The organism is Xanthomarina sp. F1114 (assembly GCF_026410255.1).
Taxonomy (GTDB): domain Bacteria; phylum Bacteroidota; class Bacteroidia; order Flavobacteriales; family Flavobacteriaceae; genus Xanthomarina.
Genome location: NZ_JAPMLL010000018.1, coordinates 1 through 49,594, shown reverse-complemented (window position 1 = coordinate 49,594; position 49,594 = coordinate 1). Strand labels below are relative to the sequence as shown.

48 protein-coding genes and 1 tRNA gene are annotated in these 49,594 nt (G+C 33.7%); 15 read left to right on the top strand and 34 right to left on the bottom strand.

Annotated features, from left to right (window positions below):
• Positions 1 to 186 precede the first annotated feature (186 nt).
• The 3 genes from OS188_RS13710 to OS188_RS13700 all read left to right on the top strand — a co-directional run bounded on the left by OS188_RS13710 (position 187) and on the right by OS188_RS13700 (position 2,378).
• Positions 187 to 693, top strand: a complete 507-nt coding sequence (locus OS188_RS13710; RefSeq protein ID WP_267149419.1) for a hypothetical protein — start codon at positions 187 to 189, stop codon at positions 691 to 693.
• Between the two features lie 239 nt (positions 694 to 932).
• Positions 933 to 1,634: a CoA transferase subunit A gene (locus OS188_RS13705; RefSeq protein ID WP_267149418.1), complete on the top strand. Its 702-nt coding sequence runs from the start codon at positions 933 to 935 to the stop codon at positions 1,632 to 1,634.
• Positions 1,635 to 1,724: 90 nt separating this feature from the next.
• Entirely contained in the window at positions 1,725 to 2,378 is a 654-nt protein-coding gene (locus tag OS188_RS13700) for a 3-oxoacid CoA-transferase subunit B (protein WP_267149417.1), read from the top strand.
• 599 nt (positions 2,379 to 2,977) lie between these two features.
• On the opposite strand, the gene OS188_RS13695 is transcribed toward OS188_RS13700, so the two are convergent.
• The 14 genes from OS188_RS13695 to hemA form a co-directional block, all read right to left on the bottom strand.
• Positions 2,978 to 4,669, bottom strand: coding sequence for an ABC transporter ATP-binding protein (locus tag OS188_RS13695; protein WP_267149416.1), 1,692 nt, complete (start codon positions 4,667 to 4,669; stop codon positions 2,978 to 2,980).
• Between the two features lie 61 nt (positions 4,670 to 4,730).
• Positions 4,731 to 5,444, bottom strand: a complete 714-nt coding sequence (locus tag OS188_RS13690; protein WP_267149415.1) for a 3'-5' exonuclease — start codon at positions 5,442 to 5,444, stop codon at positions 4,731 to 4,733.
• An 11-nt stretch (positions 5,445 to 5,455) separates the two neighbouring features.
• Entirely contained in the window at positions 5,456 to 5,812 is a 357-nt protein-coding gene (locus OS188_RS13685) for a hypothetical protein (RefSeq protein ID WP_267149414.1), read from the bottom strand.
• A gap of 2 nt (positions 5,813 to 5,814) precedes the next feature.
• Positions 5,815 to 8,226, bottom strand: coding sequence for a penicillin acylase family protein (locus tag OS188_RS13680; RefSeq protein ID WP_267149413.1), 2,412 nt, complete (start codon positions 8,224 to 8,226; stop codon positions 5,815 to 5,817).
• Positions 8,227 to 8,300: 74 nt separating this feature from the next.
• Positions 8,301 to 8,774: a methylated-DNA--[protein]-cysteine S-methyltransferase gene (locus OS188_RS13675; RefSeq protein ID WP_267149412.1), complete on the bottom strand. Its 474-nt coding sequence runs from the start codon at positions 8,772 to 8,774 to the stop codon at positions 8,301 to 8,303.
• Positions 8,774 to 9,862 (bottom strand): CNNM domain-containing protein, encoded by a 1,089-nt coding sequence (locus tag OS188_RS13670; protein ID WP_267149411.1) that lies wholly within the window; start codon positions 9,860 to 9,862, stop codon positions 8,774 to 8,776. The genes OS188_RS13675 and OS188_RS13670 overlap by 1 nt, the downstream gene beginning before the upstream one ends.
• Positions 9,863 to 9,977: 115 nt before the next feature.
• Positions 9,978 to 10,970 (bottom strand): porphobilinogen synthase, encoded by a 993-nt coding sequence (gene hemB, locus OS188_RS13665; protein WP_267149410.1) that lies wholly within the window; start codon positions 10,968 to 10,970, stop codon positions 9,978 to 9,980.
• A gap of 5 nt (positions 10,971 to 10,975) precedes the next feature.
• Positions 10,976 to 11,365 carry a YchJ family protein gene (locus OS188_RS13660; RefSeq protein ID WP_267149409.1) on the bottom strand — a complete coding sequence of 130 codons (390 nt, stop codon included), beginning with the start codon at positions 11,363 to 11,365 and terminating at the stop codon, positions 10,976 to 10,978.
• 32 nt (positions 11,366 to 11,397) lie between these two features.
• Entirely contained in the window at positions 11,398 to 12,948 is a 1,551-nt protein-coding gene (locus OS188_RS13655; RefSeq protein WP_267149408.1) for a serine hydrolase, read from the bottom strand.
• A gap of 19 nt (positions 12,949 to 12,967) precedes the next feature.
• Positions 12,968 to 13,876, bottom strand: coding sequence for an oxygen-dependent coproporphyrinogen oxidase (gene hemF, locus OS188_RS13650; protein ID WP_267149407.1), 909 nt, complete (start codon positions 13,874 to 13,876; stop codon positions 12,968 to 12,970).
• 12 nt (positions 13,877 to 13,888) lie between these two features.
• Positions 13,889 to 14,419, bottom strand: a complete 531-nt coding sequence (locus tag OS188_RS13645; protein ID WP_267149406.1) for a GNAT family N-acetyltransferase — start codon at positions 14,417 to 14,419, stop codon at positions 13,889 to 13,891.
• A 2-nt stretch (positions 14,420 to 14,421) separates the two neighbouring features.
• On the bottom strand, positions 14,422 to 15,450 hold the full coding sequence (hemE, locus tag OS188_RS13640; protein ID WP_267149405.1) for a uroporphyrinogen decarboxylase: 1,029 nt from the start codon (positions 15,448 to 15,450) through the stop codon (positions 14,422 to 14,424).
• A gap of 63 nt (positions 15,451 to 15,513) precedes the next feature.
• Positions 15,514 to 17,091, bottom strand: a complete 1,578-nt coding sequence (gene hemC, locus OS188_RS13635; protein ID WP_267149404.1) for a hydroxymethylbilane synthase — start codon at positions 17,089 to 17,091, stop codon at positions 15,514 to 15,516.
• Positions 17,084 to 18,346 carry a glutamyl-tRNA reductase gene (gene hemA / locus OS188_RS13630; RefSeq protein ID WP_267149422.1) on the bottom strand — a complete coding sequence of 421 codons (1,263 nt, stop codon included), beginning with the start codon at positions 18,344 to 18,346 and terminating at the stop codon, positions 17,084 to 17,086. The genes hemC and hemA overlap by 8 nt, the downstream gene beginning before the upstream one ends.
• 189 nt (positions 18,347 to 18,535) lie before the next feature.
• On the opposite strand from hemA, the gene OS188_RS13625 reads away from it, so the two are divergent.
• From OS188_RS13625 to OS188_RS13600, 6 genes are all read left to right on the top strand, one after another.
• Positions 18,536 to 19,444, top strand: coding sequence for a helix-turn-helix transcriptional regulator (locus OS188_RS13625; RefSeq protein WP_267149403.1), 909 nt, complete (start codon positions 18,536 to 18,538; stop codon positions 19,442 to 19,444).
• 71 nt (positions 19,445 to 19,515) lie between these two features.
• Positions 19,516 to 20,553, top strand: coding sequence for a ferrochelatase (gene hemH / locus OS188_RS13620; protein WP_267149402.1), 1,038 nt, complete (start codon positions 19,516 to 19,518; stop codon positions 20,551 to 20,553).
• The gene (locus OS188_RS13615; RefSeq protein WP_267149401.1) at positions 20,553 to 21,914 is read left to right on the top strand and encodes an MATE family efflux transporter; all 1,362 of its coding nucleotides are present in this window, start codon (positions 20,553 to 20,555) and stop codon (positions 21,912 to 21,914) included. Before hemH ends, OS188_RS13615 begins: the two co-directional genes overlap by 1 nt.
• A 13-nt stretch (positions 21,915 to 21,927) precedes the next feature.
• On the top strand, positions 21,928 to 22,476 hold the full coding sequence (locus OS188_RS13610; protein WP_267149400.1) for a CopD family protein: 549 nt from the start codon (positions 21,928 to 21,930) through the stop codon (positions 22,474 to 22,476).
• 116 nt (positions 22,477 to 22,592) lie between these two features.
• Positions 22,593 to 24,047: a sensor histidine kinase gene (locus OS188_RS13605; protein ID WP_267149399.1), complete on the top strand. Its 1,455-nt coding sequence runs from the start codon at positions 22,593 to 22,595 to the stop codon at positions 24,045 to 24,047.
• Between the two features lie 60 nt (positions 24,048 to 24,107).
• On the top strand, positions 24,108 to 24,890 hold the full coding sequence (locus tag OS188_RS13600) for an enoyl-CoA hydratase/isomerase family protein (protein ID WP_267149398.1): 783 nt from the start codon (positions 24,108 to 24,110) through the stop codon (positions 24,888 to 24,890).
• A gap of 87 nt (positions 24,891 to 24,977) precedes the next feature.
• On the opposite strand, the gene OS188_RS13595 is transcribed toward OS188_RS13600, so the two are convergent.
• The 6 genes from OS188_RS13595 to OS188_RS13570 all read right to left on the bottom strand — a co-directional run bounded on the left by OS188_RS13595 (position 24,978) and on the right by OS188_RS13570 (position 30,656).
• Positions 24,978 to 27,134 (bottom strand): S46 family peptidase, encoded by a 2,157-nt coding sequence (locus OS188_RS13595; RefSeq protein ID WP_267149397.1) that lies wholly within the window; start codon positions 27,132 to 27,134, stop codon positions 24,978 to 24,980.
• A 151-nt stretch (positions 27,135 to 27,285) separates the two neighbouring features.
• Entirely contained in the window at positions 27,286 to 27,939 is a 654-nt protein-coding gene (locus tag OS188_RS13590; protein WP_267149396.1) for an HD domain-containing protein, read from the bottom strand.
• Position 27,940: 1 nt separating this feature from the next.
• Positions 27,941 to 28,930 (bottom strand): acyl-ACP desaturase, encoded by a 990-nt coding sequence (locus OS188_RS13585; RefSeq protein WP_267149395.1) that lies wholly within the window; start codon positions 28,928 to 28,930, stop codon positions 27,941 to 27,943.
• Between the two features lie 11 nt (positions 28,931 to 28,941).
• Positions 28,942 to 29,679: a lysophospholipid acyltransferase family protein gene (locus OS188_RS13580; RefSeq protein WP_267149394.1), complete on the bottom strand. Its 738-nt coding sequence runs from the start codon at positions 29,677 to 29,679 to the stop codon at positions 28,942 to 28,944.
• 36 nt (positions 29,680 to 29,715) lie between these two features.
• Positions 29,716 to 30,114: a hypothetical protein gene (locus OS188_RS13575; RefSeq protein WP_267149393.1), complete on the bottom strand. Its 399-nt coding sequence runs from the start codon at positions 30,112 to 30,114 to the stop codon at positions 29,716 to 29,718.
• Between the two features lie 131 nt (positions 30,115 to 30,245).
• Entirely contained in the window at positions 30,246 to 30,656 is a 411-nt protein-coding gene (locus OS188_RS13570; RefSeq protein WP_267149392.1) for a BrxA/BrxB family bacilliredoxin, read from the bottom strand.
• Between the two features lie 260 nt (positions 30,657 to 30,916).
• Here OS188_RS13570 and OS188_RS13565 point away from each other — a divergent pair, with 260 nt between their 5' ends.
• The gene (locus OS188_RS13565; protein WP_267149391.1) at positions 30,917 to 31,654 is read left to right on the top strand and encodes a TerB family tellurite resistance protein; all 738 of its coding nucleotides are present in this window, start codon (positions 30,917 to 30,919) and stop codon (positions 31,652 to 31,654) included.
• Here the strand turns inward: OS188_RS13565 and OS188_RS13560 are convergent.
• From OS188_RS13560 to OS188_RS13540, 5 genes are all read right to left on the bottom strand, one after another.
• Positions 31,651 to 32,811: a metal ABC transporter permease gene (locus OS188_RS13560; protein ID WP_267149390.1), complete on the bottom strand. Its 1,161-nt coding sequence runs from the start codon at positions 32,809 to 32,811 to the stop codon at positions 31,651 to 31,653. The genes OS188_RS13565 and OS188_RS13560 overlap by 4 nt on opposite strands.
• Positions 32,804 to 33,931 (bottom strand): metal ABC transporter permease, encoded by a 1,128-nt coding sequence (locus OS188_RS13555; RefSeq protein ID WP_267149389.1) that lies wholly within the window; start codon positions 33,929 to 33,931, stop codon positions 32,804 to 32,806. The genes OS188_RS13560 and OS188_RS13555 overlap by 8 nt, the downstream gene beginning before the upstream one ends.
• Complete coding sequence (locus OS188_RS13550; protein WP_267149421.1) at positions 33,931 to 34,656, bottom strand: metal ABC transporter ATP-binding protein; 726 nt, start codon at positions 34,654 to 34,656, stop codon at positions 33,931 to 33,933. The genes OS188_RS13555 and OS188_RS13550 overlap by 1 nt, the downstream gene beginning before the upstream one ends.
• A gap of 116 nt (positions 34,657 to 34,772) precedes the next feature.
• On the bottom strand, positions 34,773 to 35,684 hold the full coding sequence (locus tag OS188_RS13545; RefSeq protein WP_267149388.1) for a metal ABC transporter solute-binding protein, Zn/Mn family: 912 nt from the start codon (positions 35,682 to 35,684) through the stop codon (positions 34,773 to 34,775).
• Positions 35,685 to 35,729: 45 nt separating this feature from the next.
• Complete coding sequence (locus OS188_RS13540) at positions 35,730 to 37,979, bottom strand: TonB-dependent receptor (protein WP_267149387.1); 2,250 nt, start codon at positions 37,977 to 37,979, stop codon at positions 35,730 to 35,732.
• A 100-nt stretch (positions 37,980 to 38,079) separates the two neighbouring features.
• Between OS188_RS13540 and OS188_RS13535 the strand changes: the two genes are divergently transcribed.
• Together OS188_RS13535 and OS188_RS13530 are read left to right on the top strand one after the other, a co-directional pair.
• Positions 38,080 to 38,736, top strand: coding sequence for a metal-dependent transcriptional regulator (locus tag OS188_RS13535; RefSeq protein ID WP_267149386.1), 657 nt, complete (start codon positions 38,080 to 38,082; stop codon positions 38,734 to 38,736).
• Positions 38,737 to 38,775: 39 nt separating this feature from the next.
• Complete coding sequence (locus OS188_RS13530) at positions 38,776 to 39,207, top strand: hypothetical protein (protein ID WP_267149385.1); 432 nt, start codon at positions 38,776 to 38,778, stop codon at positions 39,205 to 39,207.
• Between the two features lie 4 nt (positions 39,208 to 39,211).
• On the opposite strand, the gene OS188_RS13525 is transcribed toward OS188_RS13530, so the two are convergent.
• The 4 genes from OS188_RS13525 to OS188_RS13510 form a co-directional block, all read right to left on the bottom strand.
• Positions 39,212 to 39,349: a FeoB-associated Cys-rich membrane protein gene (locus tag OS188_RS13525; RefSeq protein WP_267149384.1), complete on the bottom strand. Its 138-nt coding sequence runs from the start codon at positions 39,347 to 39,349 to the stop codon at positions 39,212 to 39,214.
• Between the two features lie 30 nt (positions 39,350 to 39,379).
• Positions 39,380 to 41,479, bottom strand: a complete 2,100-nt coding sequence (gene feoB, locus OS188_RS13520; protein WP_267149383.1) for a ferrous iron transport protein B — start codon at positions 41,477 to 41,479, stop codon at positions 39,380 to 39,382.
• Positions 41,476 to 41,706, bottom strand: coding sequence for a FeoA family protein (locus OS188_RS13515; protein ID WP_267149382.1), 231 nt, complete (start codon positions 41,704 to 41,706; stop codon positions 41,476 to 41,478). The genes feoB and OS188_RS13515 overlap by 4 nt, the downstream gene beginning before the upstream one ends.
• 73 nt (positions 41,707 to 41,779) lie before the next feature.
• Entirely contained in the window at positions 41,780 to 42,451 is a 672-nt protein-coding gene (locus tag OS188_RS13510; RefSeq protein ID WP_267149381.1) for an SCO family protein, read from the bottom strand.
• Here OS188_RS13510 and OS188_RS13505 point away from each other — a divergent pair.
• From OS188_RS13505 to OS188_RS13495, 3 genes are all read left to right on the top strand, one after another.
• A complete protein-coding gene (locus OS188_RS13505; protein ID WP_267149380.1) occupies positions 42,442 to 44,481 on the top strand; it encodes a M1 family metallopeptidase in 2,040 nt (679 codons plus the stop codon). The two genes, OS188_RS13510 and OS188_RS13505, sit on opposite strands and share 10 nt — an antisense overlap.
• A 79-nt stretch (positions 44,482 to 44,560) precedes the next feature.
• Positions 44,561 to 45,907 (top strand): RIP metalloprotease RseP, encoded by a 1,347-nt coding sequence (gene rseP / locus OS188_RS13500; RefSeq protein ID WP_267149379.1) that lies wholly within the window; start codon positions 44,561 to 44,563, stop codon positions 45,905 to 45,907.
• A 145-nt stretch (positions 45,908 to 46,052) separates the two neighbouring features.
• A tRNA-Asn gene (locus OS188_RS13495) sits at positions 46,053 to 46,126 on the top strand.
• Between the two features lie 232 nt (positions 46,127 to 46,358).
• On the opposite strand, the gene OS188_RS13490 is transcribed toward OS188_RS13495, so the two are convergent.
• The 5 genes from OS188_RS13490 to OS188_RS13470 all read right to left on the bottom strand — a co-directional run bounded on the left by OS188_RS13490 (position 46,359) and on the right by OS188_RS13470 (position 49,455).
• Complete coding sequence (locus OS188_RS13490) at positions 46,359 to 46,706, bottom strand: DMT family transporter (RefSeq protein ID WP_267149420.1); 348 nt, start codon at positions 46,704 to 46,706, stop codon at positions 46,359 to 46,361.
• Positions 46,707 to 46,726: 20 nt separating this feature from the next.
• On the bottom strand, positions 46,727 to 47,071 hold the full coding sequence (locus OS188_RS13485) for an FAD-binding protein (RefSeq protein ID WP_267149378.1): 345 nt from the start codon (positions 47,069 to 47,071) through the stop codon (positions 46,727 to 46,729).
• A gap of 90 nt (positions 47,072 to 47,161) precedes the next feature.
• The gene (locus OS188_RS13480; RefSeq protein WP_267149377.1) at positions 47,162 to 47,908 is read right to left on the bottom strand and encodes an SDR family NAD(P)-dependent oxidoreductase; all 747 of its coding nucleotides are present in this window, start codon (positions 47,906 to 47,908) and stop codon (positions 47,162 to 47,164) included.
• Between the two features lie 6 nt (positions 47,909 to 47,914).
• Positions 47,915 to 48,799, bottom strand: coding sequence for a pirin family protein (locus OS188_RS13475; RefSeq protein ID WP_267149376.1), 885 nt, complete (start codon positions 48,797 to 48,799; stop codon positions 47,915 to 47,917).
• A gap of 41 nt (positions 48,800 to 48,840) precedes the next feature.
• Positions 48,841 to 49,455: a trimeric intracellular cation channel family protein gene (locus tag OS188_RS13470; RefSeq protein ID WP_267149375.1), complete on the bottom strand. Its 615-nt coding sequence runs from the start codon at positions 49,453 to 49,455 to the stop codon at positions 48,841 to 48,843.
• Positions 49,456 to 49,594 lie beyond the last annotated feature (139 nt).

The following is a 49,594-nucleotide window of genomic DNA, read 5'->3' as shown; positions in this document are numbered from 1 at the left end:
TTTTTTTTTTTTTATAAGTTTGACATGTTGAAAGTTAAGATATTGAGTTTTTAAGGCTTGATAATATTACTGGATTAATATTGCTTGTAGCAACATTTATTTTTAGTTTAAATTCTTGAATTGATGAGGAATACGAGGAAGGAATAAATAAAACCGTAAAAAAAAATAAATTTAAAATATATTATTATGAGAAATGCAATTGCCTTGTTTTTAATAAGTTTATTAATGCTTTCCTGTAGTTTAGATGACAGTAGCAATGGCAGTGATTATTATAATTTAGATGTCGGAATAACAATTACTCTTAAAGACAATAATAATATTGATTTGTTAAACCCTAACAATCCAAATGCATATTTAAGTGAAAATATAAAAATTTATTATTTAAAAGAAAATGGAGATGTTGAAGAAGTATATAATTCAAATTATGATTTTCCTAGGAATTTTAAAATTATTACACCTGAAGATTCTCAAGAAGATATTTACGCAATGTCCTTAACACCAAATACTTTTTTAGTGGATAATGCCATTACGTATATTGAATGGAATGACACTGAAACAGACACAATTAAAACAAGTTATAGATATGGAAGTAACCATACTGTTTGCAATAAGGTTTGGTATAATAATGTAAATGTTTGGACAGAAAATCCTGATGTTAGTAGTGTTAGATTATTAGAGATTATAAAAGACTAAACAATATAAACTTATAAAATAAGACAATGAAAACGCATATTTAGCAGAGAACATTAAAATTTATTATTTAAGATATGGTGAAATCGCAAATATTTGATGCAGACAATATTCCTGAAACATTACCTGTAATTATAAAAGATTAAAGAAATTAATCTTAAAAGCAACATATTAATTGAGCCATTCTTTTTAGAATGGCTTTTTTATTTCGTATTTTTCCACTACAATAAAACAACGGTAACATGATTAATAAAAAAGTGGCAAATGTTCATGAAGCGCTAGATGGCGTTCAAGATAATATGACCTTTATGTTTGGAGGTTTTGGGCTTTGTGGTATTCCAGAAAATAGTATCAATGAGTTGGTAAAATTAAACCTTAAAGACCTCACTTGTATTTCAAATAATGCTGGAGTGGACGACTTTGGCTTAGGTTTACTACTTCATAAAAAACAAATTAAGAAAATGATTTCCTCTTATGTTGGCGAAAACGACGAGTTTGAACGTCAGATGTTAAGTGGCGAATTGGATGTGGAATTAGTACCTCAAGGAACTTTAGTAGAACGTTGTCGTGCAGCACAATCTGGTTTCCCGGCGTTTTTTACACCTGCAGGTTACGGAACCGAAGTGGCAGAAGGTAAAGAAGTTAGAGAATTTGATGGGAAAATGTATGTTTTAGAACAGGCGTTTAAAGCCGATTTTGCTTTTGTAAAAGCCTGGAAAGGCGATGCAGCAGGAAATTTAGTTTTTAAAGGCACCGCCAGGAATTTTAATCCCGCCATGTGTGGTTCTGCAAAAATTACTGTCGCTGAGGTGGAAGAATTAGTTCCAGTAGGAAGTTTAGACCCAAATCAAATTCATATCCCAGGTATTTTTGTACAACGTATTTTTCAAGGAGAAGCCTACGAGAAACGTATAGAACAACTTACAGTTAGACAAAGAGATTAATAAAAAGAAGTTATAAGAACATATCGTGCATTAAAAATTATACGTATTGCACCTACTAAAGTTCAATTTTAGACACTTAAAACTTAAAAAATGTTAGATAAAACAGGAATTGCTAAACGCATAGCTAAAGAAGTACAAGATGGCTACTATGTTAACCTAGGGATTGGTATTCCAACTCTAGTAGCTAATTATGTAAGAGACGATATAGAAGTGGAATTCCAAAGTGAAAATGGCATTCTAGGAATGGGGCCTTTTCCTTTTGAAGGAGAAGAAGATGCCGATTTAATTAATGCAGGAAAACAAACCATTACCGCTTTACCTGGAGCTAGTTTTTTTGACTCCTCCATGAGCTTTTCCATGATCCGTGGACAACACGTAGACTTAACCATTCTTGGCGCTATGGAAGTAGCAGAGAATGGCGATATAGCCAATTGGAAAATACCAGGAAAAATGGTAAAAGGGATGGGTGGTGCCATGGATTTAGTTGCTAGTGCCGAAAATATTATTGTTGCCATGATGCATACCAACAGAGCGGGCGACTCTAAACTACTTAAAAAATGTAGTTTACCTTTAACGGGCGTAGGCTGTGTTAAAAAGGTGGTGACTAATCTAGCCGTTCTAGAAGTTACTGAAAATGGATTTAAACTCTTAGAACGTGCTCCAGGAGTTTCTGTAGAAGAAATCCAGAAAGCTACCGAAGGTACCTTAATTATAGATGGAGAAATCCCTGAAATGAGTATTTAATACGAATTCCATTTGTCCATTATATAAAATAGACACAACAAATAAAATGAGTTTTTAAGGAACTCCATTTATTTAAGTAGAAAAATAAAATCACTACTTAAAATACGTTTGAAAAGAAATCATTTCTAAAATATAAAATAAAGTCTTTTTAAGACATAATTTAGAGCCATAAACTCCGAAATATAAAACTAATTTTATTTCTGGATTTGTGGCTTTATTTTGTAATACACAAAAATTACAAACCATTTATATGTAAGAAAAGTAATAATAATTTGTCTTAAATGTTAAAATTTTAAGTATTTCATCGATTTATTGTGTATTTTAGCTGAATAAGTCAAAAAAAGTTTCATATTAGCAGAACCAAATCTAAATAACTAATTGACCTAATTCTTTAAAACTTTAAATTTATAATTTGCCCCAAATCTATTATAAATTTAGAATAAAAAGAATCCCCAAATCTGCTAAAACTATTACTTATGAATTTTGCCCCAAATCTACCTAAACAACCTACAAATTACGAGAGCAAATTAAATTCTAGTTTGCAAAGTACCGGACGCTTTATTAAAAGTTTGATGTATTTAACTAAAAAAGTATTCATGTTATAATCCTTTTGGAATAGCATGAATTAATTTTTTGGTATAGTTTTTCTTCGGATGGTTATAAATAACATCGGCATCGTCCATTTCTTCAATTTGTCCTTGATTCATAACTATTAATTGATCGGACATATATTTCACCACAGCTAGATCGTGTGAAATAAAAATATAAGTAAATCCAAAATTCTCTTTTAAATCGTTCAACAAATTAAGTACTTGTGCTTGAACAGAAATATCTAAAGCGGAAACAGACTCATCGCAAATAATTAATTTTGGCTCTATAGAAATGGCTCGTGCAATGCCAATTCGCTGTCTTTGTCCTCCAGAAAATTCATGAGGATATCTATTAAAATACGTTTCATCTAAACCAACTTTCAGCAATAAATCTAAAACGAGATTTTTTCTTTCTTCCTCTGAAACTCCAATACCATGAACTTTCATAGGTTCCATAATGGCTTTTCCAACAGGAATTCGTGGATTTAATGAAGCATAAGGATCTTGAAAAATAATTTGAATGTCTTTTCTAAGTTTTCTTACTTCTTTTTTAGATAGTTTAGTGATATCTATACCTTCATATAAAATAGATCCAGATGTAGCTTTGTCTAATTGTAAAATGGCATTTGCTAAAGTAGATTTTCCACAACCAGATTCTCCAACTAAACCAAGGGTTTCACCTTCATATAATTTAAAATTAACTTGATCTACAGCTTTAAAAACTTCAGGTTTAGAAAACCAACCAGATTTAGAAATATAAGATTTCTCCAAATTAATCACTTCTAATAATGGTGCTTTAGAATAAATGTTTTTATGAAATAGCTTTCTGTCTTCGCTAGAAACAATAGACCTATCCGTAGTTTCATTCATAAAATCTTTTATGGTAGGAAGTCTTTTTAATCGCACATCTAGGGAAGGTTTGGAGTTGATCAAGGCTTTTGTATAAATATGTTCTGGACTTTTAAAAATTTGAAGAACTGAACCTTGCTCTACAATATTCCCTTGATACATAACTAAAATCCGATCTGAAATTTCAGAGACCAGAGATAAATCGTGCGAAATAAAAATAATGCTCATATCTTCTTCAGCCTGCAACTGTTTTAAGAGCAAAATAATCTCCTTTTGTACGGTAACATCTAAAGCTGTTGTTGGTTCGTCTGCAATCAAAATTTTAGGTTTACATGCTATTGCCATGGCAATCATAACCCGTTGCTTCTGACCACCAGAGATTTCATGTGGATAAGCTTTATAAACGCGTTCTGGATTTGGGAGTTTTACCTTTTTAAAAAGTTCTAAAGTCTCAGTTTTAGCTTCCTTTTTAGAGAGTTTTGTGTGCTGTAATAAAATTTCTAATACTTGTTTTCCACAAGGCATGGATGGGTTTAAAGAACTCATAGGTTCTTGAAAAATCATGGCAATATCGTTCCCTCTTATTTTTTGAAAATCCTTGGAATTAATTTTAGTTAAATCTACACCATTGTACAAAATGCTTCCAGTGGTTATTTTGGAAACTTGTTTTGGTAATAGTCCAAGTATAGCAAGAGACGACACCGATTTTCCAGAACCGGATTCTCCAACAATTCCAAGAATTTCATTGGTTTTTAAATGAAAGGAAATATCATGGATAATCTCTTTCTCTATGCTGTTAGAAGTGAAAGAAATAGATAGGTTTTTAACAGTAAGTAAATGCGTATTTGGCATATGTAAATGTAGTTATTTTTAAATAGCTAGATTTTAATTTGGTTCTTAATTAGGATGGTTTTTATATGTGCACAATCTCATTAGTATGAAGCAACTCATCGCCACGGAGTTTCAAGAAGATTTGAGCCACAGCAATCGTGTCTTTTTCACAATAGGTAATAATCCGGTCTATTTCCTTTTCTTCGTAATAAACCCGATAGACTTCACTGCCATCAATATCATCTTTAGGCGAAGGGATTCCTAAAATATTAGTCAGTAATTTTAAAGAAGTATAATGCTTATAATCGCCAAATTTCCATAATTCTAAAGTGTCCAGATGTGGTACTTCCCAAGGTTTTTTACCAAAGAGATTTAATTTGTATGGCAATTCTATGCCATGAATAATCATCCGTCTGGCGATGTACGGAAAATCGAATTCCTTTCCATTATGGGCGCATAATAAGTGTTTGGTCTGACTGAAATGTGAGGCAAGCAGATTTTTAAAATCTTTTAAAATATCGGTTTCTTCTCCGTAAAAAGAAGTTACCCGAAAGGTTCTAATATCTCCTTGATATTTAAAATAGCCTACCGATATGCAGACTATTTTACCAAATTCGGCCCAAATGCCGGCTCTATCGTAGAATTCTTCGGCAGTGAATTCGTCTTTTCTTTGATATTGGGTTTTTTGTTCCCAAAGGTCTTGTTTGGTTTTATCTAAATCTGAGAAATGCTGATTTTCTGGAACAGTTTCAATGTCCAGAAAAAGAATATTCTCGAGATTTAATTTATTAATCATCTAAACAATTTTTAAGACTTAGATAATAAAGTTACGCATTGTTTTCCAAATATTCCAGCAACTCCAGCAGCAAGACCTCCAATAATTCCCGTAACTAAAATTAAAAGATAAGCATTTCCATTTAAAGGTAATAATACGGCCATCTTTTTAGCTAGAATAAAATCGTTAGTACTGCTTAACCAAAAGGAATAGGTCACCCAGAAAAGAGTAATAGCTAAAAAAGGTACGACAAATACCGAAGCACGTTTCAAACTAAAAAACAGACCTGTGGCAAAGGCTGCTACCATAACCGACCACCAAGGTAAAAACTGTGAAAGAATAATGGCTAAGACTATTGTTACTATAAAATTAATGATGTTTTTTGTCATGATTACGGAGTTAAAGTTTGGGTGGAAATTACGCCTTCTGTGTTGTTTTGATCTTGAATAAAGAGAGCTTCAAAATATTCTCCAACAGCCCAACGATCAATAAAATTATCGTAATATTTACTGCCTGGATTTCCAGATTGACCTCCTGGATATATTCCTAAAGCGGTTGGTGGCGATGTCATTTCTACAATCATTCTCCAAGAAGGACCATGATTGGTATCGGCTGCATTTACGGTATGTCTGTCTCCACCAATTGGTAAATCGAATCTAGAAAAAGCAGGTAAACCCTGTAATAAATGTCCAACATAAGTCGCTTTATAAGCTTGCCAGTTATAATTGCCATGAATTTCTTTCCATTCATTAAGCTCTTTAACTGTTTCTTTAAAAGTAATTAAAAACAGGTCTTTAGCTGTTTCTTTTTCAGGTGTTGCTACAATATCCATAAGTTCATCTTCTGGATAGTTTTTAAGTAAATAGATGGTTTGGTACATAAACGGTTTCATATAAGCTATGTTTTCATCATCAAATTCATCCCAGGTTAATGGGTATAATTTCTTCCACCATAAATCCCAAATACTCGGAGCAATTTTATCGATATCGCTATTATAATCCCAGGCTGTAATAAGTTTTAAAACCTCTTGTTCTTCGTTACTCAAGCTAGAATTATCTATGTGTTCTAACATGTATGGCAATAATTCAGAAGCTCTTAAATTATAATTATTGTTTTGAAGGTCTTTAAAATCTTGAATGTTAAAGGTTTCTTTTGAACGGAAGAAATCGTTAATCACACGGTTTCTATAAGTTTCATAACCATCGTTAAACACATAAAACGGATAAGATTTATCTACAGGATGTTGATTTGCCGAACTTACAAAACCACGTTCTGGATTTTTTGAAAAGGCGTTATTCTCTTTAGGAATAAAGCTTTGCCAGTCGTGATCTGGATTGCTGCCATCCATTAAAAACTTTCCTTGTCCTTGCCACTTATTTGGAAATAACCCTTGAATCCATAAGGCAATATCTCCTGAAGTTGATGCAAAGGCAAAGTTTTGAGCTGGAGCCACCCAATGTTGAAGAGCTGCTAAGTAATCGTCGTAATTTTTTGATGAGTTTAAATCGATTAAAGTTCTTTGATTGTTACCACCAATATGCCCAATCCATTTCATAGCATAACCTACTTCTTGTCCGTTGCCTTTAAAAGTATGATCGTAACTTACAGGCCCATGATGGGTATAAATTACCGAGTCTATAAAGGTTTCTTTTCCGTTAATTTTTATTTCTTCAACCCTTAAGGTAGCATCTTTCCAGGCACCATTATATTTATACTGAGTTCTACTCTTATCCTTAAATTCAATTTTATACCAATCCTTGACATCTCTTGTGGCATTGGTTTCTGCCCATGCAATATCTGTATTAAAACCTGAAACCACGCCCATGGCTCCAGGAAGGGTTGCGCCATAAGAGTTATGTTCTGGAGTAGCCAATTGCATAACAAACCATATTGATGGTAAATTAAGGCCTAAGTGTGGATCGTTGGCAAGAATGGGATTACCAGAATAAGATTTTTTACCAGATACCGCCCAATTATTACTCCCATTATTAGCGTGAGGTTTTTCCATGGTTTCCGCAATAGAATCTAAGGGTAATTCGCTAAGTGGGGTTTCAGTAATAGCGGTTTCTATATAGCTCCAATCTGTTTCTTTAGAAATAATTGGATCGTTTACATCAAAAAAATCTGGGTATAACAAATCAAATCGCTCTTCACCTAATAACCTCAAGGCATTGGTATATTCTAAATCGTGCTCTCTACTACACAACATATCTGTCATATACATAAGTAAATAGGCTGTTTTATCTAAAGCCCATAATTCCGGCTGATAGCCTAACAATTTGTATTCTACAGGATAGTCTTTTGGGTTTAAAGATTGAATATAACTATTAACTCCATCGCTGTAAGCTTCTAGAAGCTCTATAATCTCTGGATCTTCAGCTTCCATTTTCTTTATGGCGTTTTCGGCACCAAAACCTATGCCTTTTCTGCGTTGGGCTCTATCGTAATCCAAAGCTTTTTCACCAATAATTTCAGATAATCTTCCGGCAGCTGCAAAGGTTTGGAAATCCATTTGCCAAAGTCTATGTTTGGCAGTAATATAGCCTTGCGCTCGGTACAAATCTGTGTCGTTTTGTGCAAAAATATGAGGTACAAGGTTTTCATCGTAGTGCACAGTTACCTTCTCCGAAAGGTTAGGAATCTCTACATTTCCAGTAGTAGATTCGGTTTGTTCATTTTGCCAGATTCCTTGAGCTGGATTTAAAAATTCGCCTAGAGCAGGAACTGCCCCCAACTTGGTGTTTAAAATAAAAAAAATGCCAATAAGAAGCAGCAGGGAAACTAAAAATTTGAGGTATTTCATTTATGAAGGTTTTAAAGACTAAAGATATATGTTTTTGTTGAATTTTAAATTTTGAAAAAACATGAAGATTTAAATTAAAAAAGGGATTGTTGTTTATACGGACTTTCGTGTTCTAGCAACCATTTTTTTCTGTGTAAACCTCCAGCATAACCCGTTAAACTGCCATCGCTACCAATAACTCTGTGGCAAGGAACTACTATCCATAAGGGATTTTTACCATTGGCATTGGCAACAGCTCTTATAGCTTTAACATCGCCAAGTTGTTTGGAAAGTTCGAGATAAGACAGTGTTTTTCCAAAGGGAATTTTTAATAAAGCGTCCCAGACTCTCTTTTGAAAATCTGTGCCTTCTGGATTTAATTCAAGATCAAAATTTTTACGTAAACCTTCAAAATACTCTTTTAGTTGCTGCACGCAATCTTCTAATTCTATGGGAATAATATCAGTAATTCGTTCTTCGGAATTCAATACAATAATAGATGAGATGCCATTTTCGTCTCCAGTAATTTTAGTAAAACCAAGAGGTGTTTTTATAATGCAATCTTCCATTATTCTTCTTCAGGTTTAATATCGTCTATTAATCCAAGACGCTGTGCTCTGGCTTCCCAACTGCGTCTAGCTAAAAGTTGTAAATCTGGAACATCATCACTTTCGTCCATAATCTCTAAGCCTAAAAGCGTTTCAATAACGTCTTCCATGGTTACCAAACCACTCACAGATCCGTATTCGTCTACCACTAAAGCCATGTGGTTTTTACTTTCAACTAATTGATCGAAAAGCAGAGGAATTGGAGTGCTTCTATTCACAATTATAATATTTCTTTTAATATCTGAAAGTAATTTATTTCCATTACCAAAGGCCATTTCTTTAAATACTTCGTCTTTTAAAACCAAGCCAGTAATATTATCTGGATTATCTGTAAATACTGGGATTCGGGAGAATTTTATATTGGCATTATTTTTAAAAAATGTTTCAACACTTTGGTTTTCATTTTCAATAGACATAATAGTTCGAGGGGTCATAACGTCTTTTGCCAATACTTCTTTAAAGGTAAGCATGTTTTTTATTACCTTACTTTCCGATTCTTGAAAAACACCTTCTTCTTCAGCAATATTTGTCATAGCATGAAAGTCTTCTCTACTCATAACACTTCCATGACCTTTTCCTCCAATAAGTTTAGTTGTAAGTCTTAAAAGCCATAAAATACCTGTATATTTTAGAGGAAATATTAAGATATTAAGTGCTGTTGCTGTAAAACCAGCCAAAGATTTCCAGTAGGTAGCACCAATAGTTTTTGGTATAATTTCTGAAACTACTAAGATAAGTAAGGTCATGATAGCCGATACAATTCCCACGGTATTTATTCCGAAGAATTCTATCTTATAAGGTAGTTTTTCAGCTTCAATACCTACCATCATAGCACCCAAAGTATGTGCAATAGTGTTTAAAGTTAAGATGGCTATAAGAGGCTGATCGACATCTTCTTTTAGAGCTTCAAGTTTAAACGCATAGTCTTTTCCTTCTTGTTTTTTTACATTAATAAAGGTCGGTGTAACACTTAATAAAACAGCTTCCAGGATGGAGCATAGAAATGAAAAAAAAATTGATATGGTAGCCCAAAAAATGAGTGTGCTCATTAAAGTATAATTTGTTTTTTGCTAATTTACAAAATCCAATTTACAACCTTAGAAACAAAAAGACCTCAATTCTTAAAAAAAGTTGAGGTCTTTGATTAATTTAGAATAGAAAAGTTTAACTATTTAATAGCTTAACAACATCTTTTGCAAAATAGGAAGCAATTATGTCTGCTCCAGCACGCTTCATAGCGGTAATTTGTTCCATCATTACGGCATCATGGTTTAACCAGCCTTTTTCTGCAGCAGCTTTAAGCATGGCATATTCGCCAGAAACCTGATAAACTGCTACTGGAACATCCACTTCTTCTTTAATGTCTCGGACAATATCCAGGTAGCAAAGTCCTGGTTTTATCATGACGATATCTGCACCTTCATCAATATCCATTTCTGTTTCTCTGATGGCTTCAAAACGGTTGGCATAATCCATTTGGTAAGTTTTCTTATCTTTTGGAATGTTTTTTAAATCTACTGGAGCAGAATCTAAAGCATCGCGAAAAGGACCATAAAATGCCGAAGCATATTTAGCCGAATAACTCATAATTCCTGTGTTTAAAAACCCTTCGTCTTCAAAAGCCTCACGAATACTTAATATACGACCGTCCATCATATCGCTTGGTGCTACAAAATCTGCTCCAGCATTGGCGTGAGACAAGCTCATTTCGGTGAGTATATCGACACTTTCGTCGTTTAAAATCATTCCGTTTTCCACAATACCATCATGTCCGTACATAGAATATGGATCCATGGCCACATCTGTCATTACTAACATATCCGGACAGGCATTTTTAACAGTTTTAATGGCACGTTGCATTAATCCTTTTGGATTTATAGCTTCTTTTCCAGCATTGTCTTTTAGGTTGTCCGGAACTTTTACAAAAAGCAATACCGACCTTAATCCTAGACTCCAGAGTTCTTTGACTTCTTTTTCAAGTAAATCTAAACTGTAACGATAATAATTTGGCATGGAAGCAATTTCTTCTTTCACTCCTTTACCTTCAACCACAAAAAGTGGTACTAAAAAATCTGTTGGAGAAATAATTGTTTCTCGGACTAAGCTTCTAATAGCTTCGTTAGATCTTAGTCTTCGGTTTCTTTTTATTGGATACATAATTTCTAATTTTTGGCATAACCTAAGTAATACCATGTGTCATTTTCTTTTATAAAAGCAGATTTTTCATGAATATGGTTATTGGTACCGTTTTCATTAAAATAAGCATTAAATATAACTGTGCCTTCTTCATCATTTTTTAAACCTTTAGTGGTTTTAAGCACCTCAAGTTTTATCCATTTTACAGATTTAGCCCATTTTACAATGGCTTCTTTTTCTGCTATTGGTCTTGTAGATTTATGATGGGTTTGCATTAAATAATCACCATTGGCCAATACAAAAGCACTATATCTAGAACGCATAAGTTGTTCTGCTGTTTCCGTTTTTCCATCGTTTAAATGAAACACTTTGCAACATTCTTGGTAGGTTTTATTATTTCCGCAATAGCATAGCATGTCAATCTCGGTCTATTGGTTTTGTAATGTGATTATTCTTTTTTCTTCAAATCTAAATCTTCAAAATCGAAACTAAAATCGGTAATATCAGAAATTGGTTTTAATTTCATGCCTTGAGCTTTCCCGTTTTCATCGAATTGAAAATTTACAAACACATCGGCATCATAACTTCTATCATCCCATTTTGCAATCATAACATTAGAGGAATAAGGAATTAATTCGCCTTTTAATCTTGGAGAAGTTTTGCAGGAAATTCGTAACGTATTTCCGTCGTTTAAAATTTCTACATCTCCAAACCAATTATCTGTGTATGTTCCTATAATTTGCTCGTTTTTTATCTGACATTTTTTATCTTTCTTAAAAGCCTCTGATTTTGCAAAAACTTCTTGTTTTTCTTTTTCAAATTCAGCATTTCTCTTGGTCATTATTTCGTTGTATTTTTTTAGCCAATCTCTATCTTCAACACCTAAATATGCGTCTTTTATAGTATTAGTAATGGCACTAAATGCAGCACCACTTTGCTGATTGGTAAGTACAACAATTCCTAAATTCATATCAGGAATTAATGTAAATTGTGTAACTGTTCCTATTAATCCACCTGTATGATATACTTGTTTATGTCCTTTTACATCGGTTAAAAACCAGCCTAATCCATAACCACGAAAATTAGAATCGTATGAGTTTTTTAAAGATACAGGGCTTGCTATTTGAAGATTCCATAATTGATAAATTTGCTTGTCTGTAACAAGTTTTACACCTTCTTTTGTTGTAAAACCATTCATTAAAAACTCTGCCCAGGTGTTCATATCTTTAATATTACTAATAATTCCACCAGCCGCATTTGCAGTTTCATTCCAATCGTGAGGAATAGCTACTACTTTGCCATCAACAGGGGCATGAGCATCAATAATATTTGAAACATTGGCCTTTTTAGCGTTATTATAACTTCCATAGCTTGAAGTCATTCCAACAGGTTTTAGAATCTTTTGTTCTATAAATTCTGCCCAGGAAAGCCCAGAAACTCTATGAATAACTTCGCCAGCAACAATAAACATTATATTGTTATAATCTAAAGTACTTCTAAAAGAATTCTCAGGTTTTAAATATCTTACATTATGGATAATGTCGTTAACCGTAAGACTTCCTCCTTCGGGGAAAAACATCAAATCGCCTTGACCTAAACCAAGACCAGCACGGTGTGTAATTAAATCTTTGATGGTTACTTCCTGCGAAGCATAAGCATCATGCATTTTAAACTCAGGAATATGTTTAGAAACCTTGTCATTAAAACTCAATTTACCTTCATCGGCCAAAATGGCTAAGGCAGTAGCAGTAAATCCTTTTGAATTAGATGCAATTCCGACTAAGGTTTCATCCGTCATTTCTTGATTTGTAGTCAAAGATCTTACACCAAAGCCTTTTGAATATATTGTTTCACCATCTTTAATAATTCCTACTGAAATACCAGGAACATCAAAGGTTTCTAAAGTGTTTTGAATGATATCATCTAATTTCTTTTCTTCAATTTGAGAAAAGGAAATACAGGATATTAAAAATAATAAAATAGAGAATTTTGTTTTCATTTTTTATTGATTTTGAATTTTAAGAAACAATCCATTCTTTAGGATTTTCGAGTACTTTTATTAATTTTTCTTCTTCGCTTCCAGGCTCTGGATGATGATTGTAAACCCATTGTACATGAGGTGGTAAACTCATTAAAATACTCTCTATCCTTCCGTTAGTTTTGAGACCGAAAAGTGTGCCTTTATCATGCACTAGATTAAATTCTACATAGCGTCCACGACGAATTTCTTGCCAGGTACGCTGTGCGTCTGTATAAGGTAAATTTTTTCTTTTTTCGACTATAGGTACATAAGCTTCTAAAAAGCTATCGCCTACTTCAGTTACAAAGTCGTACCAGTTTTTCATATTCATGTTGTCTGTAGCTTTGCAGTAATCGAAAAATAAACCTCCAATGCCTCGACCTTCGTTTCTATGCGAATTATAGAAGTATTCATCACATCTGTTTTTGTAGGTTGGATAAAATTCTGGATGATGGTTGTCGCAGGCTGTTTTACATATACGATGAAAATGTATGGCATCTTCATCAAACAAATAATAAGGTGTTAAATCTTGTCCACCGCCAAACCAACTATCTACAATATTTCCTTCTGGATCGTACATTTCAAAATAGCGCCAATTGGCATGAACTGTTGGAACCATTGGGCTTTTTGGGTGTAGGACCAAGCTTAATCCACAGGCAAAAAAATTGGCATCTTTTACGCCAAAATGCTTACGCATGGTTTCTGGAAGTTCGCCATGGACAGCAGAAATATTGACACCTCCTTTTTCAAAAACATGCCCATTTTCTATAACCCGGGTTCTGCCTCCACCACCTTCAGGACGTTCCCAAAGGTCTTCTTGAAATTTGGCTTTACCGTCTACAGCTTCTAGTTTGGAGGTAATACTATCTTGTAGCTCTTGTATATATTGGTAAAATTTATCTTTCATTTTTTTTGTTTTTTAATATTGAAGCTCAAAGAGCTCCATATCTACATTTGATTTTTCCGAAACAAATTCTTTCTCCAAAGTTTTGGACCAGGTAAATCCGCAACGTTCAGCTACCTGAATGCTACTTAAGTTTGTTTTGTGAATAAGTATGTGCAGATTTTTTAATCCTAACTCTTCTAAAGCAAATTTAGAAACAGCTTTTATGCTTTGTGTAATCCAACCTTTCCCCGAGTATTTTTTGCCAATGCAATAAGCAAATTCACCTTGTTTTAATTGATAGTCAATGTTTTTTAGAGTAACTAAACCTGCCACAGCATTGGTTTCAATATCTTTAATAGCAAAAGTGAACTCTGTTTTGTTTTTAGTGGCTTTATTTTTATTGGAGATATAGATTTTAGAAGCAGCTTCCGAAAGATTTTGCTCTAAGGTTTTAGGTAAATATTTTTGAAAACTTTTTCCATTAGAAATCATCAGAGCACTTAAACTTGAGGCGTCTTCTGGTTTGAGGGCTTCAAGTTTAAATGTTACTGTTGAAAAAGTCATTTTTATACGTGATATTCTTTAACGGCATCAATAAATGCTTTGGCATTATCTAGGGGAATATTTGGTAGAATTCCATGCCCTAAATTTACGATATATTTATCTTTTCCGAAATCGTTAATCATTTGATGTACCATTTTTTTGATTTCTGCTGGAGGGGAAAACAATCTTGTAGGATCAAAATTTCCTTGTAATGTAATATTTCCACCAGTTAAATAACGTGCATTTTGAGCCGAGCATGTCCAATCAATTCCCAGGGCCGAAGCACCAGATTTTGACATTTCGTCTAAAGCAAACCAGCAACCTTTTCCAAAAGCTATTACTGGAGTTTCATCTTTTAATGCATCGATAATTTGCTGGATATATTGCCAAGAAAATTCTTGGTAATCTACAGGAGACAACATGCCTCCCCAAGAATCAAAAACCTGAACAGCATTTACGCCAGCTTTTACCTTTTCTTTTAAATAGGCAATGGTAGTATCTGTAATTTTTTGAAGTAATTGGTGAGCGGCAATAGGGTTTGTAAAACAAAACTCCTTTGCTTTATCAAAATTCTTACTTCCTTGACCTTGTACACAATAGCATAAAATAGTCCATGGAGAACCAGCAAAACCTATTAACGGCACTTCGTTATTTAGTTTTTCTTTGGTCTGTTTTATAGCTTGGTATACATAATCTAATTCTACGGTAACGTCTGGTACAATTACGTTGTCCACATCTTTTTGGGTACGAATAGGATTTGGTAAATAAGGTCCAAAATTAGGTTTCATTTGCACCTCAATATTCATGGCCTGTGGAATTACCAGAATATCGCTAAATAAAATTGCAGCATCCATTCCGTATCTACGAATAGGTTGTACGGTAATTTCACTAGCTAAATCTGGAGTTCTACAACGTGTAAAGAAATCGTATTTTTCTTTGATTTCCATGAATTCAGGTAAATAGCGTCCAGCTTGACGCATCATCCATACGGGAGGACGGTCTACGGTTTCACCTTTTAATGCTCTTAAAAATAAATCGTTTTTTATGCTCATATTTTTTGTCATCCCTGAATATTCGGGAATATTTTTAGTTGTACTTTAATTCTTGTAATAACCTTAGTTATAATGTTCGTTTACTAATTCAATAACACTTTCAACAGTTGGAATTTTAGCAACTCGAACATCTTTAAAATGTTTTCTAGCTTCTAAAGCCGTAGAGTCGCCAATGCAGAAAGCTATTCCATTAGCATGATTTTTCTTAATAAAGCTTTGAACAGTTGAAGGGCTGTAAAACATAACGCCTTCGATATCTTGATCTGCCTCAATAGCATCGTATTTTGTCTGATAAGCTTCAATTTCGTTAATTTTAATATTATTCTTAGTTAGAATCTCCGGAATATAGTCTAATCTTAAATTGCTACAGAAGTAATTAACTTCGGTTCCTTCCATGAATTCAGCTAAGTAATTAGCTAAGTCTTTTCCGTAATTTTCTGAGTGAACAACTTTCCCAATTCGTTTTTCTACCATACGTTTGGTGCGACGACCAACACAATAGATATTTTCGAATTTTAAATCTTCTGCTGGGCAATTTGTTAAAATAGCTTCTACCGTATTTTGACTTGTGATAATCACATTTTTCATAGGAGCTTTTAAAACTGCTGCCGAAATTCTGTTTAAACTTATTTTAATAGCATCGTTACTGGTTGCCACTATGTCGTCGTTTAATAGTTGCATTTGTCCTTCGGTAAAAGACTTTGTGGAATAGATATTTGTTTTTTTATGATTGTTTTTAATGCCATCCATTAAAACCTTTCCACCTCTTTCTATGACATAGTTAGAACAGTATTCGGCAATACCTTTATGTTCGCCAAGCTTTTCAGTTCTAGTAACTTCTATTTTTTTTGTACCATCCGGACTTAATAATACACCTTTAAAGATCACTTCTTCATTCTTGATATAGGCTATGGCACCAATAGGAGCAGAGCATCCACCTTCCAATAGGTTTAAGAATTTGCGTTCAATGGTTGTACAAATCTCTGTTTCTTCATGATTTAGTTCGGCACAAATAGCTCTTACTTCTTCATCTTCTTCTAGGGCAGTTATCATAATAGCGCCCTGAGCAGGAGCTGGAATCATCCAGTCTAAATTGATAATATTTTCTGGTTTAATATTTAATCTTCCTAAACCAGCTGCTGCAAAAATTGCGGCATTCCAATCGGAATTATCTTGAAGCTTTTTAAGTCGTAAATTAACATTTCCTCTTAAACCAACCACAGTATGTGTAGGATATCTATTTAGCCATTGAGCCCGACGACGTAAACTTCCTGTTGCTATAATGGCTTCTTTTTGACCTAAAAACTCTTCGTTATTTTTAAATACTAAGGAGTCATTAATATTTCCACGTTTAATAACGGCTGCTTGTACAACGCCATAGGGTAAAATAGTTGGTACATCTTTTAAGGAATGTACGGCAATATCGATATCTCCATTTAGCATGGCAATATCTAATGTTTTAGTAAAAACACCGGTGATACCCAGTTCGTAAAGGGGTCTATCTAAAACTAAATCGCCAGTAGATTTTACTGGAATTAGTTCTGTTTTGTGTCCTAAGTGTTCTAATTGTTGTTGTACTGTTTTGGCTTGCCATAGTGCTAATTGACTATCACGAGTTCCAATTCTAATTATTTTAGACATGGTTTGTAGTGGATTCTAATTGGAAAACCTTTTTAATAAGTTCTAGGCTTTCGTCTGTAGGAATTGCTTCATCTCTTAAGTGATGAGCAAAATGATTGGTAATTTTTTGTATGATATTATTACTGATTAATTCGGCTTGCTCTTCGTTAAAACCAGCCATTTTTTTACGTTGTGTTTCTAATTCAGCAATTTTAAAATCGTTTAATTTTAGTTTTAATGCTTTAATAGTTGGCGCAAACTTTCTAGTTTCAAGCCATCCATTAAAGTCTGCTTCAACTTCTGTAATAATTTGTTTTGCAAGAGGAATTTGTGCCTTGCGTTTTTCCAGAGTTTCGTCTGTAATTTGAGATAAATCGTCCAGGTGAATTAAGGAAACATGATCTAGTTCTGACACGTTGTTATTCACGTTTTTTGGAATAGATAAATCTAAAATTAATAACGGATTTTTAGATTGGATAAGATGTTTGTCTACCGTAGGATTCTGTGCTCCGGTAGCAACTATTAATACATCCGATTGATTTATTTCTTCTTGTAAATTCGAGTAATCCTTAACTAAAACATTAAACCTTCCAGCAACTTCTTCTGCTTTATTTTTAGTTCTGTTTATTAAGGTAATATGTTCGTTTTTTGTGTGTTTTACAAGGTTTTCGCAAGTATTTCTACCAATTTTGCCTGTACCAAAAAGTAAAATATTTTTATTACTAATATCTGGTACATGACTCATAATATATTGCACGGAAGCATAAGATACAGAAGTTGCTCCAGACGAAATATTGGTTTCGGTTTTAATGCGTTTACTAGCTTGAATTACGGCATTTATTAAGCGCTCTAAAAATGCATTTAATAACTGCTCTTTTTTTGAAACTCTAGCGCTTGTTCTTAATTGACTAATAATTTCAAAATCCCCAAGAATCTGACTATCTAGTCCAGATCCAACCTTAAACATATGCGATACGGCATCTTTACCTTTGTAAATATAAGCCACATCTTGAAACTCTTCTACAGTTCCTTTTGTGTTCTCGCAAAGTAATTTTATAAGTTTATAAGGGTGTTCTGCAAAGCCGTAGATTTCAGTTCTGTTACAGGTGGAGCTTACAATTAAACTCTCTATGCCAGTTTCTTTCGCTTGCCTTAATAAGTTAATTTTAGCCTGTTCGTCTAAACTAAAATGCCCTCTAGTTTCAGCATCGGCTTTTTTATAACTTAAGCCAATAGCATAAAAGTAGGTTGTTTTTGATGTGTTCATATAATCCATACCTGACTTGGAAAATTCAGCAACAAATGTATATCTATGTTTAGACAAAAAGTAACGCTTGAAGAACTTTAAGTGTCGTTCAGGGTTTTTTAACTTTAATTTTAATTTTTATATGATAAATATCATACTTTTGCACTCATATCAATGCTTTTAGACTATTTAGTTTAGAATCAATCTAAATAAAAGAGAATGAATCCACATTTTAATACTAAAAAAAATATCGCTCAAGGTTCTTTTGACGAGCTGGAAATTGAGGAGGATTTTTTTGTTTTAACTTATCGGAATGAAAGTGGTGTTTTAGAAACACTTGATCGCGAGATAGATAGTAGTTTTATTCAATTTCATTATTGTGTAAAAGGATCTAGTCAATTTGTTTTCAATGAAGGAAGGTATGCGCTTGATATTAAAGATGAAAATTCGCTGTTACTTTATAACCCTCAGCGAGATTTACCCATTCATCTAGTGGTGAGCCCTAATTCTTGGTTAGTTTCTGTATTAATATCTATTAAGAAATTCCATGGTTTATTTTCTCAGGAAGCAGATTATATTACTTTTCTGAGTGATGATAATGTCGATAAAAAATATTATAAAGATGGGAAAATTTCACCATCTATGGCTATTGTACTAAACCAATTGATAAATTTCAATTTAAATTCATCTATTAAAAACCTGTACTTTAAAGGGAAAGCTTATGAATTATTGAGCTTGTATTTTAATAGAAGCGAAGAAGCAAATATTGAACAATGTCCATTTTTGGTAGACGAAACCAATGTTATTAAAATTAGGAAAGCTAAAGATATTATTATTTCACGAATGGCAGAGCCTCCAACGTTACAGGAGTTGGCAGATGAAATTCAGTTAAGTTTAAGAAAACTAAAAGAAGGTTTTAAGGAAATTTATGGCGATTCTGTATTTAGCTTTTTATTCGATTATAAAATGGAAGTTTCTAGAAAACTGTTAGAAACTGGAGATCTAAATGTTAACGAAGTAGGTTTAAAAGTGGGTTATAGTACTTCTAGTCATTTTATTTCGGCATTTAAAAAGAAATATGGAACTACTCCAAAAAAATATATAATGTCGGTATCTTCGCAATCTTAAATTTATTAGCTGTTTTTTAAAATGAAATTTTATTTTTCCTGTTCTCCCAATAGCTAAGCAAAATAAAAAATATGAAAGGTGTATTATTTGTAAATCTAGGATCCCCTGATAGTCCAACCGCTAAAGATGTTAAACCATATTTAGACGAATTTTTAATGGACGAACGTGTTATAGACGTTCCGTTTTGGGCAAGAGCTCTAATTGTAAGAGGGATTATTTTAAATACAAGACCAAAGGCATCAGCTGCTGCCTACAAAAAAATCTGGTGGGAAGAAGGTTCTCCTTTAATTGTTATTTCCGAAAGGTTACAAGCTAAAGTACAACAGCAGGTTGAAAATTACCCAATAGCCTTAGCCATGCGTTATGGAAGCATGACTATTAAAAAAGGCTTGCAAGAATTGGTAGATAAAGGTGTAGACGAGGTTTTATTAGTGCCCTTATATCCGCAATTTGCTATGGCAACCACCGAAACTATTGTGGTACTTGCTGAAAAGCTAAGAAAAGAACATTTTCCAAATATAAAAATTACAGAGTTTCCTCCATTTTATAACGATCCTGATTATATAGATGTTTTGAGTGATAGTATTTCTAGACATTTAGAAGATAAAGATTACGAACATTTATTATTCTCTTATCACGGAGTTCCGGAACGACATATTTTTAAGAGAGATATTACTAAATCTCATTGTAAAATAGATAAAAGCTGTTGTGTTACTCCATCCAGCGCTCACGAATATTGCTATAGACATCAGTGTTTTGAAGTAACTAGATTAGTTGCTAAAAAACTTAACTTAGCACCAGGAACATATTCTAATAGTTTTCAATCTCGATTAGGTTTCGATCCCTGGTTACAACCACCAACAGATAGAACCATTGAGCGTCTGGGAAAACAAGGCACCAAAAGTATGGCGGTTGTTACACCTGCTTTTGTTAGCGACTGTCTAGAAACTCTAGAGGAAATTGCAATGGAAGGACAAGAAATTTTCCATGAAATAGGAGGAAAAGATTTTACAACCGTTCCTTGTTTAAACGATGATGAACCTTGGGTTAAGCTTCTAGCCAAGTGGATTAAAAACTGGGCTGAACCTAGTATTGCAGAACGTGTTTAATGGCAAATGTATCCTCACAAGATTTAGGCACGCAACCTATAGGAAAACTACTTATTAAGCAGGCAGTTCCAGCATCCATTGGAATTTTAGTCATGTCGCTTAATATACTTGTGGATACTATTTTTGTTGGAAATTGGATTGGCCCCACAGCGATTGCTGCTATTAATGTGGTATTGCCAGTTTCCTTTTTTATTGCTGCTTTAGGAATGGCCATTGGAATTGGAGGTTCTTCTATTATTTCGAGAGCTCTTGGCGGAGATAAAAAGGAAAAAGCTCTAAGAACCTTTGGAAACCAGATAACTTTAACTTTACTGTTTACGGTTTCAATGGCATGTTTTGGTTTGTACTATGTGGATTCTATAATCCCAGCTTTTGGAGGAAAAGGAGCCATTTTCGAGCCAGCTAAAATCTATTACGTTATTGTACTTTATGGCGTACCCTTTTTAGGCCTTTGTATGATGGGTAACGCTGTTATTAGAGCAGAAGGAAAGCCTAAATTTGCCATGTATGCCATGATGATTCCTTCTGTAGGGAACTTAATTCTAGACTATGTTTTTATCAATGTTCTAGACTACGGAATGGCAGGAGCTGCATGGGCTACTACCATATCTTATTTGTTGTGTTTTGCTTTTGTTTTATGGTTTTTTCTATCTAAAAACTCAGAGTTAAAAATTAATCTTTCAGATTTTATTCTTCATAAAACAGTTGTTTCAGAAATTGCTTCATTGGGCTTTGTAACTCTATCCAGACAGGCTGTTGTTAGTATTACCTATTTGTTTATGAATAATATTCTTTACGATTTAGGAGGAGAAACTTCGGTTACGGCTTATGCAATTGTTGGAAGAATGCTCATGTTTGCTTTATTTCCAGTTTTCGGAATTACTCAAGGGTTTTTACCAATTGCTGGATTTAATTACGGCGCATTAAAGTATTCTAGAGTTAGAGAGGTTATCAATACAGCCCTAAAATATGCTATGATTTTAGCCAGCGTAATTTTTGTTTTACTTATGGTGTTTCCGGAAGCAATTACCAGATTATTTACACAAGATGCAGAGGTTTTAAAGGAAACCCCAAGTGCTATGAGATGGGTTTTTGCAGCAACTCCTATTGTTGCTGTTCAACTTATTGGAGCTGCTTATTTTCAGGCTATAGGAAAAGCAATCCCGGCACTTTTCTTAACTTTAACTCGACAAGGATTCTTTTTTATTCCATTAATTTTAATTCTACCTAAGTATTTTGGAGAATTGGGGGTTTGGATGTCTTTTCCAATTTCGGATGTTTTGTCGACCTTAGTAACGGCCTATTTTTTGAATAAAGAAGTGAAATCGACCTTAATAGTACGGTCAGAAGAAAAACAATAAGTACCTTTAAACTGTGGAATATTACAACTACATAAAATCGCTTCATCTAATTTTTGTTATCACTTGGTTTGCCGGTTTATTCTATATTCCTAGACTTTTTGTATATCAAATTGAAGCCTTCCATAAACCTTCGCCAGAAAAGGAAATTTTAGGAAAACAACTTAAGTTAATGGCTAGAAGATTGTGGACAATAATTACATGGCCTTCAGCAATTTTAGCAAGTCTCTTTGCTATTTGGTTACTAATTATACAGCCGTATTGGTTAGAGCAACCATGGATGCACGTTAAATTACTCTTTGTTTTACTTTTGTATTTCTATCATTACAAAACACATATTTACTATAAGCAATTGCAGAAAGATATTGTAAAAAAATCGTCTAATTTTATGAGACTTTGGAACGAAGGAGCTACTTTTATTCTTTTTGCAGTCGTATTTTTGGTTATTTTAAAAAGCGCTATAAATTGGGTTTTTGGAGTTGTTGGTATCTTAGTTTTAGGAGTTTTATTGATGTTGGGCTTTAAAATATATAAGAATATTCGATCTAAAAACCCCGATGCTTAATCAGTAGGTTTTCAAAATCCACAAATCTTAAAAACCTTCTAAGAAGTTAATTTTAATCACTGCCAAACCGCAATTGGTTTGATTATTGCTATATTTAACACAGCTCAATTTTAACTATGCATTTAGGAAGATTTTCATTACGTAATCGCATATTTATAGCCATGATTCTCCTGGTTTTGATAGCTTCTATTTTAATTGCATCGGTTGCAATCTATCAATACAACGAAGAAGCTAGAGATTACCATAATGAACGACTTGAGCGTAAGGAAGAAAATATAAAGGAAAGTATTAATTACGCCATTAGAAAAACTACCTATCCGGTTTCTACAGAAACCATGCCTCTTATCTTTAAAAATGAGATTTATGAAATTGCAGCCATTCATAAATTGCAACTTAATCTGTACGATTTAGATGGAAGCCTTATAAAGTCTTCCAAAGCTACTTTTGAAACAGATTCTCTAACACAATGTTTAAGTGCCAAAGTCTTAAATGTTTTATCTAATACGGTAGAACATAGGTATGTAAGTACAACTATTGAAAACAATGAAGCCTTTCTATCCTCTTATTCTTATATAACAGATCATAAGTTTAAGCCATTAGCTATTTTAAATATTCCTTATTTGGAAAATGACAATTTTTTAAATAAAGAGTTAAACGAGTTCCTACTGCGTCTGGCATACGCCTACATGGTCATGTTGATTATAGCTATAACCCTAGCATATTTTTTATCGAAGTATATTACCAAATCGCTTAAAACTATTAGCGATAAAATAAATGAAACCCGATTAGAAAAACATAATAAAAAAATAGAAATAGGTTCCACAAGTGAAGAAATTGCGACCCTGGTTAGAGCTTATAATAGTATGATAGATGAGCTTGAAGATAGTGCTGTTAAACTAGCAACAAGCGAACGGGAACAAGCATGGCGAGAAATGGCTAAACAGGTGGCACATGAAATTAAAAACCCATTAACACCTATGCGTTTAACTGTACAGAGTTTTCAACGTAAGTTTGATCCAAACGATGAGCATATTTACCAGAAGGTTGATGAATATTCCAAAACACTTATTCAGCAAATAGATACTATGAGCTCGATAGCTTCAGCATTTTCAAACTTTGCTAAAATGCCTGCTCAACAAAATGAAACCTTAAATTTAGTAGAAATTACTAGATTGGCTTTGGATATTTTTAGTGAAGATTATATTGAGTTTATTGCGAAAAGCGATAGAATTACAGTGCGATTTGACAAAGCCCAACTTATTAGAGTTATTACTAACCTAATAAAAAATGGAATTCAGGCTATTCCTGATGATAAGAAGGATAAAAAAATAATAGTAAAAGTCTATGAGGATGAGAGTACTGTAAATATTAGCATATCAGATAATGGCATCGGGATTTCAGAAGTTAATAGGCAACGAATTTTCGAACCAAAATTCACCACAAAAACAAGTGGAATGGGACTTGGGCTTGCCATGGTAAAAAACATAGTGGAAACCTATAATGGAAGTATTACTTTTACATCTAAGAAGGATGTGGGTACTACTTTTAAAGTGAGTTTTCCAAAAGGTTAAATTATAAAGTACGTATAGCAAATTTTTTAAACGAGATTAAATAACACAAAATAATAGATTATGAGTTACGAAAATATCTTAGTTGATTTCCAAAATGGAATTTCGACACTTACCATTAACAGACCTAGTAAACTGAATGCATTAAACAAAGCTACAATTCAGGAATTACATGATGCTTTAGACGCAGCAAATAAAGATGCCAATACCAAAGTTATTATCCTTACAGGAAGTGGCGAGAAAGCTTTTGTTGCAGGAGCAGATATTAGCGAGTTTGCACATTTTGATGTTTCAAACGGAGGTAAACTGGCAGCCAAAGGTCAAGAATTGTTATTCGATTTTCTCGAAAATCTATCTACTCCAGTAATTGCTGCCGTTAATGGTTTTGCACTTGGAGGAGGTTTGGAATTAGCCATGGCTTGTCATTTTAGATTAGCTAGCGATAATGCCAAAATGGGATTGCCAGAAACATCTCTTGGAGTTATTCCAGGTTACGGTGGGACTCAACGTTTACCACAATTAGTTGGAAAAGGACGCGCTATGGAAATGATTATGACGGCTGGGATGATTGACGCCAATCAAGCGCAAGCTTATGGCTTGGTAAATCATGTTACAAGTCCAGAAGAGCTGTTGCCACTTGCTGAAAAAATTGCAGGTAAAATTATGCGAAATTCTTCTGTAGCCATAAAAGGAGCAATTAAAGCTGTTAACGCTAATTTTAAAGATAGTGTAGATGGGTATCAGGTAGAAATTGAGGAGTTTGGAAACTGTTTCGGAACCGAAGATTTCACCGAAGGAACTACAGCCTTTTTAGAAAAACGCAAAGCAGATTTTCCCGGAAAATAATTCTAGTATAAAACCTGTTAAATACAAAAAAGCGATTTCAAATAATGAAATCGCTTTTTTTTTGTGATAATTTAAATCTAGATAAAATTAATTATCTATAATTGTTAACTCATCAACAATATTTTGTGCATTAGAATATTTATCTATCAACCAAAGTACATATCTAATATCTACACTAATAGTACGTTGTAAATCGGCATCAAAAATTACATCTCCAGCCATAGCTTCAATATTTCCATCGAAAGCCAAGCCAATAACTTCTCCTTTTCCATTAATAACAGGAGATCCAGAGTTTCCACCAGTAATGTCGTTATCTGTTAAGAAGTTTACAGAAAGTTCGCCTTTTTCATTTGCATAACGTCCGTAATCTTTTGTTTCGTAGATGTCTAACATGTGCTGAGGTAAATCGAATTCAGGATCGTCTGCTTTATATTTTGCTACCATCCCTTTTAAGGTTGTGTAGTTGTTTACTTCTGCATCGTTACTTTTATTTTCATTAGTTGGTAAAGCTCTTACTTTTCCGTAAGATAAACGCAATGTAGAGTTAGCATCTGGATATTGAATACTACTTAACCCAGAAACACGTAAGCCTTCAACTAATAATCTAAACGATTTTTGATAGTCATTTTCAGGTTGTACTAAAGCTTCAGGGTTTTCACGGTATTTAGTAAGTAAAGTTGTCGATAACTTATATAATTCATCATTTTCAATAACAGCTTTATCTGGAGACTTTAAAAAAGCTTCTACTTTTTCTTTTGAAGAGAAAATACTAGAATCAAAAGCAGAATTGATATAAGATGTAAAATCGTTATTGTTTTTACTTCCAACTTCAGTAATTAATTCTGGTAAATCATAGTTAGATTTTGTAGTGTATAATTCTAACTGCTTTGCTAAAACTTCTTTTTCTAAAGGCAGGTAAATGTCTTTATAAGCATTGTCTACAAAACTTTGTAGTCTTGGAAGCATTTCTTCGCGTTTTGCTTCGTTTGCATCGGCATATTGTTCAAAAGCGCCACCTAACCTATATGGTAAGGCTGCAAATGTACTAGAACGCAACATCCCAACTAAATAGTTGTCGTGTTTTGCTTTTTCGTTAGTAAGCGCATAATATTTATTGATGTTAGATATAACATCTCCATACTCTTCTTTATTGGCTTTTTTATTGGCCCATTTGTTAAATTTCTTTTCAACTTTGGCTTTTGTTTTAACGGTTTCATGAGCTGTTAACGCATCAATCATTCCACCTCTATTTTTCCAATAGTTAGCAATACTAGCATATTTTGAAGCATACATTAAGTTAACAGCTTCATCTTTATTCATATACTTTTTCATAACATCCATGCTTAATTTTGAGCCTTCAACCCAAGCAGGATATGCATATTTTACGTTTTGCTCCACCCCTTGAGCAGGCATCCAACGGTTTGTTCTTCCCGGATATCCTAAAATCATAGCAAAGTCGTCTTCTTTAACTCCATCGATATTTACCGGAAGATGGTACTTTGCTTTCATAGGAATGTTTGTTTCAGCGTAATCGGCTGCATTTCCATCTGCATCTGTGTAAACTCTAAATAAAGAGAAATCTCCTGTGTGTCTTGGCCATTCCCAGTTATCCGTATCTCCACCGTATTTTCCAACGCTTTCTGGAGGAGTTCCTACTAAACGAACATCTTTATAATCTTCGTAAACAAAATAGTAAAATTCGTTTCCTTGGTAGAAAGAACGTACAGAAACGGTGTATTTACCACCTTCGTTATTTTCTTGCTCAATTTTTGCAATTTCTTTGTTAATAGCAGCTTCACGTTCTTTTTCGCTCATGCTATCATTTACCTGAGATAGAATTCTTTTTGAAACATCGTCCATTCTAACAAAAAAGCGAACGTATAAGCTTTCTGGTTTTAATTCATCTTCAAAAGAACCAGCCCAATAGCCATTTTTTAAATGGTTTTGTTCTGCAGTTGATAGTTCTGCAATAGCCGAATATCCACAGTGATGGTTGGTAAGTACCAAACCACTATCGGAAATAATACTAGCTGTACAGCCACCATTAAATTGAACAATCCCGTCTTTTAAGCTCTGGTTATTGATACTGTAAATTTCTTCGGGAGTTAATTGAAGTCCCATTTTTTGCATATCGCGATAATTTAAACGCTCTATATGCATTAAAAACCACATTCCTTCGTTGGCCAATAATGGCGACAAAAATGTCATAGAAAGAACGGTTAACGATAAAATAAATTTTTTCATATTCTCAAGTTTAGTGATAAAGGTCAAAAATATCGAAAATATCTATAGTTAACGTGTTTTTAGGTTGTTAAAAAGATGTTATAATTTTAAGATGAAGCTAAATGAAGACTAAAGAACTTAGAAAAATACATTTAAGTAAAAACAGAATCTCTTATTTTATACCTTCCCATTCCGCATAAAATTGCTCAAGATATTGCAGCATAAAGTCGTGTCTTTTAGCGGCAATTTCTTTACCTGTTTTGGTGTTCATTCTATCTTTTAATAAAAGGAGTTTTTCGTAGAAATGATTGATTGTTGGAGCTGTTGAGGATTTATATTCCTCTTTATTCATATTAAGGTTGGGCTCAATTTCTGGATTATAAAGCGCTCTATTTTTAAAACCACCATAATTAAAAGTCCTGGCAATACCAATAGCACCCAGCGCGTCTAATCTATCGGCATCTTGAATAACGTCCAGTTCTGGCGATTGAAATTCTTGAGTTAGGTTGCCTCCTTTAAACGAGATGTTTTTAATTATTAGCACCACATGATTAATAGTATCTAGGTCTACTTGAATACTTGTTAAAAATTCCCGGGCTAATTTAGGTCCTATGGTTTCGTCTCCCTTGGTAAATTTACTATCGGCAATATCATGTAAGAGAGCGCCAAGTGAAACAACGAATGTATCCACTTCTTCATTTTTAGAAATGAGTGAACAATTATTAAGGACTCTTTGTGTATGAAACCAATCGTGTCCACCTTCGGCATTTGCAAGGGTTTTCTTTACAAAGCTGATTGTTTTTTCAATTTGTTCTTTCTGTTTCATTTTAATATTTCCCAATAGGCTCTACCCATTTAAACTGATAGGAGTTTTCAGGAACTTTCATACGTTCAGATAGTCTTGTTAAACGAGAAGGAAGTTTCATTAAATAATCACGTGCTTTTTCTGCTTCATCAGAAAGGTTGGTAATTTTATCAATTTCCCAACGCACAATAAGTTTTTCTAAAATATCCACATAATCTTTAGATGTATAAACTCCTATGCGTTGTGCTGTATTAGAAAACTCTTCGAAAGCAGATCCAATTTTTCCGCCAGATTCTCTTAAGAAATGTGCTGGCATGGTTATTTTTAATTTCATCATTTGCTGAAACGCCATCATCATTTGGTTTGGATCTACCTTGAAAATACGTTCTACAAATTCGCAATATGCATGGTGATGTCTCATTTCGTCTCCAGAAATAATTTTACACATTTTACTTAATTGCTTATTTCCTTTGTCTTTTGCTAGTTTTGCCACACGGTTGTGAGAGATATAAGTGGCTAGTTCTTGAAAACTAGTATACAAAAAGTTTTTATATGGGTCTTGGTCTGTGCCAATATCAAATCCATCAGCAATAAGATGATGGGTGGTTTTTTCAATTTCCTTCATATTAACACGTCCGGAAAGATAGAGGTATTTGTTTAAAACATCACCGTGACGGTTTTCTTCGGCCGTCCAATGTCTTACCCATTTTCCCCAAGAGTTTCTTCCAATTTGGTCCACACCTTCAACATCCATTAACCAAGATTCGTAAGTTGGTAGTGCTTCTTCAGTAATCATATCTCCAACTAAAACTACCCAGAAATCGTATGGGAGTTCTTTAGAAAGTTCTCTAATTTCTTTGACTTCTTCCATAAAGTTTTCACCTTCAGAATTAGGTAAAAAATCTGTGGGCTGCCAAATACTGTCTACAGGAATTAAGTATTTTTCAATTAAAGAATCTACATCCTTCTCTAAATGATTCATTACTTCCAATCTGATATTTTTTAAAGACATAATTTAGAATTTTAAGGGTTAATACTCGAGCCTATGGTTTTTTCAACTTGTTTGATAAGTTCTTGCCTATCTTCAAAGTTAGATAATTTTATAGGTTCATGTACAGTTAATTGGATATGATTTCCAATTCCCATTGGAAATTTACCATATTTTAACATTTTCCATGAGTTATTAATGCTAATAGGGACGATGGTTGCTGAAGGAATTTTCTTAAACAACATTTCTAAACCCTTTGTTTGAAATTGCTTTGGATGTCCATCTTTACTACGGGTTCCTTCCGGGAAAATAACAGCAGCCCGGTTGTTTTTTTCAATATATTCTCCAAACTTCATAATGGCTGGTAAAGCTTGTCTAGGGTTTTTTCTATCTATTAAAACCGAACCTCCATGGCGCAAATTATAGGATACGCTTGGTATTCCTTTTCCTAGTTCTTTCTTACTAATAAACTTAGGGTGATGTTTACGCATATACCACATAATAGGCGAAATATCGTACATGCTTTGATGATTAGCCACAATAATTAACGGCTGATTTGTAGCAATTTTATGAGGATTGGTGAAGGTATATCTCGTGCCCAAAATATTGGTACAACGCATGATGAAAAACTGAAGGACATCCACACTTTTTTTATGTGCCTGATAACCAAATACATTAAAACAAACCCATTGAATGGGATGAAAAATAGCTAAAGTACTTAAAAAGACTACAGCGTAAATAGACGTTAAAATATAAGCTAAAAGTTTCTCCATATCGCAAAATTAAGAAAATATAGGAGCTTACAAACATTAATATATGGGAAAGCAGCTATTATTTTTACATTCAAAACCTGTTGGAGCTAGTACTGCCATGCAATCTGAAATTGCATCACATTCTTTGTTATAAGTTGCTTCCATACTATTGAAATTAGTAACCCAATTTTCTAATTTTAAAGTATCGATAGAAGTGCTATAAACTAAATATTCCCATGCTCTACCACAAGGTTTCCTTCCAAATGCTATATAACGACATTCATAATTATCGTTACAAATAGAAGTTTCTGCTAAAGATCGAATTTGATCTCTTTGCGTATCTAAATTTGTTAATCTATCATTACATGACACATTTTTGTCTGTGTCTGAACAGTTAGTAGCAGCTAAAAAGAAAAGTTGCGAAATAAATATGCTTATTATAATCGGGAACTTCATAAGACCTTATTTTTAGAAACCTATTGAGCTAAAAGCCTTAAGTAAAGATATAAAAAAAACCACGATTTTTAGTCGTGGTCTCTTTATGATTTAATCTCTTTTTTTAAAGAGAGATGTTCGTTTTCAAATTATTAGCAATGCGTATTGTAAGCATCTACTAAGTTTTCTGCAATCACTTCTGCTGGACGGCCTTCAATATGGTGACGTTCTAACATGTGAACTAATTCACCATCTTTAAATAAAGCAATACAAGGAGAGCTTGGAGGGAATGGCACCATGTGTTCTCTAGCTTTGTCTACTGCTTCTTTATCTACACCTGCAAAAACAGTTACTAAATTATCTGGGTGTTTTGCATTTTTAATACTCATACTTGCTCCTGGACGTGCATTGGCTGCAGCACAACCACAAACAGAGTTTACAACAACTAAAGTGGTGCCTTTTTTTGCTAAAGCACTGTCTACAGCTTCGGCAGTGTGTAACTCGTTAAAACCAACTTTAGTTAAATCTTCGCGCATTGGCTTTACTAATTCTGCTGGATACATATTTTTTAATTTTTAAGATTATTATTTTAATAACACAAAGATACGGAAAAAGTATTCAGTTGAATATGGTTATTAGCAGTCTTTTAACGTGTTTGATAATATGAATACAGCTTTTATTTTATTTGGAATAGGTAACAATTTCATTAAAAAAACGACTAACAATAGTATATTTACCCAAATATTAAGATTGTAATAAAAAGGATGTTCTGAGTTTGTTGTAACAAGAGAAGGATATTCAGAAAAAAAATAAAGAATAATACATGAATTTTTCAAAATGGATTGGCGCAGCTATAGGATGGTCTTTTGGTGGTCCAATTGGTGCTATTTTAGGAATGATTTTAGGAAGTGTTGTCGATGGATTTTCTAGAGGTACTATTAAAGTAGATCCGCAACAAACCTACCAAAGGACAAGGCAAACCCAATCTGGAGATTTTGAAGTTAGCTTACTTATTTTATCTTCTATTGTAATTAAAGCAGATGGCAAGCAAGATCAAAGAGAATTAGATTTTGTACGTCAGCAATTTGTTGGAATGTACGGAAAAGATAGAGCCAACCATGCTTTTAAATTATTTAAAGAGCTTAATAAACAAGATATCCCGGTAAGACAGGTTTGTATGCAGATTAGACAAATGATGGATCATCCCTCTCGATTGCAATTACTTCATTTTTTATTCGGAATAGCTAAAGCAGATGGGATTGTTGTTGAAAACGAAGTGAAAACCATTCAATCTATTGCAAATTATTTGGGGATTAGTCTTCGCGACTTTGAAAGTATTAAAGCCATGTTTTATAACAGTAGTGATAATGCTTATAAAATCTTAGAAATAACAAAAGAAGCCACTGTTTCAGAAATTAAAACTGCCTATAGAAAGATGGCTAAAAAATACCATCCAGATAAGGTCATTCATTTAGGAAAAGAACACCAACAGGGCGCTGAGGAAAAGTTCCGTCAGGTTCAAGGAGCTTATGAGCAATTGCAGAATGAGCGTGGATTTTAACCTCTAAACAAAAAGAAATCGTCTTTCATATCTTCAATTTGTGCATCTTCGTTAGTTATAATATAATCGATAGCTTTAGATGTAAATTCGTCTCCTTTTTGGGTTAATGAAACAATATCATTATCAATTAAAATCATATTATTTTTTAAAGCCAAATCTAAAACAGTTTTTGCTCTTACTTTTTGCCAATTTATATGCTCTTGTAAATGGTTAACATGACGTTCATTTTCTTCTGTATGATTTTTTAAATGAAGTAAAAAGGTCAATAAAGATACTTCTGTACGTTGCTGTTTTTCTCTATATATCACTGCAATTAGGCCTTTGCTTGGGGCAAATAAATAGATTACCAGGAATAATAAACCTAACATAGTTGTGATGGATCCTGCAATAGAAGCATCCAGCCAATGCGCCAACCAATAACCTGAAATAGCACTAAAAACGCCAAAACTAACGGCCAAGCCAAGCATTTTCTTTAGGTCTGTAGTCAATAAATAAGCGCTGGCAGCAGGTGCAATCATTAAAGCTACAACAAGAATGGCGCCTACAGCATCAAAAGCACCTACGGTTGTAACTGAAGTAACCGTCATTAGTCCGTAATGGATTAAAACCGGAGAAAAACCTAAAGAGGCAGATAAGCCAGCATCGAAAGTACTTAGTTTTAATTCCTTAAAAAAAGCGAATAATAGTCCAATAGTTATGAGTAAAATAGTTCCAATAACCCAAAGAGATTTTGGTCCCATATCTGTTTGGCCTAGATAAATTCTATCGAAGGGTGCAAAAGCTAATTCTCCTAATAAAACGGCATCTATATCCAAATGAATATCGTTGGCATTTTTAGCAATTAAAATAACCCCAATACTAAAAAGAACGGGAAAGACCAATCCAATAGCTGTATCCTCTTTTACCAAACCTGTTTTTTGAATACGTTCTACCAAAACAACTGTAATTACTCCAGTTAAAGCTGCAAACAAAATTAATAATGGCGAGTTGAGATCTTGGGTTATAAAAAAACCAATCACAAGCCCAGGTAAGATAGAATGACTAATGGCATCGCTAATCATAGCCATTTTTCTAAGTACTAAAAACGTACCAGGAATAGCACAAGCAATAGCAACCAAACTAGCAATTAACTGAATTTCTAATTGTGCATTATTCATCTTTTATGGCTTGTTGATTATATAAATTAGCTGCTGTTTCAAAGCCTTTTTCGGTTAAACTCCACATGGTTCCATCTAGGGTAACATAACCTTTATCTACTAACTTCTGAAGTGTTTTTCGTGTATAACCTTGAAAGTTATTTAAGATTTTAATGGTATGTGGATGCGAAATATTATCGTGCGTTTCTGCAATATGATACATAAAAGCCAAAGTTTTTTGTAATTCTAAATCGCGTCTGTTAGCAATAAATCTAATCTGACGAAATAGCAAACCTCTACTTGGCGAAAATATAAAAGAAAACACCACAAAAACTGAAGCTACAATAACAATAACAGGTCCTGTAGATAGGTTGTTTTGGCTAGCGCTAATGGCTGTACCTAACACTCCAGAGACTGCTCCAAAAACAGCAGCTAAGAACACCATTGTAGATAAGCTGTTTGTCCATTGTCTTGCAGCTGCTGCTGGAGCTAGAAGCATGGCACTCATTAATACAACCCCTACAGTTTGTAAACCCAGAACAATAGCTAAAACAATAAAAGAAGTAATAAGAATGTCAATAAATTTGGTGTTAAAACCAAGAGTTTTAGCATAATCAGCATCAAAGAGGAATAATTTAAATTCTTTCCAAAAAAACAATAAAACAAGTAGGCATAATCCTGTGACTGTGGCCATCAGCCAGACATCACTTTCTACCAAAGTAGCTGCTTGTCCAAATAAATACTTGTCCAAACCGGCTTGATTGGCATTAGGTTGCTTTTCAATAAAGGTGAGCAATAACATTCCAAACCCAAAAAATAATGAAAGAATTAGTCCTAGAGCCGTATCAGATTTTAAATGTGTTTTGGTAACAATTCCTCTAATCCAGAAAGTACCAATTAAACCACTTATTAGAGCTCCAATAAGTAAAGTGTTGGTGTCTTTAGATCCAGTAATTAAGAAGGCAATAGCAATCCCTGGAAGAGCGGCGTGAGAAATAGCATCTCCAAGTAAACTTTGTTTTCGCAATACAGCAAAGCTACCTAACATTCCTGTTACACCACCAAGAATAGCTGTTCCAAGAGTGATGGTCCTTAAAGTGTAATCGTTAATAACTAGAGAAAAATATTCTTGAATATCCATTACTCCTGAATGCTTACTTTATAATTAATTCCGTAGGTTTTTGTTAAGTTATCGTCGTTAAAAATATCTTTAACTGGACCAGTAGCAATTTTCTTCACATTTAAAAAAGTAACCCAATCAAAATATTCAGGTACGGTTTGTAAATCGTGATGCACTACAATTACTGTTTTTCCAGCTTTACGCAATTCTTTTAAAATATTAATGATAGCTATTTCTGTGGTAGCATCAACTCCTTGAAAAGGTTCGTCCATAAAATAAATAGAGGCATCTTGAACCAGAGCACGGGCTAAAAATATACGTTGTTGCTGTCCACCTGAAAGCTGACTGATTTGTCTATTTTTAAAAGCTAACATACCAACTTTCTCCAAAGCTTCGAGCGAGGCTTTTTTCTCTTTTAGTCCCGGACGTTTAATCCAACCTAAACTGCCATAAGTTCCCATCATTACAACATCTAATGCCGTGGTTGGGAAATCCCAATCTACACTTCCTTTTTGTGGTACATAAGCTACTAGTTTTCGCTGCTCGTCATAAGGTTTCCCGTAGATAGTTACGCTTCCAGCAATAGGTTTTAATATTCCTAGAATGGCTTTTATTAAGGTGGATTTTCCGGCACCATTTGGACCAACAATAGCCATAAGAACCCCTTCTGGAATTTCTAAATCGATATCCCAAAGTACGGGTTTATAGTTATAGGCAACTGTTAAATCGTCTACTTGAACCGCCATCTTGTGTTCGGAAACAGAAGTTTTTTCTTGAATTTTTATTTCGCTCACCTAGTTTTTGTTTTAGTCGTTTTCATCATTTACTAGTCTTTAAGGAAATTCCTGAATAGTTAGATCGCTTATTTCAAGGCATCTACAATGGTATTTACATTGTACTCAAACATGCCAATATATGTGCCTTCAAGAGTTCCAGCGTTTCCTAGTGCATCGGAATACAAAGTGCCTCCAATAGCCACGTCATGTTTTTTAGATATTACTGCAGCTTGAAGGGCTTCGATAGTTCGTTTAGGAACAGAGCTTTCAACAAAAATGGCTTTAACTTGTTTATCAATAATAAAGGCAGCAAGTTTTTGAACATCTTGAACTCCAGCTTCTGTTGCTGTAGAAAGACCTTGTAAGCCTACAACTTCGAATCCGAAGGCTTTCCCAAAGTAATTAAAGGCATCGTGGGCAGTTACTAAAATACGTTTATCTTGTGGAAGAGTTTCTATGGTTGCTTGTAAATTTTCTTTTAAAACAAGTAATTTTTCTAAATAGGTTTTTGCATTAGCCTCATAAAACGCTTTATTTTCAGGGTTTGCTTCCGATAAACTTTCTGCAACATATTGAGTAATTTGAATCCAATAATCGACATTAAACCATATATGAGGGTCGTAATTTCCAGTAAAACTCTCTGAAGAAATAAGCCTGCTTTGATCTAAAGCATCAGAAACGGCAATAGTTTTAATATTTTGGTGACGCATTTTTTCGAAAACTTCAACTAATTTTCCTTCTAAATGTAACCCGCCATAAAATATCATGTCGGCATTTGCTAATTTAGAAACGTCGCCTTCACTCGCTTTGTAAAGATGCGGATCGACTCCTGATCCCATTAATCCCTGAATATTTATTTTATCGCCTCCAACATTACTAACCAGATCGGTAATCATAGTAGTTGTAGTTACAATGTTTAGTTTTCCGTTATCCTCTTTTGTGTTTTTACAATTGAATAAAACTGTGAACAATAACAGACTAAAAACTATTTTTTTCATACATCTAAATATTTATTGCGAAGTTACTAAAAAAATGACTGTTTTTTAGAAAAGATGATACCTAAGTCCAAAGAATAAACGGATGCCTTGGTTAGGGCCATATACATAACTGGGATCAAAAGTTAAGGCATACGGATTATCTGGGGTTGCAACAACGTCTCCATTGGAATCGAAAACAACATTTTCATCGAAAGGATCATCTGCTCTTGCAATAATAAACGGATTTCCTTTGTTAGGTGTCCAATTTAATAGGTTTTTTACGCCTGCATATATTTCAAATTTTTCAAAACCATCATAAGTAAATTGTATGTTTTGAATACTCCAAACCGGAGAATATTCTTGTCGAGGGTCTAAGTCGCTAAGCAAAGGTAGGCGCATAGGTCCGAAAAGGTTTCCCGTATAATCTATGGTTATATTTGTTGGATAGTTTTTATATGAAAGCGACCAAACTCCCGAATACTGCTCAGTTAACATTTGCTTCACTTTTTCACCATCTATAGTTTGAGAAACATCTTGGAAAGTAGCACCAATAGAAGCACGGATTCCACTTGCAAAAACAGCATCTACATTAAAACTAATACCTTTAGAAACGGAATACCCATCCAAATTAGCGTAGATTATCTGGTTGGGATTGGTGTCGTAATCAGGAATAATGGCATTGGTAAAATAGGTGTACCAAGCAGAAGTATCGAAAGTAAAATGCATGCCACTTGTGGTATATAATTTTTTGAGATAGTTTAAATTAATATTATAAGACTCTTCAGGTTTTAGTTCCTCCTCAATTATTACATCTCTAGCTCCGGTAAGAGCAGCATGTTCCTCTGTAAATAGATTAACCACTCTAAATCCTGTTCCAGCGTTTAATCGGATAATATCGTTTTCGGTTGGTTTAAATCTGTATGCAATCCGTGGGGTAAAAATTGAACCATGACGTTTGTCATAGTCGTAACGCAAGCCAAGTAACAGGCTTTGCTTTGTATTGAAAGCAATTTCATCTTGAATAAAAAGTGAAGGAATAACTATTTCATCGGCTATAACTGTGGCTGTAGTATTATCGTTATAGTAGTTGTAGCGCAAGGCCGTACCAAATAAGAGATCGTGGTTATTTAGCTGTTTATCCCATATAAACTGACCAAAAGCAATACGTTGCTGGGCCATATAAAAGGTGTCTCCATAAGCAGAATTTTGATCGTGATCTGAATATGAAAACTGGAAGTTTATACGCTCGATAATTGGAAGTTGGTAGTTACCAAGTATTTCATATCTGGACGTATAGATACTTTCGCCATAAACTTCATTACCACCTCTAAAACTTGGGTTCCATTGCATTTCTCCTCCCCATCGATCTTCATAAAAATATCTTCCTGCTAAAGAAAACAATCTGTTATTTTCGCGTTGAAAATTCCATTTTTGAAAAATAGAAATGCGATCTTGTAGTGTAACATCGGTGAAATTGTCATTGTTATTATCTATGGGATTGCTGTAATTAAAATAATTGGCACCAACTAACAGTGACGTTTTATCGCTTATTTGAGCTTTAAATCCAGCATCTACATTTAATTCTCCCCAACCTGTAATAAAGGCGTCGGCCGAGAATACAGGTGCGTTTTCAGGTAGTTTTGTAATAATATTAATGAGGCCTCCAACAGCTTCACTCCCATACAGTGATGAAGCTGGACCTTTTACAATTTCTACTTGCTCAATAAGAGAGTTTGGAATTCCAGAAAGACCGTAAACAGTAGATAAACCGCTTACAATTGGCATTCCATCGATTAAAACTAAGGTATAAGGACCTTCTAAACCATTAATATGAATATCTCCAGTATTACAAACATTGCAATTTAATTGTGGTCTAACACCGTTCACGTTTTGAAGCGCTTCAAAAATATTAGGAGTTGGATTTTTTTTTAAAAAAGTGGGTGTATAAACTTCCACGGGCACCGGACTTTCTAATCTAGAAACTGCTTTTAAGGTTCCCGTAATGGTAATTTCGTTTAAAGATTCGCCACTTTCTAGGTTAAAATTAACACGAAGATCTTTATCTGTTATTGTTATTTCTTTTTTAACTGTATTGTATCCAGTGAATGAAGCTATTATCTGGTAAGTTCCTGGACTAAGATTTTCAATTAGATACTTCCCATTGTCGTTTGTAGTAGTTCCTTTTATGGTGTTCTCTAAATAAACACTAGCAAAAGGGAGTGTTTCATTACTGCTTGTAACAGTACCAGAAACACTAAAGTTTTCTTGAGCAATTAATCCAAACGGAATGAATATAAAAAAGTAAATTAGCCTCATGTTAAGTATATTTTTTGCAAAGGTAAATATATTTTTAGAACAGACTAAAAATATATTTGTTATTTAATTGTTTTATATTTGTTCGTATTTAAATTTTAAGATGATAACTCTAACAGAAGAAAATTATATAAAGGCCATTTACCATTTAAGTAAACATGGTAAAGAAATGGTAAGCACTAATGCATTGGCAGAAGCTATGCGTACAAAAGCTTCGTCTGCAACAGATATGGTTAAGAAGCTAGCCGAAAAAAACTATGTAGATTATAAAAAATATCAAGGCGCCATACTTACCGAATCTGGTAGTACGATTGCTATTAACGTGATTAGAAAACATAGGCTTTGGGAGGTGTTTTTAGTAGATAAATTACATTTTTCATGGGATGAGGTTCATGAATTGGCCGAGCAGTTAGAGCATATAAAATCTCAAAAATTGATAGATAAATTAGATGCATTTTTAGGACATCCAACTCATGATCCACATGGCGATCCGATTCCAGATAAACATGGCGATTTTACCTTTATAGATAAAATAATGTTGGCTCAGGCTCAAGTTAACGAAACTTATAACTGTGTTGGAGTGAATGATAGTTCTTCTAAGTTTTTGCAATACTTAAACAACAATAAAATTGAACTTGGAACGAAAATTGAAGTATTACATAAAGAAGCGTTTGACAGTTCGATAAAAATTAAAGTGAACGGACTTGAGATGGTAGTTTCCAACAGCGTGGCACAAAACTTATACATCCAGAAGGTATAATTTACTGGATGTTTATGGTAAATAATTTAAATTTATAATATGGCGAAGCAGGGTGTATTTCTTTTATGTTTTTTAAGTACTCTAATAACTTTTGCTCAAGATTCTACCTATCTAAAAGTAGAGACTCCAAAGATTGTAGCAAAATTATTTCTAGGAAAAACCTATCATATAGAAGATGTTCAAATAAAGTTTTCTGATGTTTTAGCTGATTCTCGTTGCCCCGAGGATATTACTTGTGTTTGGGCAGGCGAAGCTACCGTATTGGTAGATATTATTGAAAATGGGACTTTACGCGAACAAAAAAAGTTGATTTTTCAGCCAGGAAAAAGACAAGATAAAAAACTATTTAATCTATTCTCTTCAGAAACAACTACAATAACAGCACTTAAAGTTTTACCCAATTTAAATTCAAAGAAAAAACTTAAGAAAGAGGCATATTACCTTCTATTAGAAATTGTTAAAAAGGAATAATTATTTAGTGACAGTTATCGCAATCGTGTGGCTTGATTCCTTTCTTAGATTTCGATTTTTTCCAAAAGAATTTCTTCACCAAAAAAGCTACAGCAATAAAAAGTGCTGAAAAAGCTAAAATATTTTGTAGAAGATCGTTCATAATCTGTTAGTCGAAATTTATATTAAAACCTTAAATCAACAATTGATAAGCAATTAGTGCAACCACGTAAGCAAAAGCACTCATTAATACTAGTTGTAAAATAGGCCATTTCCAACTATTAGTTTCACTTTTAACTATAGCAAGCGTACTCATACATTGCATGGCAAAAGCGTAAAACAGTAATAAAGAAATTCCTGAAGCAAAATTAAATAAAGGTCCACCCAAGATCGGGTTTACTTCTCCGGCCATTCTGTTTTTAATAGTTTCTTCCTCGTCACTTCCTACACTGTAGATAGTTGCTAAAGTTCCAACAAATACTTCTCTGGCAGCAAAAGAAGTTACAAGTGCAATCCCAATCTTCCAATCGTATCCCAAAGGTCTAATGGCAGGTTCTATAGCTCTTCCTGTTAATCCAATAAAAGAGTATTCTAGTTTTTGAGAAGCTATTTCGTTTTCTAATTCTTCTTCCGATAAATCTTGAGAGGCAAATTTTTCGGTAACTATTTCTTCGGCATTATTAAATTCTTCTCCAGGACCATAAGATGCCAGAAACCATAAAATTATTGAAATAGCTAAGATTATTTTTCCTGCACCAAAAACAAAAGCTTTCGTTTTTTCAATTACAGTTATAGCAACATTTTTAATTAGAGGTAGTTTGTAATTTGGCATTTCTACCACAAAAAACGACTTGCTTTTAAATTTTAAAATCTTATTTAAAATCATAGCAGAAATTAAAGCTGCTCCAAAGCCAATTAAATAAAGTAGCATTAAAGTTAATGCTTGATAACTCATGCCTAGAAAACTTCCTTCAGGAATAACTAAAGCAATTATAATTAAATATACCGGAAGTCTTGCAGAGCAGGTAGTAAATGGAGTAACTAAAATGGTTATTAATCGCTCTTTCCAGCTTTCAATATTTCTGGTAGCCATAATAGCGGGAATGGCACATGCAGTTCCAGAAATTAAAGGGACCACACTTTTTCCACTTAGTCCAAAACGTCTCATTCCTCGGTCCATTAAAAAGACCACCCGACTCATATAACCACTTTCTTCTAAAACCGAAATAAAGAGGAATAGGAAAGCAATTTGTGGAATAAATATAACAATCCCACCTAGACCAGGAATAATTCCTTCAGATAATAAATTGGTAAAAGTTCCAGCAGGCAAGGCGTGTTTTGCCCATTCGCTTAAAGATGCAAAACTTGTATCGATAAAGTTCATAGGTATTTCAGACCAGTCGTAAATGGCTTGAAAAATAAGTAATAGAATAAGTAAAAAGATGACATAACCCCAGAATTTATGAGTTAAAACTCTGTCTAATTTTATACGAAAATCCTTTGCAGTGCTAAGGTCGATAGTCTGACCCTTTTTTAAAACGTTATTTATAAACTGGTAGCGTTTTACAGTTTCTTTTTGCTGTAATCTTTTTAAATCGGCTTTAGATTTTGTTTTAAAATCTTCAACGGCGTCAAATTCTTTTCTATTCGTTTTTCCAAAGTTAACATCTTGTGTAATAACCAGCCAAAGTTTATATAATGACTGATTTGGGAATACATTTTGTAAGTCTTCGAAATATTTTTTATCAATTTCTGAAGCATTTAAACAAGGAGAAATAGAAAGATCTCTATAATTGAAAATTAATTCTTTTAAATTCTCAATTCCGCTATTTTTCCTGGTACTGATTAAAGCAATCTTAGTGTCAAGTTTAGCTTCTAAATAAGGAATATCTAAAGAAATACCTTTGTATTTCATTCTGTCTGCCATATTAATAGCAAGAATAACAGGTATTTCTAAATCTTTAATTTGAGTAAATAATAGTAAATTTCTTTTTAAATTTTCTACATCGCTTATAACTACTGCAACATCAGGAAAGTCTTTGTCGTTTTTATTTAAAAGTAATTCTATAACCACATTCTCATCTAAAGAAGATGCGTTTAAGCTATAAGTTCCCGGTAAATCTATAATATGGGCTTTTACTCCACGAGGTAGTTTACAAATTCCTTCTTTTTTTTCTACAGTTATTCCAGGGTAATTTCCAACCTTCTGGTTTAATCCTGTTAAGGCATTAAAAACTGAAGTTTTACCAGTGTTTGGATTCCCTATTAAGGCGACATTTATTTGCTTACTCATTTACAAATTTCAATTAAAATATGGGTAGCCGTCTCTTTTCTAATGGCTAAATGCGTTCCATTTATATTAAGATACAAGGGATCCGAAAATGGAGCTACCTGCAGAAGCTGAACTTCATTTCCTGGTAAGCATCCCATTTCCAAAAGTTTTAAGGGGACGTAGATGGAGGAAACATCCGTGATAATAGCTTTCTCTCCGCGTTTTAGATGTGCTAATGTAACTTGCAAGCTTATTTAGATTGATTTTAAAGAAGCAAAAATAAGATAAAATTTTAGCGAAAAAAAATTGTGAACTATAAAACTATTTATATTCCTGTTTTAAAATTTCTATCTCTTCTAGCAATCGAGAAATGTCCTCAGGGTTTGTACCATCGTAATAACCTCTAATTTGACGCTTTTTATCTATTAACATGAAGTTTTCGGTATGAATCATGTCGTATTCATCTCCCGTGCCATCATCTTTTACCGCGAGATAACTTTTTCTAGCTAAATTGTAGATTTCCTTTTTGTCTCCCGTTACCAGATTCCATTTGCTGTCGATAACTCCTTTTTCTAACGCGTACTTTTTTAGTTGTTCTACTGTGTCAATGTCTGGAGTTACAGTATGAGAAAGCAGCATAACATCCGCATCGTCTTTAATTTCCTTTTGAATTAAAACCATATGATCTGTCATAATTGGACAAATTGTTTGGCAGGTTGTAAAGAAAAAATCAGCTACATAAATTTTATCCTTATAGTTGTCTTGTGTAATGGTTTTTCCATTTTGATTTGTTAGGCTGAAATCGGCAATTTTATGATACTTTTTTTTATAAACAAGAGTGCTGTCAACCATTTCAGAATTAACCATAGCCGGCTGATAAATGGGCAAAGGCTTGTAGACATCGAAAATATTATAGATTATTACTACAATAATTAAAGAAAGTGTAGCAAAAACGATAGCAAAATATTTATAGTCTTTAAAAAATGAGAGCATTTCTATTTAATTTGGAGTTTTTCGAAGATTTATTTGCAAAAATACGACAGATAAGTGTTTATTCGGTAAATTTAACATCTAATTATATAGTTGTGAAAAGAATATTACAGTGCTTATTAGTTTTAACTCCAATCTTGTTTTTTGGTCAGGATTTTACAAAATCTATGAATGACATTCGAGATGCTGAGGCTAGAACAGCTTTAAATAAAATGTTTTATCGTGTTAATATGAACACAGGAAATTATGATGTTACTTATCATAAATTAGAATTGGATGTGGATCCATCTCAAGCTTTTATTTCTGGGGATGTTACTACTTATTTTGAGGCTAAGGAAAACTTATCGGAAGTTGTATTTGAGCTGACTTCAAATATGACTGTTTCTCAAGTATTACAACGTGGAAACGCCTTGTCTTTTATTCAGAATTCGGATGATGAGGTTGTTATTACATTAGATCAGGTTCAAAATGCAGGTGTTTTAGACTCGCTAACAATTAGTTATTCAGGAAATCCGGTAAGTTCCGGATTTGGCTCTTTTGAACAAAGTAGTCATAATGGAGATCCTATTATTTGGACGCTGTCTGAGCCTTATGGGGCAAAAGGATGGTGGCCTTGCAAACAGGATTTAATCGATAAAATAGATGCTATTGATGTTTATATAACAAGCCCGCTTAATAATCCTTCAAACGAAGAATATATGGCTGTTGCAAACGGATTAGAACAAAGCCAAACTGTAAATGGCGCTTATAAAACCACACATTTTAGTCATCAATATCCTATTCCTGCGTATTTAGTTGCTATTGCTGTAACTAATTATTCTATATATTCAGACACCGTAGATAACAACGGAAATCCTTTTGAAATAATAAATTATGTATATCCTGAAAATTTGGCATCTGCTCAGGTTAGCACGGCAGTTACGGTAGATATAATGGACTTGTTTTCCAATTTATTTCAGGAGTATCCTTATGCCAATGAAAAATACGGACATGCCCAATTTGGTTGGGGAGGAGGTATGGAGCATACCACTGTTTCTTTTATGGGAAGTTTTGGAAGAAATTTAATTGCGCACGAATTAGCGCATCAATGGTTTGGAAATAAAGTTACTTGTGGGAGTTGGAAGGATATTTGGCTGAACGAGGGTTTTGCAACCTACCTATCCGGACTTGTAGTCGAAAATTTAGATGGGAATAATTCTTTTAGAGGTTGGAAACAATCTTTAATAAACTCGGTAACGTCGCAGAGTGGAGGCTCTGTTTATTTAACAGATACAGATACCTTAAGTATAAATAGAATTTTTAGCAGCAGATTAAGTTATAATAAAGGAGCTATGGTAACGCATATGTTAAGAAAGAAGCTTGGAGATGCCACTTTCTTTCAAGGGATGCAAAATTATTTAAATCACCCAGATCATGCTTATGCTTACGCCAAAACAGAAGATTATAGAGAAATCATGGAGGATGCTAGTGGAGAGAATCTCACAGAGTTTTTTAACGACTGGATTTATAATCAAGGTTTTCCTAGTTATGAGCTAACCTGGAACCAACCAAATAATAATGAGATATGGCTTTCATTACAACAAACACAAAGTCACTCATCAGTTTCTTATTTTGAAGCACCAGTACCAATCCGGATTATTGGAACAAATGGGGAAGAACTAGATTTAGTTTTAGACAATACTTCAAATAATGAAACCTTTTTAAGAACCGTTGACTTTACAGTAGACACTGTAATTTTTGATCCAGAAGCAGATTTAATTTCAAAATACAATACAGTAAGTTTACATATAGACAAAGTCACTCTAGAAAATCAATTTCAAATCTACCCAAACCCAACTAGTCAAAGTGTACATATTTCTAAACCCAATAGTATAGAGGTTAGTAGTATAAATGTTTATAATGCCTTGGGGCAGCTTTTACTAACAACACCATGGGTTGATAGTGTAGATTTATCTTCTTTATCGTCGGGGTTGTTTTTTGTGCAACTAGAAACTAATCAAGGAATAATTAATAAATCCGTGTTAAAAAAGTAGGTTATAGCCAAGTAAATGTTTTCTAAATGCTGTTAAAACACTACTTTTGCAAATTAATTTACATTAGACTAAAATATACATGGAGTTTGTTATAAAAATATCTCAATTTTTATTGAGCCTTTCTTTATTAATTGTTTTGCACGAATTGGGACACTTTATTCCTGCGAAACTTTTTAAAACTAGAGTTGAAAAATTCTATCTGTTTTTCGATGTTAAGTTTTCTTTATTTAAAAAGAAAATTGGAGACACCGTTTATGGAATAGGTTGGTTGCCACTTGGAGGATATGTTAAAATATCAGGAATGATAGACGAAAGCATGGACAAAGAGCAAATGGCACAACCACCACAACCTTGGGAGTTTAGATCGAAACCAGCCTGGCAACGTTTAATTATTATGCTTGGTGGAGTAACAGTTAATTTCTTATTAGCTGTTATTATTTATATAGGAATGAGTTATTATTATGGAGATAGAATTCTTCCTAATGAAAACATTACAGATGGTGTTTTGGTTGAAAGCTCGGTTGCTAATAAAGCAGGGTTGCGTACAGGAGATAAAATTATATCTGTTGATGGTGAAACTATAGATCATTTTTCGCAGATTTCTGAAAAAGTATTATTCGGGAAAAGGATTGTTATTGAAAGAGACGGACAACAATCGACCGTTACTTTACCAGAAGATTTTTTATCTCAATTATTAGATTCTAAAGAGAAATCTTTTATAGACTTAAGAATGCCATTTGTTATTGCCGAAGTTCCTGATTCTTCTTTTAATAAGGGAAGTGGAATTCAAAAAGGGGATATAATTACAGCGTTTAACGGAAAACCAACAAAATATATTGATGAGGTAATTCCTGAACTTGATAATTTAAAAGGTCAAGATGTAGAAGCTACAGTTTTAAGAGATAAAGAAAAGTTACAAATTCCACTTCATATTAGTGAAGAAGGGAAAATGAGTTTGGTTTATGCTTCTGGTGCAACTCCAGAGACCTTGGAAGCATTAGGGTACTATAAATTTGAAACACATAAATATAGTTTGCTTGAATCAATTCCAATCGGGATTAAGAAAACGGGAGATAAAATTTCCTCATACATCACGCAGTTTAAAGCTATTTTTACACCAAGTACAGGAGCTTATAAAGGCGTGGGTGGATTTAAAGCCATCTACGATATATTTCCTAGCTTTTGGAGCTGGCAAGTTTTCTGGAGTATTACAGCCTTCTTATCTATTATGTTGGGGGTTTTAAACTTGCTGCCAATTCCAGCTTTAGACGGTGGACATGTCATGTTTTTACTATATGAAATGATCTCTGGAAGAAAGCCTGGAGATAAGTTTTTAGAGTATGCACAACTAGTAGGATTTATTATTTTGATAGCTTTAGTTTTGTTTGCAAATGGGAATGATATCTTTAAAGCAATTTTTAATTAATTTTTTTTAAAATAGTTTTGCAATAACTAATAATTAATATATATTTGCGCTCGCTAAGGCAAAAAACACACTACTTTACAACTGCAAAAATAGTTAGTTTAGAAAATGTGAAAGTCAGAAAAAAGACTTAAAAAGAAAAGAACACTCCTCCTTAGCTCAGTTGGTTAGAGCATCTGACTGTTAATCAGAGGGTCCTTGGTTCGAGCCCAAGAGGAGGAGCAATTAGAAAAGAAGTTCAACAGAAATGTTGGACTTTTTTTATGTCTAATTTTCTGTGAATGTATGTAACGGTTATAGGGGATCAAGTCAAAAAGTTGTGGGATTTTAGGATTATGGATAAATTGTTGTAAGTCTGTCTGTATAGGAAGAATTCAGATCAAATCAAAAATCGGAATCTATTTTTAATTAGCACACACAACTTTTTGTGTTGCCCCGGAATAATTAGCTTTCCTCAAATCTCTTGACTACTACTCACAATCTGTAATCCAACTATCGAAATTATTAAGGTGCCTAAAAAAAATAATCTCCAAAAACTGACTGCTTCTTTAAACAAAACGATTCCTGCAACAACTGTTCCTATAGCGCCAATGGCACCCCATACAGCATAAGCTGTGCCAAGCGGGATAGGCTGTGCTCCACCCATTGATTTAAAAAGCAAATACATGCTAATACTAACAGAGGCAGCAAATGCAATAATCCATATCCAAAACTCTTTCCCTGAGCTTTCTTGAGCCTTTGCCAAACTAATGGCAAAGCCAGTTTCAAAAAGACCACCAATAATTAATAAAATCCAATTGATATTCATTTTTAAAGTTTTATTTAATTTTTTAAGAGTGTTAAATTCGATGTATGTTCTGCGACAATATATCCATATACTAAACCTTGGCAAATTGTGCCTCCAATTCCTGGATACACGCTTCTAAATATATTGGCAGCTGTGTTTCCTACAGCATATAGCCCTTCAATAGGAGACTTATCTTTGCATAACACACGTCCGTGTTCATCAGTCTCCATTGCACCACCTGAAAGTGCAGTGGAGCCACCAACATATGGCGTTTTTTCAATTATTAAGCATTTTAAGCCCTTGTCATGTCCCGCCAAGGCTGTAGCAATGCCAGTTTCTGAGCCTACAATAAGCAAGTCTATTGTTGAATTTTCCTCCACCAGTTCTGCTGATTTCCTTTTCATATTTATTAGCTTTTATTAATCACCACCAAAGTTAAAGGTTTGTTGTTAAGTAACTATTTAAATGTCTTATCTTAACATAATGTCTCCACCATCTGCCATGAGTGTTTGGCCTGTCATATACTGGCTATCATCGCTTAGTAGAAAGGCGACGATTGGTGCTACATCTTTTTGTGGATCTCCAAAACGGTGCATTGGATTTTTACTAATAATCTCTTCGTATTGCTCTGGAAAATGTTCTTTCCATTGTTTTACACCATCGGTAAAAGCTAAAGGACAAACAATATTTACTCGAATGTTATCTTCTGCCCATTCATTAGCGGCTACTCGAGATAATCCTCTAATGGCTTCTTTTGCTGCTGCATAACTTCCTTGATTCTTTTGACCAAGAAGTCCAGCCCCTGAACCAAAATTAACAATAGAGCCTTTGTTTTTTTTAAGTTCGGAGAAAGCAGCTTTCATGAAGTTTAAGGTGCCTTGTAGGCCTGTGTTCATTGACAATGCCCAATCTTCCTCTGTTAACTCTAATAAGGGTTTTTGACGAGAAGCGTGTGCGTTATTGACCAAGCTGGTTAATTTTCCAAATTTGGATATGGCTAATGCAACAGCTTTTTTAGCGACTGATTCTTTTGAAATATCCCCTTTTAAAAATACGATTTGCTCTGGATTAGATGTTGCTTTTTTCTTTCCAGCATCTTCATTTAAATCTACTGCTACTACACAAGCACCTCTTTCGGTTAACTCTGTTGTCATAGCTCCTCCAATTCCTGCCGCTCCACCCGTTATGATGATGACTTTGTTTTTTAAATTTTTCATCTGAAATTATTTTAATTTAAATGTTGGATAAGGAATAAACTCGGTTTCATCTCCTTTAATTTTAGGAAACGATTGTGTTTGCCATTTCTCTTTAGCTTCTTTTATGCGTTCTTTACTTGAAGATACAAAATTCCAATCTATAAATCGTTTTTCTGCAAAAGGTTCTCCTCCAAAGATATAAATAGTACTATTTTCTTGAATGGTAAATTCGCAAAGTGTACTGTCTTTTGCTACTAATAGTTGCTTAGGAGCATAGATATTTCCTTCGCTTTCTATACCACCTTTTAAAATATATAAACCGGCTTCACCATAAAGATCGTTTCCAATATTAACAAGCTGTTTTGTTGTACTTTTTATTTCTAGCATAAACAATTTACTAAAAACTGGAACTGGCGATTTTCTTTCAAAGGCTTCACCTGCCACAAGTTTAAATTGCAAGTCTCTATCTGTCCAACTTGGAATCTCGCGTTCTTCAATATGAGAAAACTGTGGCTCCATTTGCTCCAATTCTTTAGGCAAAGCTACCCAAATTTGTAACCCGTGCATAAATAATGGCGAGTCTCGTAAATAATCTGGTGTACGCTCGGAATGGACAATGCCTTTTCCTGCTGTCATCCAGTTTACTGCTCCTGGCTTTATTTCTACTTCATTACCTAAAGTATCGCGATGCATGATACTGCCTTCAAATAAAAACGTTAATGTGGAAAGTCCTATGTGTGGATGTGGCAATACATCGAAGTTTTCTCTTTCATTTAATTTTACAGGACCCATGTGATCGATGTAAATAAAAGGGCCAACCATGCGTTTTTGACGAAATGGTAATAATCGACCTACCATAAATTTGCCGATATTGGCAGCTCTTTCCTCTATAATTAATTTGATGTTAGACATGATAAATATTTTATATTAGTGATAATTGAATGTTCTAATTACTATTTTACAGGTTTCCATATTACTGGTAATTGCCAGTGAAACTTCACTGATAATAATCGAAATAAAACGATAAAAACAAGACAAATAATTTCGACTGGCATTTTGGGTATGTCCATGCTTTGCAAAAGGAAAAAGATAGCGCCTCCGAAAATACAGGTTGTTGCATAAATTTCTTTTTGGAAAATAAGAGGAATGTTACTTAAAGATATATCTCTAATTACCCCACCAAAACAGGCTGTTATCGTTCCGAGCGCAATACACGCTATTGGATGTAAGTCAAGACCTATGCCTACTTGAATACCAACTACAGTAAAAAAACCAAGACCAATAGAATCAAATAACAACAATACATTATGGTAGTTTTTTATTACAGTTTTAAATAGCAAGCCTATTATTGTACTGAGTAAGACGATAAATCCTGAGCTAAACTCAAATAACCATCTTACAGGAACTTCTCCTAATAACATATCTCGTAAAGTACCTCCACCCAATGCGGTTATAAAAGCAATGATGAAAGTTCCAAAAACATCGAGCTTCTTTTCCATTGCTGCAAAAGTCCCAGCAATACTAAAAGCTACGGTACCTACTATTTCTATAACTTTTAGAGACTCCATTACTCATTTGGTTTTTAATAGTTATGCAGACAATATACAGGATTTAATATGACATAGGAATAATCACGGTTACTTAATTTTACTAGATCAATACGGTTATTTAGATTAAATGTTTCCACACTTGATTTTTTTTTTTTTT

What these genes read in the sequence shown, in the direction of transcription:
- OS188_RS13710 (WP_267149419.1), top strand. Translation starts at nt 187, where the DNA reads ATGAGAAATGCAATTGCCTTGTTTTTAATAAGTTTATTAATGCTTTCC.
- OS188_RS13705 (WP_267149418.1), top strand. Translation starts at nt 933, where the DNA reads ATGATTAATAAAAAAGTGGCAAATGTTCATGAAGCGCTAGATGGCGTT.
- OS188_RS13700 (WP_267149417.1), top strand. Translation starts at nt 1,725, where the DNA reads ATGTTAGATAAAACAGGAATTGCTAAACGCATAGCTAAAGAAGTACAA.
- OS188_RS13695 (WP_267149416.1), bottom strand. Translation starts at nt 4,669, where the DNA reads ATGCCAAATACGCATTTACTTACTGTTAAAAACCTATCTATTTCTTTC.
- OS188_RS13690 (WP_267149415.1), bottom strand. Translation starts at nt 5,444, where the DNA reads ATGATTAATAAATTAAATCTCGAGAATATTCTTTTTCTGGACATTGAA.
- OS188_RS13685 (WP_267149414.1), bottom strand. Translation starts at nt 5,812, where the DNA reads ATGACAAAAAACATCATTAATTTTATAGTAACAATAGTCTTAGCCATT.
- OS188_RS13680 (WP_267149413.1), bottom strand. Translation starts at nt 8,226, where the DNA reads ATGAAATACCTCAAATTTTTAGTTTCCCTGCTGCTTCTTATTGGCATT.
- OS188_RS13675 (WP_267149412.1), bottom strand. Translation starts at nt 8,774, where the DNA reads ATGGAAGATTGCATTATAAAAACACCTCTTGGTTTTACTAAAATTACT.
- OS188_RS13670 (WP_267149411.1), bottom strand. Translation starts at nt 9,862, where the DNA reads ATGAGCACACTCATTTTTTGGGCTACCATATCAATTTTTTTTTCATTT.
- hemB (WP_267149410.1), bottom strand. Translation starts at nt 10,970, where the DNA reads ATGTATCCAATAAAAAGAAACCGAAGACTAAGATCTAACGAAGCTATT.
- OS188_RS13660 (WP_267149409.1), bottom strand. Translation starts at nt 11,365, where the DNA reads ATGCTATGCTATTGCGGAAATAATAAAACCTACCAAGAATGTTGCAAA.
- OS188_RS13655 (WP_267149408.1), bottom strand. Translation starts at nt 12,948, where the DNA reads ATGAAAACAAAATTCTCTATTTTATTATTTTTAATATCCTGTATTTCC.
- hemF (WP_267149407.1), bottom strand. Translation starts at nt 13,876, where the DNA reads ATGAAAGATAAATTTTACCAATATATACAAGAGCTACAAGATAGTATT.
- OS188_RS13645 (WP_267149406.1), bottom strand. Translation starts at nt 14,419, where the DNA reads ATGACTTTTTCAACAGTAACATTTAAACTTGAAGCCCTCAAACCAGAA.
- hemE (WP_267149405.1), bottom strand. Translation starts at nt 15,450, where the DNA reads ATGAGCATAAAAAACGATTTATTTTTAAGAGCATTAAAAGGTGAAACC.
- hemC (WP_267149404.1), bottom strand. Translation starts at nt 17,091, where the DNA reads ATGTCTAAAATAATTAGAATTGGAACTCGTGATAGTCAATTAGCACTA.
- hemA (WP_267149422.1), bottom strand. Translation starts at nt 18,346, where the DNA reads ATGGATTATATGAACACATCAAAAACAACCTACTTTTATGCTATTGGC.
- OS188_RS13625 (WP_267149403.1), top strand. Translation starts at nt 18,536, where the DNA reads ATGAATCCACATTTTAATACTAAAAAAAATATCGCTCAAGGTTCTTTT.
- hemH (WP_267149402.1), top strand. Translation starts at nt 19,516, where the DNA reads ATGAAAGGTGTATTATTTGTAAATCTAGGATCCCCTGATAGTCCAACC.
- OS188_RS13615 (WP_267149401.1), top strand. Translation starts at nt 20,553, where the DNA reads ATGGCAAATGTATCCTCACAAGATTTAGGCACGCAACCTATAGGAAAA.
- OS188_RS13605 (WP_267149399.1), top strand. Translation starts at nt 22,593, where the DNA reads ATGCATTTAGGAAGATTTTCATTACGTAATCGCATATTTATAGCCATG.
- OS188_RS13600 (WP_267149398.1), top strand. Translation starts at nt 24,108, where the DNA reads ATGAGTTACGAAAATATCTTAGTTGATTTCCAAAATGGAATTTCGACA.
- OS188_RS13595 (WP_267149397.1), bottom strand. Translation starts at nt 27,134, where the DNA reads ATGAAAAAATTTATTTTATCGTTAACCGTTCTTTCTATGACATTTTTG.
- OS188_RS13590 (WP_267149396.1), bottom strand. Translation starts at nt 27,939, where the DNA reads ATGAAACAGAAAGAACAAATTGAAAAAACAATCAGCTTTGTAAAGAAA.
- OS188_RS13585 (WP_267149395.1), bottom strand. Translation starts at nt 28,930, where the DNA reads ATGTCTTTAAAAAATATCAGATTGGAAGTAATGAATCATTTAGAGAAG.
- OS188_RS13580 (WP_267149394.1), bottom strand. Translation starts at nt 29,679, where the DNA reads ATGGAGAAACTTTTAGCTTATATTTTAACGTCTATTTACGCTGTAGTC.
- OS188_RS13575 (WP_267149393.1), bottom strand. Translation starts at nt 30,114, where the DNA reads ATGAAGTTCCCGATTATAATAAGCATATTTATTTCGCAACTTTTCTTT.
- OS188_RS13570 (WP_267149392.1), bottom strand. Translation starts at nt 30,656, where the DNA reads ATGTATCCAGCAGAATTAGTAAAGCCAATGCGCGAAGATTTAACTAAA.
- OS188_RS13565 (WP_267149391.1), top strand. Translation starts at nt 30,917, where the DNA reads ATGAATTTTTCAAAATGGATTGGCGCAGCTATAGGATGGTCTTTTGGT.
- OS188_RS13560 (WP_267149390.1), bottom strand. Translation starts at nt 32,811, where the DNA reads ATGAATAATGCACAATTAGAAATTCAGTTAATTGCTAGTTTGGTTGCT.
- OS188_RS13555 (WP_267149389.1), bottom strand. Translation starts at nt 33,931, where the DNA reads ATGGATATTCAAGAATATTTTTCTCTAGTTATTAACGATTACACTTTA.
- OS188_RS13550 (WP_267149421.1), bottom strand. Translation starts at nt 34,656, where the DNA reads ATGGCGGTTCAAGTAGACGATTTAACAGTTGCCTATAACTATAAACCC.
- OS188_RS13545 (WP_267149388.1), bottom strand. Translation starts at nt 35,684, where the DNA reads ATGAAAAAAATAGTTTTTAGTCTGTTATTGTTCACAGTTTTATTCAAT.
- OS188_RS13540 (WP_267149387.1), bottom strand. Translation starts at nt 37,979, where the DNA reads ATGAGGCTAATTTACTTTTTTATATTCATTCCGTTTGGATTAATTGCT.
- OS188_RS13535 (WP_267149386.1), top strand. Translation starts at nt 38,080, where the DNA reads ATGATAACTCTAACAGAAGAAAATTATATAAAGGCCATTTACCATTTA.
- OS188_RS13530 (WP_267149385.1), top strand. Translation starts at nt 38,776, where the DNA reads ATGGCGAAGCAGGGTGTATTTCTTTTATGTTTTTTAAGTACTCTAATA.
- OS188_RS13525 (WP_267149384.1), bottom strand. Translation starts at nt 39,349, where the DNA reads ATGAACGATCTTCTACAAAATATTTTAGCTTTTTCAGCACTTTTTATT.
- feoB (WP_267149383.1), bottom strand. Translation starts at nt 41,479, where the DNA reads ATGAGTAAGCAAATAAATGTCGCCTTAATAGGGAATCCAAACACTGGT.
- OS188_RS13505 (WP_267149380.1), top strand. Translation starts at nt 42,442, where the DNA reads ATGAGAGCATTTCTATTTAATTTGGAGTTTTTCGAAGATTTATTTGCA.
- OS188_RS13510 (WP_267149381.1), bottom strand. Translation starts at nt 42,451, where the DNA reads ATGCTCTCATTTTTTAAAGACTATAAATATTTTGCTATCGTTTTTGCT.
- rseP (WP_267149379.1), top strand. Translation starts at nt 44,561, where the DNA reads ATGGAGTTTGTTATAAAAATATCTCAATTTTTATTGAGCCTTTCTTTA.
- OS188_RS13480 (WP_267149377.1), bottom strand. Translation starts at nt 47,908, where the DNA reads ATGAAAAATTTAAAAAACAAAGTCATCATCATAACGGGTGGAGCGGCA.
- OS188_RS13475 (WP_267149376.1), bottom strand. Translation starts at nt 48,799, where the DNA reads ATGTCTAACATCAAATTAATTATAGAGGAAAGAGCTGCCAATATCGGC.
- OS188_RS13470 (WP_267149375.1), bottom strand. Translation starts at nt 49,455, where the DNA reads ATGGAGTCTCTAAAAGTTATAGAAATAGTAGGTACCGTAGCTTTTAGT.